This is a genomic window from Psychrobacter immobilis, from assembly GCF_904846235.1.
Taxonomy (GTDB): Bacteria; Pseudomonadota; Gammaproteobacteria; order Pseudomonadales; family Moraxellaceae; genus Psychrobacter; species Psychrobacter immobilis_C.
Window position 1 is genome coordinate 230,686 of record NZ_CAJGZN010000001.1, and the last position, 57,671, is coordinate 288,356.

Consider the following 57,671-nt stretch of genomic DNA (forward strand, 5'->3'; position numbering starts at 1 on the left):
ACTTATAACAAGATAAAAAGTATAAAAAGGACACACTATGGAACTGTTTGATGAACCGACAACCAAGACTCCAGAACAAAAACAAGCGATTTTAGACAATGTTCGTTTACCAGAAGATTGGAAAACGGCATTAGCAGATGAATTAACGTCTGAGAATATGGACAATCTACGCGCTTTTTTAAAAGAGGCGTATCAGTCGGACGACAGTATCTATCCTCCTGCACCCTTGATGTTCAATGCGCTTAATCTCACGCCGTTATCACAAGTCAAAGTGGTAATCTTGGGCCAAGATCCTTATCATCGTCCAGGTCAGGCTATGGGGTTATCATTTTCTGTTCCTAAAGCCATTCCAAAGCCACCATCATTGAATAACTTGCTCAAAGAAATGGCAGATGACATTGGTATTCGGCCTTCAGCGCATGGCGATTTGACATACTGGGCACAGCAAGGCGTTCTCCTGCTTAATAGCTCACTAACTGTCCGAGAAGGCGAGCCAAACAGTCATCAAAATAAAGGCTGGGAGCAGTTTACTGATGCTGTCATCGATGCAGTCAATGAACAGACAAAGCATACCGTATTTATTTTGTGGGGTAGTAAAGCCCAGAAGAAAGGCAAGTATATCGATACGGATAAGCATTTGATTCTGACAGCGGTACATCCATCACCACTAGCGGCGAACCGTGGCGGCTTTTTTGGCACTAAACCTTTTTCTAAAACAAATGACTACTTGGTGCAGTATGGCCAAACTCCAATTGACTGGCAATTACCACAATAAATGCAAAATATACAGAATATAAGCTTAATGCCGTACCAATCTTTAAATATTCAGGTCAGCACCTTTTGGTTAGCTGAAGATGTTATATGGATGCAACAAGCAATCCAACTTGCTAAGCAAGGTGCTGAGCGTGGAGAGGTGCCGGTAGGTGCGGTATTGGTACATGATCAGCAGATTATCGGCCGAGGTTTTAATCAACCCATCAGTAGCCATGATGCTACTGCTCATGCAGAGATAGTTGCATTAAGAGATGCTTGTACGCGTTTAGAAAATTATCGACTGCCGCTACAGACTACTTTATATGTCACTCTGGAGCCGTGTACAATGTGTATTGGTGCATTAATTCATGCGCGTGTAAACAAGCTGGTGTACGCAGCGAGTGAACCGCGTGCTGGGATGGTTGGTAGTCAAATGGACTTATCATTACAACCTTTCTATAATCACAGTATTCAAGCCTATAGTGGATTATGCAGCGAGCATAGTAGTCAAATACTTAAGACATTTTTTCGTGAGCGTAGGCAAGCGGCGAAAAAGAATAAGGCCACTATGTAAACTCAAAATACTAATAAACAAGATATCAGTCTTGGTGCTAGTGGTCACGATGATTTTTTGCTATAATATTGCCCTATTTGATAGCACCCATTTCAATGGGCTATTAAAGACTTAACATACGAATAAATATTGTTTTATTAATGACATACGATAAGCGATATAAGTAACGCATATTATTGAGTAAGTATTATGACTAGTTCTACACCTGATAATGTTTTACTCAATACAGAGGATAGCCATACCTCATCAGTGCGCTACCCTGTTATTTGTATCGATGGTCCCAGTGGCGCTGGTAAAGGTACGGTCACATGGCGTCTAGCACAAGTGTTAGGCTATCAGTTGTTAGACTCTGGTGCGCTTTATAGAATTGTTGGGCTAAAAGCCTTTGAAGCGGGTTTAATCAGCGCAGATACTAGCCAACCAATTGATGAAAATGCTGTATTAGCATTGACTGAAAGCTTAGAGATAGCGTTTGTACCAAACAATGACTCAGGACGTGTAGATATCATTGTTAATGGACAAGCAGTAGGTGAGCAAGTACGCAATGAAACGGTCGGAGGCTATGCATCACAGATAGCTGTCTTTCCACAAGTTCGTCAAGCATTGCTCAAGCTACAACAAGATATGGCCACTCGTTCAGGTTTGGTTGCTGATGGTCGCGATATGGGTACGGTTGTTTTCCCAGATGCTGATGTTAAGGTGTTTTTGACGGCCAGTGCTGAAGCACGTGCAGAGCGCCGTGTGATTCAGTTATTGAATGCTGGTCAAACAGCAGATTTTGAGGCGATTTTAGCGACGATAAAAGAGCGTGATGATCGTGATGAAAATCGCAGTACAGCGCCATCGAAGCCTGCGGCAGATGCATTATTACTTGATAGCTCAGCGCTTAATGCTGATGCAGTATATGAGCAGGTTAAGAAGCATTGCCAAGATAAAGGTGTTTTTTTCACTAGCTAGTCATTTAATAGCTAGTAAAAACAACATATTAAGTACTAAAAAGTTTCCTATTAATCATTGTTTTAGTATAAAATAATACGGTTAAGTTAAATTTTATTGAAGCCATAAGAAAAACTTAGTTTATTCAAGATATTGCATTCGATATAAGACAGTTGTTGTTAGTCAGTTTTAATTATAATGAGCTCGCTATCAACAAACGTTTTTTTATATGATTGTATGGGATATAAAACCAGTATTTCGTTCTATACAATCATAAATTTGATCCGTACTGTGCTGGACAGGATACGGCTATACAAAGGTAGACATAATGGAATCATTTGCTGAACTATTTGAAGCGAGCATTGAAGAGCAGGGCCTAGATATCGAGCGTGGCTCGGTTATTACAGGTGCTGTTGTGGCCATCGATAGCGATTGGATCACAGTAGATACTGGTCTTAAATCTGAAGGTATCGTCGCTCGTGAAGAGTTTTTAAGCGAAGAAGGCGAACTTGAAGTTGAAGTTGGCGATAGCGTTGATGTCGTAGTTGAAGCGGTTGATAACGGCATGGGTCAAACCTTGCTGTCACGTGAGAAAGCTAAACGTGTTGAAACTTGGAACTTCCTTGAAAAAATCGCTGATAACGATGAAATCGTTAAAGGTATCATTTCAAGCAAAGTTAAAGGCGGTTTCACTGTAGATATCGGTTCAGTACGCGCGTTCTTACCAGGTTCATTGGTAGATGTACGTCCTATCCGTGATACAACGCATCTTGAAGGCAAAGAGCTAGAATTCAAAGTCATCAAACTTGACCAGAAACGCAACAACGTTGTTGTTAGCCGTCGTGCAGTTATGGAAGCTGAAAACTCAGCTGAGCGCGAAGAGCTATTGAACAAGCTTGAAGAAGGCATCGAGATCGAAGGTATCGTTAAGAACCTTACTGATTACGGCGCGTTCGTTGATCTAGGTGGTATCGATGGTCTATTGCACATCACTGACATGGCATGGCGCCGTATCAAGCACCCATCTGAAGTTGTTGAAGTTGGCCAAGACCTAAAAGTTAAAGTATTGAAGTTTGACCGTGAACGCAACCGCGTTAGCCTAGGTCTAAAACAACTTGGTACTGATCCTTGGGATAACGTTGGCGGCACTTACCCAGTAGGTAGTGTTGTAAAAGCTCGCGTAACCAACTTGACTGACTATGGTTGTTTCGCTGAGATTTCTGAAGGTATCGAAGGTCTAGTACACGTATCAGAAATGGATCATACCAACAAAAACATCCACCCATCTAAAGTGGTTCAAGTGGGCGATGAAGTTGAAGTAATGATTCTTGATATCGATGAAGAACGTCGTCGTATCAGCCTAGGTATCAAACAAACTCTAGCTAACCCATGGGATGAGTTTGATAAGAAACATGAGCGTGGTGATAAAATCACTGGTACTATCAAATCAATCACTGACTTCGGTATCTTTATCGGTCTAGACGGTGGTATTGATGGTCTTGTTCATCTATCTGATATCTCTTGGAACGAAACTGGCGAAGATGCTATCCGTAACTACAACAAAGGTGACACCGTTGAAGCAATGGTATTGTCTGTAGATGCAGAAGCCAATCGTATCAGCTTAGGCGTGAAGCAGTTAAGCTCTGATCCATTCAACGAATACCTAGTCAACAATGACCGTGGTGCTATCGTTAATGGTAAAGTAAAAGAAGTAGATGCTAAAGGCGCTACTATCGAACTTGCTGACGAAGTTGAAGCTTATCTACGTGCTTCTGAAATCCAACGTGACCGCGTTGAAGATGCAACTAAGCATCTGACTGTTGGTGATGACGTTGAAGCGAAAATCATCAGTGTTGATCGTAAAACACGCAACATCAACTTGTCTATCAAAGCGAAAGACGAAGCTGAAGAGCGTCAAGCGATTAAAGAACTAAGCAGCACTAGCACGACTGCTGCTCCAGGTTCTGATGCACAGCCAAAAACTATTGGTGATTTGATCAAAGAGCAAATGCAGTAAGCTGCAAACTATTGACATAAAAGTAATATAAAAAAAGCGACTTCGGTCGCTTTTTTTTATGATTAGATTTTATTAATACAGTTAGTAAGAGAGGTTTTTAGCCAAATGGGCAAACTCTTATTCCCATTTACGCTAATATCCGCTATCATTTGCACCATTGAGTAACGAGATGATAGTTATAAGCTTTTTATAGTCATAATGTGATTCTGAATGTTAATTTTCAAAGATTCAGTATATATAGTTTAATTATACAAACGCAATTACGTACTATAGAGCGTTGACTTATCATCAGCTTATCCATCAATCAACAAGGCAAGCGTAATAATGCAGCAAGCGATTAACAAATCCGAATTTATTAGTAATTTGAGTGCAAACTGTGACAACATGGCAGACACCGTGGTTGATGACGCAGTGCGTGAAATCTTAAACTTGATGACCCATACTTTAGCCAATGATGGCCGAGTCGAAGTTCGCGGATTCGGTAGTTTTTGTCTACATCATCGCCGTGCCCGTATGGGACGTAATCCTAAGACAGGTGAAAGCGTACCTGTACCGGCTAAAGCGATTCCACATTTTAAGCCAGGTAAGGCTTTACGCGAAGCAGTAAACGATACGGTAGCAAACGGTTAATTAAACCAGCACTGGCTATCTAACCGTCAAAATTTATCATTCCAAACAGAGGTAACTGTCTCATGCGCTTTCTACTATTTGTATTGCTATTCTTGAGCTTTGCCTATTCACTTGGTTTGGTATTGGCAAATAATACTGAGGTCGGAGTCAACCTACTGTTTTCACAAGCACCTACGATGAATCTAGGGTTGCTACTTATTTTGTGTTTGATGCTAGGTATTGTTATTGGTATTTTACTGGCATTACTTATCTTTCGTGTGCTACAGAATAAGTGGGAAATCTCACGTCTGCAAAAAGCAAACGCAAACCTGCAAGAGCAATTGACTCAAGCCAATACAGTTATCGATCGTCAAGCAAGCGCGCCAACAGTAGATGAAGCTGTTTATGGTGCTTCTGCTACTAACGTGCACAATACCGATGCAACTAGCCTAACTGAAGGCTCTACTCTATCTAAGCGTAGACGAGATTAAGTCTTTAGGTAATCTTTTAGGTGCTCTGCTAAGTGACAGTTCAACGATCGCAGTACTGACCTCAAATACAATACTTTGATAACTTCAAAATATATGGTAAAACCATGAATAAAGTAATTAACTCTCCAGTTGTCGTCGCTCTAGACAATATGACGGTAAAGGCTTCTTTAGCGTTAGCTGACCAGTTAGATCCATCCCAATGTCGATTGAAAGTCGGTAAAGAGCTGTTTACGCGTTGTGGTCCTGATATCATCAAGGCATTACATCAACGTGATTTTGAAGTGTTCTTAGACTTGAAATTTCATGATATTCCGAATACCACTGCTCAAGCAGTATTGGCTGCCGCTGAACTTGGTGTATGGATGGTGAATGTCCATGCTAGCGCAGGTCTAGAGGCCATGTCGTTGGCAAAACAGCGCTTGCTAGATAGAGATCTCGATACCTTACTTATTGCAGTTACTGTATTAACCTCTATGGATAGTGAAGCGTTGATGCAAACAGGCATCACTGATAGCTTAGATACCCAAGTAAGCCGACTAGCACAACTGACTAAGCAAGCTGGTCTAGATGGGGTAGTTTGCTCGGCTCAAGAAGCAAAGGCACTTAAAGCATTATGTGGTCAGGATTTTAAACTGGTAACGCCTGGCATACGCCTAGCTGAAGACAATGCGGATGATCAAAAACGTATCTGTACACCAAGTCAGGCGCTAATAGACGGTTCCGATTATTTAGTCATTGGTCGTTCGATCACTCAAGCCTCAGACCCTGCTGCTAAACTACAGACAATACTTCAAAGTATTTAAGTTTGAATAGATGTTAAGAAAAAAAGACAGCCTAAATGGCTGTCTTTTTACTTTTTGATGGTCAAGGAAAAGCTGCTACACTACTTAAATTTATTCTTACAACCTTTCTAAAATATAATAACTATATTGACAACGCTCATGTAGCTAAAGATCAGTAGTACTGCTATGAGCGTTTATCGCTAATTAGATTTTTAATAATAACGCCACTAAGTGATGTTGGATAATATGAAATTACAGATATTGAGTGACTTACATATTGATAGTTATGCACGTCAATCGCACCCCGTTGGACATATTCCCAAAACTGATGCAGATATAGTGCTGGTAGCAGGGGATACTGCTAATAGCGACAAAGGTATGCCGTGGTTGCAAGAACAAGCGGCGCGCTTAGAAATTCCCCTGATTACTATCGCTGGTAATCATGAATACTTTGATGAAGACGTATTGAGCTTTGACCGTAAACTGGCAACTTGGGATAACTATGATGCTGCGTATAATCAAGGCGTTCGCGTATTACAATGTCAGCATATCGATATTGGTGATATACGCCTTTTAGGTTGTACGCTTTGGACTGATTATCAGTATCATGCTAACGAAGACACCATGGCCGCTGCTCGTCATTTTATGCGTGACTATAAGCAAATCTATGCAGGCAACGAACTGTTTTCGCCTGAAGTATCTATGCAGATTCATGCCAAGCATCGTCAGTGGCTACAGCAAGCTTTGATGGAATCTCATAAACTTGGTAAAAAAACAGTAGTCATGAGTCATCACAGCGTCAGTTCGTTATCAGTATCTGAAAAATATGCCAATCTACCGAGTAATGCGGCTTTCGTTAGTGACTTGTCAGGGTGGATGCACGAAGACTGGGCACCGATGCTATGGGTACATGGACATACTCATGAAGCATTTGATTATAGAATTGGTAATACGCGAGTGATCGTCAATCCACGAGCCTATCCAAATGAGGTTAGTAGTACGGCATTAGAGTTTGCATGGGACAAAGTTATTGATATTGGCTAGGACCGTGTGTAAATATCTTGTAAATCTTCATTTATTCTAGACATAGACTCTTTTGAATAAAGCGTTTTTTTTAAAGAGTGCAGAGTATTTATAAGATATATTGCAACTAGATTTGTCTGTGGTTCATTCCTGATAAGAAATCTGCTAGGCTTGCTGTCATGAGTAAATATTTGAATAACACCCTGTCAAAAATATCTGCTGACAAGCTTGCGAGTCATACCCCAAGCGCGCCTGCACCTTCGCACCTACCAAATAGCATGATCTCCTCCGTCAGTCTATTGCCTGAAAATAAGCGGCTGATTCTATTTACTAGGCACTCTTTACGCGAGCGTTCTGATGGTAATGGTTTTGCCAGCTATCAGTTACCGTTGACTCCTAAAGGACGCATACTGGCAAAGTCTTGGGGTCGTTGGTTATCAGGTCATCTACCATATTCGCTCGATGTCGATAGTATCTCTAGCCCCATTGGGCGTTGTATCGATACCGCGCAGCTGATGCAAGAGGGGGCAGGACTACGGCGTGACATTACGCATCAATCATTGTTAGTTGAGCCTGGTAGCCTCGTCACCGAGCCTGAAATAGCCAACCCTGTGTTCAAAGAAATTGGCGTCCTGAACTTTATTAATCGTTTTTTGCAAGGCAATCTCGAAGGGACTAAAAACACCTATCAAGGCGGTTTGGATATCCTGTCGCTTTTTTACCAGAATCAGCCGCAGCATGGCCATCTGATGCTTGCTGTGAGTCATGATACGTTGCTATCTGCGTTCTTAGCCGTTATGTTCGATGTGGTAGAGATTGATTGGAATGATTGGCCAAAGATGATGGAGGGCGTATTCTTATGGTTCGATGATAAGCCATTTGATCAAGCGAGCGCGCATTTTATTTGGCGAGGTCAGGTATATACTCGGCCGATTAGTTCATTATTAGACGGTTATCGTGCAGCTGGTTACCATCCTAGTAAGTTGCTATTGCCACCAGAAGTGCAGTGGAATTGATGTTTTGTTCTTAATCGCACATTGAAATGAGTTGATAGGGAAGCAATTCATTTAATACATTCTAGTAGACGTAAAAAAACCTTGCCACGGTATTAGAACCAGTGACAAGGTTTTAGTCATTACGCTATAAAAGCGAAATGCGGTCTAACCAATACAAATCTTAAGCTTGTAGGCCTTTGATTGTTTTGTTTAGGCGGCTCTTACGACGAGCAGCTTTATTCTTATGAATAATACCTTTGTCAGCCATACGATCAAGAACTGGTACCGCTTTTTTGTAAGCTTCGGTAGCCGCGTCATAATCTTTAGCTGCGATAGCCGCATCAACACGTTTTAAGTAAGTACGAACCATAGAGCGTTGTGACGCAGAGTTCTGACGACGTTTGGTGTTTTGACGGGCGCGTTTACGAGCTTGTGCAGTATTAGCCACGCGTATCTCCTTGATAAAGATAGATAAAAATATGAATGTTGATTGCAATAATGGGTTTAACAATCATCGGTGACGAGCAGCCGTCTCGTCAAATATGATGTCGATGTCTGATATTAAAGTATCTAATATGAATAGATCATCGTAAGCGTCAGAGCTGTTTGGAATAATTAAACAGCGTTGACGTGTAAAGCCGATTATCTTAGCAAATTATTGAACTAAGGACAATATATTTGATGATTAATGCTCAAAGAAGTTACGTAATATCATCGAATTTGGGTCATTCTAGTAACTAAATCAGTAGTAAGCGCTGACAGACATAGAGGGTTGATAAAATCTCTTACAATATATCCTATATAATAGCGTCAGTTATTGAGGAATTTAGGTATGATATTCTAACGATAGACCTTGATATAGGTATTTTCTCATCAATATAGTTCATCTAATGTTATATAAGTGGATAGGGTATGCAGCGAAAAGCAATTGTGATTGGCGCAACGGGGTTAGTAGGGCAGCATTTGGTAAAGCAACTGAGTGAGCTTTATGACACATTGATTGTGATTGCTCGTCGCCCGCCACGCTACATTAATGCCAGCATGCGTTTTTATCAAATCAATGATTTTGATAATCTCTCTGAAGTGTTTGCAAGTGTTGGTGCCGATCGAACCACGGATGCTTTTAGTTGTTTGGGTACGACAAAAAAGCAGGCTGGTAGTGATGAGGCTTTTCGCAAGGTAGATCGAGACTATAACGTAAACTTTGCTAAGTTGTGTCGTGATAAAGGGGTAGAGAATTTCTTTTTACTCTCTTCAATGAATGCAGATATTGACAGTCGTTTTTTATACAATCGAGTTAAGGCTGAGACAGAGCAGGCTGTTATGGCATTAGATTTTGGCCAATTGGTCGTCTTCCGTCCGTCACTATTGCTTGGCAAACATAAAGGCCGTCCGCTTGAGAGCATTGGTCAAAAAGCCTTTAAACTTATTTCTCCCTTGGTATCAGAGTCGCTATCGCTACATCCTATTTCTGCTAAACGCGTTGCTAGTGCTATGGCCATGAGCGCTCATGATATCTACCATCGTAGTAAATATCGTACTGAACCTCAAATCAAGCGTACTGACATTATCGAAAATAAGCAGATGCTAGCGATGACCCGTGTTAAAAAATAAAAGGACAGCTTTTCTAGTGATAGATTCAGTCTTAAAACTGGAAAGTTACAGATATCGATTGTTAATTGCATTAGGACAAGATTGCATTAGAACAAGAATACAAGAGTAAAAAACACAATAACTATTATCAAAGCATCAATAAGTATTGAAATAACAGTCAGGTGAAACACTAAAACAAGGAGCAGGAGCAATGTCAGAATCGATACAAATGGATAGAGGGAATTTTGTGACTTGTGATCTATTGGATGCCAATCCTGAGTTGCAAGTATGCTTACCAAACATCGAAGGTAAGTCATTCCGTCAGTTTGGTGCAAAAGACAAATTCTGCGGTGAAATCGTGACGGTCAAGTGCTTTGAAGACAATAGCCGTGTTAAGTCACTGTTGAATAGCGATGGCAAAGATAAAGAAGGCAATGGCAAGGTATTGGTTGTTGATGGCGGCGGCTCTATGCGCTGTGCACTACTAGGCGATATGATTGCACAATCGGCTATCGATAATGGCTGGGCTGGGGTTGTTGTATATGGTTGTGTCCGCGATGTTGATGACATGGCAGAGATGGATATTGGTGTGATGGCGCTTGGTTGTATCCCGCGCAAATCAACCCGCCGTGATGAAGGTCAAACGGATATCGAAATCAGCTTCGGTGATTTGACGTTGAATTCGGGTATGTTTGTTTATGCGGATAACAATGGCATCATCGCTAGCGATAAACCACTTATCAGCTGAAGTTTTAGGCTTGGCTTGACTCGCGAAAATGAAAACCTCAGCTGATAAGTTGGGGTTTTTTGTTATGTAACGACAGTTAAAGCGCAATAATCGTTGTTAACCCTCAATCATTAATGAGTAAACTCTTAAGTGACAAACCGTTACGGCATAAGTTTTGGTAATTGCTCAAATATTCGTATAATAGCTTTCTGACTCCTTAACTTTGATTCTACTCTTTATGCCTATTACTGCTCTGACTGACGCGTTTGACCCTATTAACCAGCAGTTGTTTCCTATCCAAAATGCCGAGCGGCGTTGGCTAGCGCCTGTCCATGGTGCGGTCAGCAGTTTATGGTTGGCAAGCTTGGTGCAAACACCTATGTGGAATGTTGCCGAGCGCCTAAAAGTTGTGGTGGCACGTGACCAAAACCAACTCAATCAAATAGAGACTGAGCTGGCATTTTGCGGAGTCGATGCTTATGTATTCCCTGACTGGGAGACACTAACTTATGATGAGCTATCACCGCATCAAGACATCGTTAGTGAGCGCATCAATCTGTTGACGGATATGCCAAAAACGGGCGTGCTGCTCATCTCAGTACAGGCGCTGGTGCATCGCGTCGCACCGCCAAGCTGGTTAATTGGTCAGCATTTTGATTTGAGTGTTGGCGATCGATTTGATATCAATACCCAACGTGGGCTGTTGGCAAAAGCAGGTTACCGCGCGGTTGAAAATGTCTTTGAACCAGGTGAGTTTGCGGTACGTGGCAGTATTATTGATATTTTTGCCATGGGTCAGCCTTTTCCGCTACGTTTAGACTTGTTCGATGACGAAATCGAAACGATTCGCTTTTTTCATCCTCAAACGCAGCGTACATTGACTGCTGATGATTTGAAGGCGATGTTAACGGGCAACGATACCAGTATGGCAAAAGAATCGCTGTCACTACTGCACAAAATGCCAGATATCTCTAAACCTATTGAACAATTTCAAATCTTGCCTGCAAAAGAGTTTCCACTTGACGAAGGGCGGGAGACGTTTCGCACGAACTTTGCTGCGATGTTCCCTAATACCAGTAGCCGTAAGTCTGAGCTGCACAAAGACGTAATGGCAGGAATTGCTAGTAGCGGATTAGAGTATTATCAACCACTATTTTTTGACTTAAAAGACTGGAAGGCGGAGAGTAGTTTATTTTCCTATTTACCAAGCGATGCGTTATTTATCACCGATGAATTAATCAATGAAAAACAAGCTGATTACTGGTCACAAATCCAGCGCCGCTACGAAGAGCGTCGCCATGATATTGATAAGCCTATCGTAGAGCCAGCAATGCTGTATCTATTATCTAACGCGCTTAACGAGCAGTTAAACCAGTATCCACGAGTAATATTAAGTGCTCGTGATGAACTGGCTATGATGAATGATGTGGCAGCGCTAGAAGGTCAAGATTCCTCTCAGCCGCAACTCTCACTAACGCCTACTAAACAACAAGGACTAGTGACATTAAGTGCTGAAGAGCCGCCACAGTTAGCAGTCAATCATCAAAAGTCTGAACCATTATCAGAATTGCTCGACTTCTTGGATACGCAATCAAAGACTTCAACACCCGTACTGATCGTTGCAGAAACCGCAGGCCGTCGCGAGATTCTCATTGAACTGTTCAAAGGTAAGATTGATATCAAGGCGTATGATAGCTTTGAAGCCTTTCTAGCTGCAGATAAAACCAGCGCTATTGATAACAGTCATCTACCACATGTCGGTCTGACCGTAGCGCCAATTGAGCGCGGTGTCTATGTGCCTGAGCGCTTGGTGTTGATTAGTGAGACGCAGCTGTTTGGTCGTCAAGTTTTACAGACGCGCCGTCGTCGCCAAAGCGGGGTATCAGAAGAGTTCTTGGTTAAAAGCGTCACTGAGATAACAGATGGCAGTCCAGTAGTGCATATTGAGCATGGTATCGGTCGTTATAATGGCTTGATTACCTTAGATGTGGGCGATGGCGAGCAAGAGTTTATCCATTTAAAATATTCTGATGACGCTAGTATCTATGTGCCAGTTGCCAATTTGCAAATGATTAGCCGTTATAGTGGCGGCGATCCAGCCTTAGCACCGCTACATAAGATTGGTAGTGGTAAATGGGACCGAGCCAAGCAAAAAGCATTAGAGCAAATTCATGACGTCGCTGCTGAATTGCTCAATATGCAGGCAAGACGTGAGGCCAAAGTTGGTATTCATTTCAAGATAGACCCATCGCAGTATGAGCTATTTGCCAGTCAGTTTGCCTTTGAAGAAACCGCTGACCAGGCCAACGCCATTCATGCCGTAATGGAAGACATGAGACAAAACCAACCGATGGATCGTCTTATTTGTGGCGACGTTGGTTTTGGTAAAACAGAAGTCGCGATGCGAGCGGCGTTTATTGCCGTTAGTGCTGGTTATCAGGTTGCCGTCCTGGTGCCTACCACATTACTTGCCGGTCAGCATGAAGACAATTTCCGCGATCGTTTTGCCGATTGGCCAGTTCGTATTGAAAGTTTATCGCGCTTTGGCGGCAAAAAACATCAAGAAATGGTATTGGCTGATTTGGCTGCTGGCAAAGTGGACATTGTCATTGGCACTCATAAACTGCTACAACCAGATGTGAAATTTGCCAACCTTGGCCTGATGATTGTTGATGAAGAGCATCGCTTTGGAGTGCGTCATAAGGAACGTATCAAAGCCATTCAGACAGATGTTGATAGCATGTCTATGACGGCGACTCCGATCCCTAGAACGCTAAATATGGCGCTCTCAGGTATGCGTGATATGTCGATTATCGCCACACCGCCTGCCCGTCGTCTTGCCATCAAAACTTTTGTAATGCAAAAGACAGAAGCCCTGATGAAAGAAGCCATATTGCGTGAGTTATTACGTGGTGGGCAGGTCTATCTACTACATAATGATGTTGCTAGTATCGAGCGTATGGCAGAGACCATTCGTGACCTAGTGCCAGAAGCGCGAGTAGGGGTGGCACATGGGCAAATGCAAGAGCGTCAGCTTGAGCAGATCATGCAGCAGTTTTATCATAAAAAGTTCAACGTGTTGGTTTGCTCTACCATTATCGAGACGGGTATTGATGTGCCCAATGCTAATACGATTATCATTGAGCGTGCAGATAAGTTTGGTCTTGCGCAATTACATCAGCTGCGTGGCCGAGTAGGACGTAGTCATCATCAAGCGTATTGTTACTTACTAGTGCCATCTCTAAAAGGACTCAAAGGTGATGCCAAGCGCCGTTTACATGCGATTGAACGCGCCAATACTTTGGGTGCAGGTTTTATGCTGGCAAGTGAGGATTTAGAGATTCGCGGCGCAGGTGAGATATTGGGTAAGCAGCAAAGTGGCAATATGCAGGCGATTGGTTTTAGCTTATACATGGATATGCTTGAGCGTGCGACTAAAGCCATTAAAGCTGGCAAGGAGCCTGATTTAAATACACCATTGTCGCTAACCAGTGAAATAAACTTACATAGTTCTGCTCTTATTCCAGAAGAGTATCTACATGACGTGCATCAGCGCTTATTGTTCTATAAGCGTATTAGTAATACCGATGATAAAGAAGCATTGACAGATATTCGTACGGAGATGATAGACCGCTTTGGAGCACTGCCAGATCAAACCAAGCAGCTATTCGCTATTCATGGATTACGCTTACAAGCAGAGCCGCTTAAGATTAACAAAATTGATGCCAACAGTAGTAGTATGACGCTGGAATTTGCGCCAGATACTCCAGTTGATGCGTTAGCGATTATTAAGTTGATCCAATCAAATGGTCAGCATTATCGTATGAATGGCGCATCTGGTATCCGTTACCAAAATAGCGATAAACTGGCCACACCGCAACAGCGCGTAACGGTCATACAAGAGCTGCTGCGCTATTTTAGCGAGCACATGGTGACAGAGCCTGCTTAGTACATGGCTAGATATCAGTAGGCTCAGTAGTCATATTAAACCAATAAATTATGGTGCTATTTTATCAACCCGATAACTGATAAAATAGCCCAACTAACTTTTTAACCCTCTGTATTTTATTTGCATTAAACAACAAGAGAACCGTCATTATGTTCCAACTTCATCATAAACTTGCTGCTGATAGTTTTTTAGTGGGGGATTTTCCATTATCCACTTGTCGTTTAATCAATGACTGCCAATTTCCTTGGCTGATATTAGTGCCACGTGTCTCCGGTATCAAAGAGTTATATGAGCTGTCTGAGGCAGATCAAACACAGTTTTTACGAGAGTCCAGCTGGTTGTCGAGTCAGTTAGCTAAAACCTTTCAAGCCGATAAAATGAATGTGGCCGCTCTTGGTAATCAAGTGCCACAACTTCATTTCCATCATATTGTCCGTTATCAAAATGACATGCAATGGCCAAACCCAGTATGGGGTGTGCCAGCTGTGCCATATACTAAAGAAGTGTTGGCGCAAATGCAGCAAACATTGATGATGGCATTACGTGGTCATCACCAAATGCCGTTTGATTGGCAAATGTAATTATCAATCTATCCTACCTTTAATAAGAATAGCTTGAACCTTAATTTTATATGTAAAAAGAGAGGCCAGATACTTAAATGTATCTGGCCTCTCTTTTTATTTAAATTTGGATAAAAACTGTAAAACAGTGAATAAACTAGACAAAAGGTCGCCTTATAGTCATCAGTAACCTTGTTTAAACTTATTTCAAAAGTATAATATATTATTAGATATATCTTATGATAAATCGTCATAAGGACAAATAACGTACATATGTTAGTGTAGTATGCCTTTGTCTCTCAGGTAGCTCACCTTATTTAAGTGAATTTCATATGACCTTCTCAGAGACATTCAAACCAATGACACCGTTAAAGGACACCGGGACATGTCGTTTTGACTATCCAGAAGTGTTCGTGTTGATACTGACGGTTGTTTTGCGTGCTATATACTACGACTTCCGCTCTATCTCAATGGCACTATTGGTTATTATTACATTGCCAAGCCTTATGATCCTGATATATAACTACCGACGCCAGACCAGCTTTTGGACGTCTAATATCGTTATTATTCTATTATCGGTTGTCATTGGCTCGCTACAATGCTGTACGGTCATATCAATCAGTTTGGCTGCTTTGATTGGTGTACGTATCATTCTTAGCCGACCTGAGAATCACCTCAGACTGTTATCTGTATCTGTTGTGACTATCATTGTGTTTTTCTACGTTAGCACAGTCTTAAATGCAGACAGTATGGACTTTGATGAAGGCTTATTACCATTGATAGTAATGGTGGCAAGTCTAGGCGTTATTTTATACCAGTTCTGGCGTATCTATCAGCAACATATTACTTTTAAAGTACGTGCCCATCAGGCTAGTGGACGCCTGAACACAATGGTATCAGTGATCAATAAGCTTACCCGTTTTGTACCACCACAAATTTGGGGGCCTATTGTCAAATCGGATAGCCCTGTTAGGGTTTCTAATAAACGCGCAAAAATAACTATCATGTTTTCAGATATTGTCGGCTTTACTGAGTTGTCTGATAGTCTAAGCTCTGATAATTTAGCAGACATCCTCAATACTTATATGCATTGCATGACGTCGATCGCTGACAAACACGGTGCAGTGCTTGATAAGTTTATCGGCGATGGCATGGTATGTTTCTTTGGTGAACCGAATAGCCGTGGTTCGCGTCAAGATGCATTAGATTGTGTGGCAATGGCAATTGATATGCGCCGAGAAATGCGTACTTTACGCCAAAAATGGCGGTTGATGGGGTTTGAAGGCTTATATATACGTGTTGGTATCACAACTGGCTACTGCCACGTTGGTAATTTTGGTAGTAATAGTCGATTAAGCTATACCATCATTGGTAAAGAAGCCAATTTGGCCTCTAGGCTTGAGTCCTGTGCGGGCAAAGATCAGATATTGGTCAGTGAAAGCACTTACGATTATATATGCCATAACTATGAATGTGAGCACGTTGCCGCATTTTGCTTAAAAGGTATTGATGAAAAGGTCGATGCATGGCAAGTGCTTGATCCTAGTGCCAGTACAGGTCATCTGTCTAAATGGGTCGATCACACATTGCCTGGTTTCAATTTGCATTTGAATTTTAAAGATATGAAAGACAATGATTATCAAGATATTAGAGCTCGTTTAAATTTTGCGTTGGAACGTATCGAGCAAGAGGAAGAAAAAGTAGTGAAGGGCATAGCCGCAGAAAGTAAACGTGAGAATGCCAATCGCAAGTAAGCGTTTCAAGTTTGATATCTCAAATTCATATATAGAAAAAGGCCAGCTATGTGATAGCTGGCCTTTTTTAATCTTAACTAAGAAGTATTATCAGTGTTTAATGATTTTCTTTAGCATGATTGAGGGTATATTTAGGAACTTCGATGGTCAAATCCTCATCATCAAGCATGACTTGACAAGACAAACGTGAATCAGGCTCTAAGCCCCAAGCACGATCAAGTAGATCGGCTTCGATATCATCCATCTCATCTAAACTGTTGAAACCCTTGCGTACTACAACATGACATGTGGTACAAGCTTTTGACATCTCACAGGCATGCTCAATTTTAATGCCTTTTTCTAATAGTGCTTTACATAAGTTTTCACCAGCTTGTAGCTCAACTTCTGCGCCTTCAGGGCAAATTTCGTGGTGGGGTAGTACGGTAACTTTTGGCATAAATTATCTGTCCGATGCTAATCAATTTAAAAAATATTAGAAGTTAGCTTAACGTGTTAGCTAAGCTATATATGTCGATGTATTTATTACCAGTCTTTGGCACTAGTACCGGCCATACTGGTCTTGACGCTTTGATTCATAATACGTGCAGCAAAGGCATCACTATGTGGTTTGAGCTGTGCTTGTTGTGCTTCAATAAGCGCTAAGTCATCAGTGCTAAGAGAGTTACGTAGCGCTTGTATATGCTCTGCTAGTGATTGTTGTTCTTCGACAGAGAGTAATGCTGCAAATTCGTTAAGTGCCGACTCTAGGGCAAGTACTTCACGTTCCGCTTCTACTTTTGTCTCAATTAAAGAACGTGCATTTTTGTCTTCTTCTGCGTATTTAAACCCTGCAACAAGCAACTGTTCTTTTTGCTCATCTGATAGACCATAAGAAGGCACAATCTCGATCTTGCTTTCTGTTTTAGTCGTAGTTTCCTGCGCACTAACAGTAAGCTGACCATTAGCATCAATACTAAAGGTAACTTCGATACGCGCAAACCCAGCTTTCATTGGCGGGATGCCATACAGCTCGAAACGTCCAAGAGAACGACAGTTTTCCACCGTTTCACGCTCACCTTGCACCACATGAATCACCATGCCTGTTTGACCATCTTGATAAGTGGTAAATACCTGACGTTTCTTCACAGGGATAGGCGTGTTGCGTGGGATGAGTACTTCAACCAAACCGCCCATGGTCTCAAGACCTAATGATAATGGCGTTACGTCCAATAACAACAAATTGTTGTCACTATCGCCATTAACCAGTTGGTGAGCAGTCTGGGCAGCACCTAAGGCAACCACTTCATCTGGATTCAGGCGGCAAAGTGGCTGCTTAGCAAAAAACTCAGTCACGACTTGCTGCACGGCAGGCATACGAGTCGAACCGCCCACTAAGATAACTTCATCTAGATCTGTAGTAGACAGCTTGGCATCGCGTAGGACTTGTTCGCACACGCTTAGCGTACGGCGACTGACAGGTTCTACGATAGTTAGCACATCTGTACGGCTTAATACGCCTTGATAAGACTGACCATTGACAGTGACATTGATATCCACTTGCTCAGCATCAGTCAATGCTTGTTTATAAGCCTTGGCTTGCTGAGCTAGTATTGATTTGTCATGTAGGCTTACGTCTTTTGGGTCGATATTTAATTGTTTAATAATCCAATTGGTAATAAGGCGATCAATATCATCGCCGCCTAGTGCGCTATTACCGCCAGTTGCCAACACTTCAAAGACGCCGTCGGTAAGCTTTAAGATAGAGACGTCAAAAGTACCACCGCCCAAATCATAGATTAAGTAATAGCTTTCTTTTTTACTGTCTTCTGATGATTGGTCAAGACCATAAGCGACCGCAGCCGCTGTTGGTTCATTTAACAGGCGAAGTACGTTGATGCCCGCTGCTTGAGCGGCATCTTTGGTTGCTTGACGCTGTGCTTCATCAAAATAAGCGGGAACCGTAATCACGGCACCTTCAATGCTATCTGCAGGTAGGGCACTCGCTGCACGTTGCTCAAGAGCGGCTAAGATACGCGCTGATACTGCAACAGGAGAAACCTCACCTTGAGCCGTTACAAAGGCGGGCATATCGTCTTTATTACCAGACAACTCATAAGGATGAGAGAATTTGATATCAGCTTGACTACGACCCATAAAACGCTTAGCCGAGACGATCGTATTTTTTGGATCATCCGCTAGATGCGCTAGAGCGTCATAGCCGACCAATGGCGTACCAGTAGCTGGATAATAGACAACAGACGGTAATAATGTATCTGTCGCTGCGCCTGCCTCTAAGACTTGTGCCTTACCTGAACGCACCACAGCAACCAACGATCGTGTAGTACCAAGGTCGATGCCCAAGCCAAATTTATGTTGGTGAGGTTGAGCGCTTTGATTGGGTTCAGCAATTTGCATTAAAGACATAAGGATAACTCAGAGATAAAATGAATAAGTGAAATGGAGCAAATATAGCATATGCAGTACGAGAGCTTAACGTCGGTAATCTCATTCCATGGAATACGGATTCTGACAGTTTGATGCGCTTAGACTCAAAGATTATACGGTATCACGGTCACTATTTTAACCAAATATATAGAATTTAGCTTATTAGTGAGAGCCATAACCACAGATGTTTAGACGTATAAGTCATCGTCATCTGAATGCGATGAATTTGCAACATCATCAAGCCCAGTTGTCACATCAGCATTTAGCTTAACTAAAAATTTTAGCTTCTGTGTCGCATCAATCGCTGTTTGCCAATCTTGATTTTGATAAGCATTATTAAAGCGCTCAGATTGATTTGCTAGACGATTTGTAATTTGAGGATGTAATTGCTGCAAGGCTACAAGATCTTTGTCTTCGATAGCATCATCTAGATCCATACGCATCTGCATCGCATCTTCCAAAAAGTCTAAATCTGCGATTGAGTGCTCTAAGTTTTGTGCTTGATCTGCCATATCCAGTAAATAACCAGCACGACTATCAGGAGCGCTTAGAGTCTGATACGCTTGATTGATTAAAGCCGACGCTTTTTCAGACTGCAACTGTGCTTGAACCATATCGGTCTGATTTTTGGCAACATTATCAGGATGATAGCGTTTCTGCAACAATCGCAAACGTTGCTCTAGATTGCTTTGGTTGATTTCAAATTGTACAGGCTGCTCAAATAGGGCAAAGAAGTTATCAAACTGTGGTTCTGAAGTAATATCTGTCATAATCTGATGCCTTGCTTTTTTATTTATTTTTGAAGTCATGACCTAGCTAAGAAGATCTCAATCGCTTGGCTACTCAACTAAATTAACCTTTCTTCATGGCTATAGCAGAGATACTGCACTGTTCTTATGAAAGCTTGCTGAAGCATAAGTCTATCAGTTTTCAGCCATTGAACAATTAAACTGTAAACGACTCACCGCAACCACATTCACCTTTTTGGTTAGGATTGGTGAATTTAAAGCCTTCGTTTAAACCTTCTTTTTCGTAATCCATCAACAAGCCGTCTAAATATACTAGGCTTTTAGGATCAATGAAAATGCTAACGCCGCGACTTTCATAACGCGTGTCGTTTTCATCAGGGGTATCTACAAACTCTAAAACGTAAGCCAAGCCCGAGCAACCCGCCGTACGGATACCAACTCGAATGCCTTCGCCTTTGCCGCGATTGTCCAAAAAGTCTCGAACATGCTGAGCGGCGCGTTCTGTCATTTCAATCATGCCAACTCCCATTGACTATTAATCATAAATATCAATAAAAAAATCTAGATAAACTGACAACCAGAATTACGAGATTGCCAAAAGTGTAGGCTTGCGACTATTAGAAAACAAAAGGTGACAATTACATAAGTGTCATTGTCACCTCTTTAGCGTCAGTAGCGATTACACATTGCTACTTTAGCGTTGCTAGTACAACGTAGCGCATACGCTAGCAGGTTTAGCCTAGCTTAACTTAGATCGCAGCTTCTTCTGCTGGAGCCGCTACGCCATGCTTACCTTTATAGTCGCTAATAGCGGCTTTAATGGCGTCTTCTGCAAGTACAGAGCAATGCACTTTTACTGGTGGTAATGCCAGCTCTTGAGCGATATCGTTGTTTTTGATTTCGCCAGCTTGATCCAAGCTTTTGCCTTTTAGCCACTCAGTAACAAGCGAGCTTGAAGCAATCGCTGAACCGCAGCCATAAGTCTTGAAACGTGCATCTTCGATAATACCATTATCGTCGACTTGGATTTGTAGACGCATTACATCGCCACATGCTGGGGCACCGACCATACCGGTACCAACGTTTTTGGCGTTTTTATCAAGATTACCAACGTTGCGTGGGTTTTCGTAATGATCAATAACTTGGTCACTATAGGCCATGGGGTTTTCTCCTAGTTAGATGATGAGTAGTTGTTTATCAACTTTAAATGTCTAACTACTCATCGATAATTGGGGTCAAACGCTTAATTTAATTGTCTGATCAATTGTTTAATAAATATATTGCTAGCTATACTAAAAAGCTATATTAGAAATTAATGCTCAGCCCACTCGACTGAGTTTAGATCAACACCTTCTTGGTACATATCCCAAAGTGGTGATAGGGCACGTAATTTGTCAACGGCTTCATGCATTTGCTTGATAACAGTATCGATGTCTTCATCAGTGGTATAACGGCCGAAGCTGAAACGGATTGAGCTATGTGCCAATTCATCTGGGCGACCGATTGCACGTAGTACATATGATGGCTCAAGCGTTGCTGACGTACAGGCTGAACCTGATGATACAGCTAAGTCTTTAAGTGACATCATGAGTGACTCGCCTTCAACGAAGTTAAAGCTGATGTTTACAATGTTTGGTACGCTATTCTCAAGATCACCGTTTAAGTAAATCTCTTCGATATCTTGTAGACCATCCCAAAGCTTCTGACGTAGTTTGGCTGCATGTGCATGGTCAGCTTCGTAGCTTTCATTAGCTAAAGCAAATGCTGCGCCTAGACCAACGATTTGATGCGTTGGTAGAGTACCTGAACGCATACCGCGCTCATGACCACCGCCATGTTGCTCAGCTTTCAAGCGAATACGCGGCTTACGACGAACAAACAATGCGCCGATACCTTTAGGGCCGTATGCTTTATGACCTGAGAAGCTCATCAAATCAATTTTCATTTCTTCAAGATTGATTTTTACTTTACCAACAGACTGTGCGCCATCAACATGGAAAACCACACCAGCTTCGCGAGTGATTTCACCAATCGCTGCAACATCAGTAATAGTACCAAGCTCATTGTTTACCATCATAAGTGATACTAAAATCGTACCATCACGTAGTGCTTCTTTGACTTGCTCTGGCAAGATAAGGCCTGTGCTTGGCTGTGGCTCAAGATACGTAATCTCAAAACCTTCTTGCTCAAGCTCACGGCAAGTATCTAATACAGCTTTGTGCTCAATTTTACTGGTAATGATATGTTTGCCACGAGACTGATAAAAATGTGCTGCACCTTTAATGGCTAGGTTGTCAGACTCAGTCGCACCAGAAGTAAAGACGATTTCGCGTGGATCAGCGTTGATAACTTCAGCAACTTGACCGCGAGCAGTTTCTACTGCTTCTTCCGCTTGCCAGCCGTAACCATGTGAGCGTGAAGCTGGGTTACCAAAGACACCATCTACAGTCAAATACTCGCTCATTTTAGCAGCTACTGATTTAGCAACTGGGGTAGTGGCGGCATAATCTAAGTATATAAGGTTGTTATGTTGGCTCATGCTGGGTTTGCCTCGCTGTTCGATAGAGTAATAGTATTAATGTCTTTTATGGAAATATCTTTTGTAGAGGTGTGCTGACGCTCTGAGACTGACTGCACGTTTTCCATATCTAATAATTGCGCTAATGTTATATTTTTTAAGTACTGTTCGATATGATTTGATAGTGCACACCACAGATCGTGAGTTAGGCACATTGTACCACCTTGACAGTCACCGCGTCCTTCACACTGCATCGCGTTTACTGACTCATCAACCGCAGATATGATGCTCATCACATCTATCTCATTCAATGGCTTAGCTAGGTGATAACCACCTGCAGCACCGCGAATACTCGTGACAAGGCCGCGTTTGCGGAGCTTAGAAAATAACTGTTCAAGATACGAGATTGAAATCGATTGCCGTTTGGCGATATCGGATAATGATACAGCACTGTCTTGTTGGCTGGTCTGCAATGCCAAATCTAATAATGCGGTAACAGCGTATCTGCCCCGAGTAGTCAAACGCATGTGTTATCTCCAAACTTGATGTCATTTATGTTTAACAACGATCTTAGCCAAAAGTCTTAATAAGTACTCATAAGATAAAAAGAGCAACCAATAATCCGTCAGCTAAGTTTTGTCTTATCGTTATTGAACAACAGATGATTAACCCGATGTGTGCAACGATTAAGGTAATTATACTTAATCCCGAGTAATTTAGTCAAGATTAAAGTGTGGTTCAATGGTTAATCAAGCTTATTGCTGTAATTGATAAAAACAATGATGTTTAGAAGAGATATATGAGTAAGACACAAGCAGCTTAATTTGTCTGCTACAGATATATTTAACGAAGTAAAAAATAAGCGTTCAATATCTATAGAAGACATTGAACGCTTATTTATAGGTAATTCAGCGAACCAAAACTAATTCATCAATAGTGCGATGACTGAACCGATCATAATGACGAGGGCGACAACAGTGACAATCATCAGTGTCTTTTGCTTGCTCTGAAGCTCTCTTACGGTTGTTTCAAGTTCACGATTTTTAATGGTCAAGGTATTAATCTGTGTTTGCTGTTCTTTAATACGAAGTTTGTAGTTGTTCTTTTTTTCTTCCAAGTCAGCTTCTGTAGGTTTGGTTTTGGCTTTACCACCCTTTATCTTTTTGATCAGACCTTGAATCAAGCTGCCAAGCCCAAGTTGCATAATAAACTGTTTGACCAGTTGTACTTGAATCGACTCACCGCGCATCTGTAGCTTTTCGGTGGTTTCGCTATCATGAGTCGTGATGGCGTTGATAACTTGAATGCTATAGGCGTTGATAACCACGTCAGGCTCACTACGACCAATCGGCAGCTGGGCATCTAGTAACACGCCCTTGGTACTAAAGGTGGCAAATACTTCTACATGTGGTAAATACAGGCGAAGCGCCACCACGGTGCCTTGCTTAGCAAGCGGATAAGCGGCCTTACGCAGTTCAGGATCCAAACGTAACAATAATGTCAGCGCCGACTCGATAAATACTAAAATGATATTAAGAAAAGAGTGAGACAACGTAGAACGCTTCATGTAAGTAATCCGTTTTTTATTTAGCAAGTTTTAGATATTGAGCAAACAGAAGTCTGTATTTGTCCAAGTCTTGCAGTGATATTTTGCTTATAGTAACGTCTTTATAATAAAAAGTAACGCTAGTTTCTGTAGTGGCTAAATTATTACATTACAATTTAGCAGTCAATAAAGACACTCTTATTTATGACCAGTGATATACAAACTTAATGTATAGCAATGCATAGACAGCAATTGACAAATCTTTCAAAGCGTAGAAAATAGGAAAGCCAATCGTCTCAGTTATACAGAGCCACTTATATATAAATTCCTAACGCTTTGCGTAACATTAGGTGTCAAATACGTAGTGTAGAGCACAAAAATATGTAAAATCGCTTGCGCTCCTTATGCTGCCTTGATATAAAGACGATAACAAAGAAGAACCTGTTAATGCGCCAGTTAGGTAGTTTTTATTGCGTAAGCACCATGAGAGCGTTACAATACTTGGCGTGAGCATTTATTACCCCCTTAAACTTGAAGGAAATTTTATGAATAAGTCAGAATTAATTGATAGCATCGCAGACAAAAGTGGTCTAAATAAAACCCAAGCTGGTGATGCACTAAACGCTGTTATGGAAAGTGTTGGCGAAGCGCTAGAAGCTGGCGATAGCATCTCATTAGTTGGCTTTGGTACTTTCAGTGTAAAAGATCGCAAAGCACGCACTGGTCGTAACCCTAAGACTGGCGAAGAATTAAGCATTCCAGCAAGCAAAGTACCAAGCTTTAAAGCTGGTAAAAACTTAAAAGAGCGCTTGAACTAAGCCGCCTTTTTAAGCGTAAAATGATAGTCGGTGGTCTATAGCTGAGGTAATGAGCTAGCCATCGAAGAGAGCACCTAATATTTAGGTGCTTTTTTTATCGCTATAGTTTGTATCATGCGTCGTGAATATTTTGAGTCTGCATGAAAAATCACGTATCATAGGGCGCGCGATAGGTGTGTCATTTAAGTCAGATTTCTTTAGTAAATTTTGTTTTTTACTATAAAATGCATACGCTCTTACTCTTACCATTGCTAGCTTAGATAGCACTGATGTTGGCAGGTTGCACTTAACAGCTCCTAACAGTATTACAATGGTTTTTCATCAATATAGGTTAATAAAGCAGAGATAACTATGGATAAATTGCGCGATTTCTTAAAAAGCTGGCCAGGTCGCATTTTATTGATTTTATGCCTATCGCCGCTCGCTCTCTTGGGTGTCGAAAGCTATTTTGGCGGCAACGTCGATCCCAACCAGATTGCGCAGGTAGGTGAGGCAAGCGTAGGACTGTCCGAGTATCAAACTGCTGTCAATAGCCGTCGTTCTGAAGTACTAGAGCAAGTCGAAGATGCTAGCTTGTTGAATGAAGATGTGCTTCATGAGCAAGTATTAAAAGGTCTAATCGATCGTACGTTGTTAGAGCAGCAAGCAGGTAAGCTTGGTATGACAGTCTCTGACGACACGATCAATCGTCTGCTGCGTCAAGAAGAAATCTTCCAAGATGCAGAAGGTAACTTTTCAAATGATCAGTTCTCAAACTTCTTGCGTCAGCGTGGCATGACCAAAAACCAGCTATTTGCAGAATTTCGCAATCAGTTAAGCTTGGATCAATTGAACGCTAGTATCGTTGGGACGGCCGTCTATCCTATGCAAGCAGTCAGTCAATTAATTGATTTGCAACTTGAATCGCGCAACGTTTGGGTGCATCGCTTTAATTGGCAAGATTATGCTGACAAAGTTAAGCTTAGCAAAGCCGACATTCAATCATACTATGATGCCAACAAAGACACATTGAAAAGTGCAGCGATGGTTGACTTGGCTTATATCCAGCTCAGCCCGCAAACTATTAAGGTTGATGAAGTAACCGCAGAAGAATTGCAGCAACAGTACGAAGCTTATAAACAAAGCATCGCGGCTACTGATGAGCGTAAAGTCAGTCAGATTCTGTTTACTGGTAAAGATGCCAAGACAAGAGCCGATAAAGTGAAAGCCCGTCTGAATAAAGGTGAAGCGTTTGCTGCGCTTGCTAAAGCAGAGTCGGACGATCCATCAGGTGAAACAGGTGGTGATATCGGACGTTTCAATCCTTCAGTGTTTGGCAGTGATGCAGATACTGTACAAGAGGCGCTAGAAGGGTTGAGCGTTGGTGATGTGACTGCGCCTATCAAGACTAGCTTTGGTTATCAGATATTTACGGTTACTGAAGACAATGGCAAAAAAATTCCAAGCCTAGACAGTATGCGTGATGAGCTGACTGCGAAAGCAAAAGAGTATAAACGACAGGAAATCTATGCTGATAAAGTGACATCAATCAATGATTTGGCGGCAGATGGCTTCAGTATCGAAGATATCGCACAGCAAGAAAACGTCAGCCTCAAGCGTATCAAAGATTATCGTAAAGTGAATAACAAGTCTGCATTGCCGCAACCAGCAGTGGTTAAACAGGCCTTTGATGAGTTTACTATTCAAGATCAAGCGGTAACGGCAGGCGTGGAAGTTGGTAACGGTACCGTATGGCTACAGCCAAGCAATTATCGCCCTACTAAGACGCTTGCTCTAGCAAATGCAACTCCAAGAATCACTCAAATACTCCGTCAGCAGAAAGCTACGGCATTAGCTTTAAAAGATGCTAAAGCATTGGCTGCTGGCATCAAGACGCCAGCTGATATTAGTAAGCAGTCGGTTAGTTTCCAAGCACTGGGTGAAATTAACCGTCAAACGACGCAGCTAACGGACAAAGAGCGTGGATTGGCATTTAGCCAGCAAGCCGCTGACAATGGCGTTGTCGCTATTGCTAGTGAGACTGAGATGGGTGCAACGCTACTGGTTGGAGACCGTATTAAAACTGAGCAGCAGTCACCGCTTTCTGATATGCAACGAGCGCAAACAGCTAGTATTATCCGTGACAATTTAGGCCAAGACCAGTTGCAAGACTATTTGGATTATCTACGTATGGTTTACACGGTTGAGATTAATGAAAGCAACATGGCAAATGCGCAAGGACGCTAAGTATTTGCTAGTTCGTTATTCTTATTCTTATTCTTATTTTTAGACGTAAAAAAGCCACTGTCTCAATTGATACAGTGGCTTTTTTTTGGATGATGCTTCAACGATAATTATCACGAATATTATAGAAGCTGAAAATTAGTCGCAGTAATAAATACAATTGCTGCGACTAATCCCAGTCTTAAACTAATAGGTGATTGTTTAATGACGGAAATGGCGCATACCCGTGAATACCATCGCGATACCATGCTCATTAGCAGCAGCAATGGTTTCGTCATCGCGCATAGAACCACCTGGCTGAATGATAGCAGAGATACCTACTTCAGCAGCATTGTCGATGCCATCACGAAAGGGGAAGAACGCATCTGATGCCATAACAGCACCTTCAGTTGCTAGTCCAGCATGTTCTGCTTTGATAGCCGCAATACGTGCTGAGTTAACACGGCTCATTTGGCCTGCGCCAACACCGATAGTACGTTGGCCTTTTGCGTAGACAATGGCATTAGATTTGACGTATTTTGCTACGTTCCAGCTGAATAGTAGATCTGCCACTTGCGCTTCAGTTGGTTGTACATCAGTGACGATTTTTAGGTCGTTAGCAGTGATTAAGCCTAGATCTTGCTCTTGTACCAGTAGGCCACCGTTAACGCGCTTATAGTCAAGTTGGATATCGCGCTGATCTGGTGCTGGTAGCTCGCCGCATACCAATACACGTACGTTTTTCTTGGTAGCTGTCGCTTCAAGTACACCGTCTTCGATACTAGGTGCAATGATTACTTCTACGAACTGATTGTCGATAATGGCTTTTGCAGCAGCAAGCGTCAACGGACGGTTGAATGCGATAATACCACCAAAAGATGATTCAGGATCGGTGCTAAAAGCAGTACGATAAGCCGCTACTTGGTCATTATCAACCGCAACACCGCAAGGGTTGGCATGCTTAACGATAACGCAAGCAGGCGCGCTGAAAGCTTTAACGCACTCAAGCGCAGCATCGGTATCAGCGATGTTGTTATAAGATAGCGCTTTGCCTTGCAGTTGCTTAGCCGTTGCGATTGAAGCTTGTTTGCTTTTTAAAGGCTGGTTTTCAGTATAGAAAGCCGCGTTTTGATGCGGATTTTCACCATAGCGTAGGTCTTGTGCTTTTTCAAGCTGTACATTGAATGTACGTGGGAAGTTTTCTGGCTCTTGAGTTTCGTTGACACGGCTACCTAAGAAGTTGGCAATCATACCATCGTACTGTGCAGTATGTTCAAACGCCTTTACTGCCAAATCATAACGTAAAGCAGTCGTCAGTTCAGTGCCACCATCTAAGGCGTTAAGTACACGGTCATAATCAGCTGGATCAGTGACGATACCCACATGAGCGTGGTTTTTCGCCGCTGAACGTACCATGGTAGGGCCACCAATATCGATGTTTTCGATAGCATCGTTCATAGTCACGTCAGCACGTGCAATCGTCTCAGCAAACGGATATAAGTTCACGACGACTAAGTCGATACGTTCGATTGCATGATCACTCATAACTGCATCATCTGTACCACGGCGTCCTAGAATGCCACCGTGAATCTTAGGATGCAGCGTTTTAACACGACCATCCATCATTTCAGGAAAGCCTGTGTAATCTGATACTTCAGTCACGTCGACATTGTTTTCTGTGAGCAGACGATAAGTACCGCCAGTAGATAATAAACCAAAACCTGCTTTGAGAAGGCCTTGAGCAAACTCGACGATATTAGACTTATCGGAGACCGATAATAGGGCAAGTGGGGTTGTACTCATAAGAAATTTTCCATAAAAAAAGCCTGACGTAAACGTCTGGCAAGGTGATGATGACAATGGTATGCCGTATCATGATAGATAAAGCGACGAACATTTAATTGCCATACATAATGATAGTCAATGATGGGTAAGCTCATATAACAATGTTACATTAAATCATAGGTTTTCATTTTTTTGCGCAAAGTGCCTCGATTTAGGCCTAATATCTGAGCACATTTGGTTTGATTGCCTCTGGTTTTTTCTAGGACGACAGACAAGAGAGGCTCTTCGACTTGCTTCAAAATCAATTCATATAAATCAGTGGGCATCTCATCTCCTAGCATCGCAAAGTACTGACGTACCACACGCTCTACATGAACCCGTAGAGGTTGCTGCGCATTATTTGTATAGTGTTGACTAGCAAAATCAAAGCCGTGCGTAGGTGGTTGGTATTCGTCTTTATTATAATCGGCAGGGTGCTCAGAGCTTTTAGCAAAATGATTGGCATTATGCTGTGCATGAGGTGCCATAAAATAATATCCTTGAGATGAAGAAAAATTCTGATTGTGAGGGGTCAGAACCATAGTATATCAAATTAATATCGCTTAGCGCTGATAGATTCATTGTTATCTTGGCTATCACGGTTTAATTGAAAGTGAATTTACGGTGTATTTTCTACTCACGCTTATTTATATATAACACTCTAATTTAATAAAGAGCGGTCATAGTAATGTCGCGAATTTGCGCATTAGCGACAGGGATAGTAAACAATAGCTGTCTATCTGTATTGGCCATTAACTGACTTTGCTTGCCTAATAAATAATCGTTTGGACCTGCAATAAACTCTCCAATAATCTTATCTTTACCATAAACGCTTATTTTTACATTGGGGTATAGTTGTGCTTGAGGGCTGCCGTTACTTAGAGTAGCGCCTATATCGCTAAATGTACCAGCAGTTTTAATCTGACTGCTTCTATGAAAGGTATTGCTGATGGTAAGGGCTGATAAGTCCGCACTGGGCAAGCTGCAGGCAGCGACAGAGCATATTGATTGGAGACGCTGAGCATAGGTTGGGTTTTTGACTAAGTTCTCTAAGTTAAAAATAACATACTGTGCCGCGAGTAGCAGTGTTAAGACCAAACAACCTAGTATCCATAATAATGATGCAATTGAACGTGTCGTTTGGGTTGGTGCAAACGGTAGCTGTGTTTTTCTTAAACGATCGTCGGCAGCAGGCTCTTCATCTTTAACGGGTACTCCCATATCAGACAGAAGCTGTGATAAGTCTGTATCATCTGGTGGTGTTTCTTCGTCTTGATTTTGCTCTTCTAATAGTTTTTGCAGCCACGAATTGTTATCAGTACTCTCAATATTGGCATGAATATCATTGGCCGCTGCCGAGCTGAGCATGTTCTGTGTTGGTGCTGATGCTGTACTAGTAGATGGTTTCTTTATTGATGGATTAGGGCTTTTGATAGTTTCTTTAGAAGATGGCGCTTTTGGTTTTTCTGTGGTTGCTGCGCTAGGACTGGTATTACTGGCTTGAGTCAACCATGCATCCATATTATCTAAAGAGTCATACTCTTGAACGTCTTCTTCTGGCTCGTCTATATCCATATCGTCATGGATTAAACCATCATAATTTAAAGCATCAGATGATTTTTTCTTATTAGTTGAAGACGTAGGGCGATTTGGAATATTTTGAGGCTTATGCTGATTGCTACTAGTAGTCGCTTTTTGCTCGTTTGATATTGGTTGATTTTGAGCTTTTTGTTGAGCAGGAATATTTTTTTGTGGTGTTGGTTTTTGAATAACCTCGGAATTTACCACAAGATGCTTATTGACCAAAAAACTTTGCTGGCACCGATCACAGCTGATGGTAGCATTGACTTGATTTAGTTGAGTTTGTTTAACGCTATAGCAAGCTTGACAATGGGGGCATTGGGTTTTTATTGGTGTGGTCATAGAGGCGAATCCAAAAAAGTATGGTTATCAATACCGCTTAGCCACTCACCAATAGCTGCCCACAATACTCATTGTACTTTTTAAATTTCGATGAATTATGGGCAAAGACAGAGTGGCGTCAAACACATAACATTTGACTGCCCTCTATCGTAACAGATGTAATTAAATGTTGCTAGCTGGTAAATGTACCTGATAAACGCTGCCAATGTTGGTCTTCTTGCGCAGTAAAAGCATGCTTAGGATCCAGTGCAAAATATGGCTGATAAGCTTCAGTGACTTGCTCGGTTTGCGACTCAATCAAACCTGCCAACACGATACGGCCCTTTGGCGCAATCAGTGTTGCAAAGTAAGGTGCTAAACCAATAAGCGGCTTCGCTAGAATATTGGCAACGATCACTTCTACAGGCAAAACGTCATGTTGCGAGCAATACTCTGTAAATTCTTCTGGCAAAAATGCCTGCAAACGTTCGCCTACATTGTTGCGTACCGCATTCTGATTGGTAGCAAGTACCGCCTGCGGGTCAATATCGACTGCATATACCTGACGTGCACCCAATAGCAAAGCAGCAATCCCTAGAATGCCTGAACCACAACCATAATCGATAACCACTTTGTCTGTTAGGTCTTGCTCTGTTAGCCAGTCTAGGCACAGGCGAGTCGTAGCATGATAGCCAGTACCGAATGCCAAACCTGGATCCATAATGATATTGGTGGCTTCAGGGTTAGGCGGCGTTAGCCAGTCAGGCACAATCCATAAGTCATTAGCACATTCAATAGGATGATAGTTGCTCATCCACTCGCGCTCCCAGTCCTTATCATCAACAGCCGTTAACCAAATACGAGTAGCCTGTACTTGTGCAGCGATTTCATGACTTAATTGCTCAACCGCTTGACGACTGCCAGCATCAGTAGTCGCATCAAATAGTCCTGTTAGTATCACCTCATCCCAAAGCGGTGATTCACCTGGAAGTGGCTCAAACAAAGGTTGATCGCCAGCATCGTCTAAAGCGATTGATAATGCGCCTGCTTCTAACAAAAGCGCTTCAGCCAAGTCGACGTTTGATTTTTCACATTGTAAATGCAGTTGTTGCCATGCCATAAAGATAACCTTAAGCGGAAATAAAAATAAGTGTAGGTGCTAGGGGTTGCCCTAGATAGATCTACATACAATGAAATGCATGATGTATATAGAGGTTTTAACTAATGAATCTAAGAGGTACAAATACTCGGTTATTAGCGCAATGCTTGTTTTGCTTCATTGACCACGCGTGAGTTACCCTGAGCTTGTCCTGATTGCAATATAACTTGCCATAGTGCTCGTCTACGATTGCTATCTTGAGAGACACTAAGACCACGACGTGCCATCGCTTCTGCCTTACGAGGTTGGTTCTTTTTTAATGCTACTTGTGCCAAATAAAAATATACCGCCGACGATTTGGGCGCTAGACGCTGTGCACGGGTAAAGCTGTTCTCTGCATTGGTTAGATTGCCAGCTTTCAACTGACTGATACCTACTTGCATCAAATTGCGAAACGCAGGCAGATTACTATTATTGCTTGCAGATTGTTGAGTACGTTGCTGCGAGTTTCTTCTAGCGTGCTCAAGTAACTCATTATGCGACGGTACCGATGGCTCAGAGATTATATAGTCGTTACGAGAAGGCGCAATGATAACAGGATCAGGCTGCGTCACTTCTGGTGCAGAAGGCGTAAATACAGGTGTCTCTTGCGTTAATGGATTTGGTGTTTCGGACTGTTCAATTGCATCATAAGGCTCGGTTGGATAGTTGCTTTGATCATTTGCTTCCGTGATAGGCGCTTGAGCAGTTGTTGTTGATGGCACGGTCGGTTGTGATGTTGGTAGTGTTTGAACAGGCGTGGTTTGCACTGTGGTTGACGTGCTAGGTGCCGTCTGACAAGCACTTAGGCTTAGCATGCCAATGATCGCGCTGCCTGCAAGTAAGGTATTGCTTGACGTAATTTTATTACGCCATAGCACTATGGTTTGTTTTACTGAAGTAGTTGTCCGTAAAGATGACACCATCATGTTAAAACCTTTTTTAAATATTAAAAGCTAAATACCAAAAACATTATTAGAGCTATTTAACAGCTAGAGCCATTCAACAGTTAGAACCATTCAACAGCGCGGTCATACCAAGTATCAGCACGGTCTTCATCACCTTCACTTTGCTCGCTGCTACCTTCTGCACCCTCAGATTCAACAGCTTCGCCATTTGGAATCTCTAAACCTTCGCGGCGACGTTGTTGATTGATATCACCTTGCTGATTTTGGAATTGTATCTGTTCACGAGCACGATCTTGCTGGTATAGGCTTAGCGCACAACTACTGGCTTCTTCTGGTAAATGAGCTGACATTACTGGTAGGTAGCGAGCGTTGGCACAGCGTTCATTAGACAGTTTGCCTGAGTTATTCTCTAGCCATAACCACTCGATACCTTCTGGCTCTGGTAGAGCAACTGGAGTCAGTTTTAGGCGTTTCATATAATCTACCCAAACTGGTAAGGCGCCAGTACCACCACTCAAGCCAATCGGTTTATTATCATCACGACCAACCCAAACAACACTTACATAGTTGCCACTATAGCCTGCAAACCAAGCATCGCGGTAGTCATTTGTCGTACCTGTTTTTCCTGCTAGATTTAAATTACTACCGAGTGATTGGGCGCGTCTGGCGGTACCATTTGAGACGACTTGCTGTAATGCATAGTTGGTCAAAAAGTTGGTTTCAGGTGGAATGCTACGCTGAGTGTTAAGCCCAGTACGCTGTAAGATACGGCCGCGATCATCAATGACCGTACGAATACTATGAATAGGAGTGCGGAAACCACCAGTGGCGAAGACTTGGTAAATACCAAGCATATCCATCGGACTCAAATTAACTGAGCCTAACAATGCTGATGGGTAAGGTGGGATTTTTTCTTTGATACCCATGCGCTGTAATTGCTTAGCAAAGGTATTAACTCCGAACTCCATACCTAAGCGTACTGCCGCTTGGTTATATGATTGAGACAGTGCCGTGGTAAATGGTACATAGCCATGATCACGGTTGTCGTAGTTTTTAGGGTTCCAATCAGTACCGTCGTTTAGATTGACCGTAATAGGGGAGTCATCTACTGAACTGGCCAAATTGTAACGACCGCTCTCAAGCGCAGTCATATAAATGATAGGCTTCAGCAACGAGCCGACTTGGCGTTTGGCATCTACCGCGCGGTTAAACCCTGTAAATTCACTACCACTACCCACGACAGACACTAGCTCGCCAGTCTCAGGATTGGCACTCACTAATGCACCTTGTAAATCATTAGTTTTGCTACTGTTACGGCGCAGCTCACCAAGTTTTCTATCAACGGCTTTGTCTGCTGCCAATTGAGCGATAGGGTCTAGAGTACTGATAATAATCAGACCTTCGTTTTTGAGGTCATCAGAATAATAAACGGTATTTAGCTCACGTTTGACAATATCTAAGAAGTCAGGGAACTGGCTTTTGCCTTCAGCAGGCTTATCCACGATACCAAGCGGTTGCTTTAAGGCTTTGTCGTAGTCTTCTTGGCTCAGTGTGCCCATTGTCAGCATGTTATTAAGCACTACGTCGCGGCGTGCTTTTGAGTCGTTTGGGTTACGACGTGGGTTGTAGATACTTGGGCCTTTTGCCATACCAACTAGCATCGCTTGCTGATCTAAGCGCAGCTCATTAAGAGGTTTGTCAAAATAAAACTGTGATGCCAAACCAAAACCATTGATCGAACGATTGCCATTTTGACCCAGATAAATCTCATTCAAATAGGTCTGTAAAATCTCATCTTTGCTGTAATGTAGCTCAAGTAGCACGGCCATCAATGCTTCATTGGCTTTGCGTTTGATAGTGCGATCTGAGTTGAGATAAAAGTTTTTGATCAGCTGCTGGGTGATTGTCGAACCACCTTGTCTGGCACCACCAGTAAAGTTATTGATTACGGCACGGGCGATACCACGTACCGATACCCCTTTATGCTCATAAAACGCGCGATCTTCGGTAGCGATAAGGGCATCAATTAACGGCTGAGGCACTTCGTCCAAAGACACAACCATCCGATCTTCATTACTGTCTGGATAGATACCACCGATATTGACAGGCTCTAGACGAATGATGCCGCTTTTGGCAGGCAGAGTACTCTGGATAGATTCTACTTTATTGCCAGAAATTGTCATTTTGATGACTTGCTCGGCATCTTTATCATTGGCGCTATACGTAAAGCCGCGCGTGTGAATAAAGTAAGTATTACCTGTTCGATGATAGGTGCCTGTACGATCATAAGCTTTGTTGCTTTGATAATTAAGCAACTCTAGCCATGTCTTCATCGTATCTCTATCGACATTGGCACCTTGATACAGCTCAAGCGGCTGCGAATACACTTTGGCTGGAATGTCCCAGCGCTTGCCCTCAAACTTATGAGTAATGGTGCGATCAAGTTTGATCAAATATAGCGCCAACAGCACCATGCCTGCGATGATGATAATTAATAGCAGACTACTAAAGACCAAGCCGCGCTGCTGCGAGGGTAGCGTGTGCATAGCAGACTTAGATGACGCTGATAACTTGGTATTTGGTAACTTGTAATTAGGTTTTTGCACGGATGTCGCACCATTTTTGGATAAAAAACTGCCTCATAATGACGCAAATTGACAAATTTTTCAATCTATCATCGTCAACGCAGGCATTTATTGGTCGTAGACTATGAGCGATGATACTGCTCATAGCGATAGCTTATAGTATAATCCCTATTAAAATACCGATACTTGTAATAAAGCGTCAGTCACTTTCAATCTGGTAGATAAACGCCATATAAGATAGCAATTTACGATTGTCCTCACGATGTATTTTGTATGAATTCGCTGTTGCTAATGGTTTGCTATTAGCCGTTTGTTATTAATATTATGCTACTAGCAGTAGTGATATTCATGTGATTAAAAACGGTTCTATTGCATGACGTACAGTACAGTCAATACGAGCAAGTTTGCTTTAAATGAATGCATTTTAAGCAAGCCTGTCAAAGGAAGTAAGCGCGACTATGTCTAGTATCCCATCATCAGTATCATCTGCTACCAATCATTCTTATGAAGACACCTCTATCATCGAAGGCTTAGTGCTTCCATTGGCTAACCACTGCTTTCACTGTGGTGACCCTGTACCTCAGCCACCGTTTTATGCTGAGATATTAGGTCAGTCACGAGAGATGTGTTGTATGGGCTGTCAGTTAGCTGCCCAAAGCATTGTAGAGGCTGGTCTTGAGCAATATTATCTTGACCGTTCAGAGATTAATCGTACGGCAAGTTTGCCAACCCAGCTGACGCGTCTCGAGGTCTACGATCATGACGAGATAAAATCACAGTTCGTTTACGCGCAAGATGGCATGTCAGTAGCAGAGCTGTCTGTTAATAACTTACGCTGTGCTGCCTGTACTTGGCTGATTGAGTCGCGTCTCGATGAGCTAGAGGGTATTGGTAAATGTCAGGTAAATTTGACCAACCAACGTATGCGGGTCATTTGGGATGAGAACAAATTACCCATCAGTCGCATTTTAGCGGTCATCAACGAAATCGGCTACGAAGCCAAGCCTTATCGCCAAGATACACACGAAGCCATGCTGGCACGTCATAATAATCAAATGCTATTGCGTCTCGGCATCGCTGCACTAGGTTCGATGCAAGCGATGATGTATGCCGTTGCGCTTTATTTTGGCGAGTATAGCGACATGTTGATATTTCAGCGTGACTTTTTGCGTTGGGTATCTTTATTTGTGAGTACGCCTGTATTTTTCTATGCTGGCATTCCTTTTTTTACCTCTGCATGGTCAGCAATTCGTGCGCGCCAGGTCAATATGGATGTGCCCGTCAGTCTTGCGTTGATTATTACTTTCTTTGCCAGTCTCTACGCTACCATCACTGGGCAAGGGGAGACGTATTATGACTCGGTCAGTATGTTTATCTTCTTTTTGCTGGCAGGGCGTTATATCGAGCATAACGCACGTTTAAAAGCCGCGACTATGGCTAATGATTTGGTGGTGGTTGAGCCGGTATTGGTGCAAAAAGTCGCTGAAGACAAAGCAGCTGCCGAGCGTATTTTACAACTGCTGAAAGAAAATGAGTCTCAGCAAGATGAGCTTATTGAAAATGAAACTACTAAAGGTGAGTCGGCTACAGTAGAGCCGATGCCTGACTTTATGCAGCGTATGGACGCCAATGTTTATCAGCTCACATCGCGTATCGCTCAAGAATGGCAGCAGTCACGTAACCAACCGAATACGCAATCACAGCCCGAAGGCGATATAGAGTCAAAGCAAATGGTCACCGCTCATAGTTTACAAGTGGGCGACATCATTTTGGTTGAAGCGGGTTCTGAGATTATCAGTGATGGTATCTTGCTAAGCTCTACTGCAACAGTGTCACAAAGTCTACTGACGGGCGAGGGTGATTTAATCATCAAATCTCAAGGCGATTATATTGTTGGTGGTGCACAAAACGATAGCCAGCCGTTTGAGATGCTAGTCACCGCCTTACCAAAAGACAGTCAGATAGGCTTAATTGATCGATTGATGAATCGTGCCATGAGCGAAAAACCCAAATTGGCGCAGCAAGCAGATAAGCTGGCACGTTGGTTTGTCGCGCGTATTTTGGTTTTATCCGTCTTAGTATTTGTCGGCTGGTATATTGTTGACCCAAGCCAAGCCATTTGGGCAACCGTGGCAGTCTTAGTCGCTACTTGTCCATGTGCATTGTCATTGGCGACGCCGATTGCCTTGACCGTCTCAACCAATCGTCTGGCAAGCTATGGTTTTTTGACGACGCGTGGCCATACCTTACAAACGCTAGCTGAAATCACGCACGTTGCTTTTGATAAGACAGGCACGCTGACTTATGGTAAGCCAAATTTATTAAATATCGAATTAATCACACCAAAAAGCCAGACCGAAATTGACGATTTATCATTAATAGTGCAAAAAGATACGCTATTGGCCATTGCAGCTGCGCTAGAAGTGGGAAGTCGTCATCCAATTGCCCACGCATTACTGACGGCGGCCTATCAGTTACACCTGCCATCGACACAAGCCGTACAGCATTATCCAGCAGGCGGTGTAGAAGCAATGATTGAAGGCACTGTATATCGAATCGGTCATAAGGACTTTGCGCTAGATAAAACAGATAATAGCGTCAATGATATAGATGCTAGTAATGATTTAACCATTAATCTGGTAGCTCAGCGAGCCAGCTCAGCAGTGGTATTGTCTTGTCAAAATACTGATAGCAAAACATGGCAGGCGCTGGCATGCTTTTATTTCAATGACAAGGTACGTGATAGTGCGCAGTCGATGCTCGATACGCTCAAAGGACTAGGTATCGAGTCTGTTATGTTGACAGGTGATCCAAGCCCGCAAGCGTTAGTGATGGCTGAGAACTTGGGAATGCAATCTGCATACAACGGACTATCACCAACCGATAAGGTCAATCATATTCAGCAGTTGCAAGCTAACGGTGCTGTGGTATTGATGGTAGGTGATGGTATCAACGATGCACCAGTGCTAGCAGCAGCAGATGTGTCGACTTCGATTGCAGGTGCGGCAGACTTAGCACAAGTATCTAGTGATAGTATTATCTTAAATGGACAAATCGAAGCCATCACTGCGGCTAAACGTATCTCTGATAAGACGGAACGTATTATCAAGCAAAACTTCCGTTGGGCACTCGCTTACAACAGTATTGTTCTGATACCAGCAGCTTTAGGTTATGTACCACCATGGCTCGCTGCAATTGGTATGTCGCTCAGTTCGCTATTTGTCGTATTAAATGCATTGCGCTTAAAACGTGCTTAGCCTCTTTAAGAAGTACTTAATTTAAACAAGCCTGTAAAGTTTGATCATAAAAAAACCGCCTTCCATCAAATGAAGGGCGGTTTTTTCTATAAAGAGATACTGTTAAGCAGCTTTTACAGTTAGTCTTGTAGATAGCTTAGCAGACGCATAAATTCGATATACATCCAGACTAAGGTCGCAAGAATACCAATACTGAACAACCACTCGTAATCTTCAGAAACACCCATCGCAACACCGCGATCAATATTATCGAAATCTAACAGCAAGGTGAAAGAAGCGATAACGATGACAAATAAGCTAAAGCCAATAGCGATAGCGCCACCTTCAAACAGGAATGGTAATGATGAGCCAAACGCTAGAGAAAGTACCCACTGTGCTACATAGACAAGCATGATAGCAATAACCGCCGAGGTCACAATAGAGCGGAACTTTTCAGTAACTTTAACTAAACCTGAACGATATAAACCTAGCATAACCGCAGCTGTGACGAAAGTTGCACACATTGCCGTGACTGGTACTGTTGGATACATTCTCATGAAAAATAATGAGATACCGCCCAAAAAGATACCTTCTAGCAAGGCGTAAGGCACTGCCAAAGTCTTGGCTTTTTGCGGCTTGAAGGTAATAAAAAGCGCCAGAACAAACGCAGCAATCATGCTACCAAAAGCTGCCATCGTAATAAAACCTTGCGATAAACCTGCCATAAGCGCATAAAAGAAAAAGCCCACACCAGTAATGGCTGATAAACCAAGTAATAAGCTGGTCTTTTGAATTACGCCCTTGACCGTCATTGGATTACCGCCGATCGCAAGTTCTGCGCGACTGACAATAGGATTGGCCATACATAAGTCCTTAATAATAAAATATAAAAATAGTGATGTTAGTTACTTTAGCAAAACCGCCATTATTGTCAACTGTGTTTGCGTGACAACTGCTGCGGTGCAACCTCAGGCTGTTCATTGTCTAGTGCATCGAGCTACAGTATCGCCCAATACGCTAATTGAAAAACTGAACAGAAAGATCTGACTAAGTAAAACATTCGATAGCTTTTATATGGGGTCAGTTACGACAGTTAACAACGATAATTCATAAACATGCTAGTCTAAGCGCGCATTTATCGCTATCATTACCTTGTACTTTACCGTTATACCGAGTCGTTTTATGGAAAACTCAGCGCAGTCAGCAAGATTGCCACACTTACATGAATCAGAGCTATTCCACGCTATTAAAAACCCCGCCTTTAGGCGTATTGGTCTAATGGGCCGTGCTGGTAAACGTAGTGTCACTCAAAGCTTGGTACAGATTGCCCAAACCGTCAATGATATGAATTTGACTTTGATAATGGATGTACAAACAGCCAATTTACCAACGCTTGACCTCACAGATATAGAAAGAGTCAAAATCGTCAAACGTGGTTTGATTGGTGAGATTTGTGATTTGGTTATTGTTGTTGGCGGTGATGGTTCGATATTACATGCCGCTGAGGCGCTAGCACGCTACCGTGTACCTGTATTAGGGGTTAACCGTGGTCGTCTAGGATTTTTAGCAGACGTAAAACCTGATGAAGCTGCCTTCAAGTTACGCCAAGTATTGATGGGAGACTATCAACTGGACCATCGGTTTTTATTGACGATGGAGATACGAGAAGGTCGCAAAATTATCCATGAAGACATGGCCCTGAACGACATCGTACTGCATGCTGGTAAATCCGTACATATGATTGATTTTCAGATGAAAATTGATGGACATGACGTTTATAGACAGCATAGTGATGGCTTAATAGCGGCAACACCGACTGGCTCTACCGCTTACGCCTTATCAGGCGGCGGTCCAATTATTCATCCGAGTATGGATGCTATTTGTCTGGTGCCAATGCATCCCCATACGTTATCTAGCAGACCGATTGTGGTCAGCGGTAATAGTGAGGTCTGTATTCGTATCCACGAAGACAATCGTACTCAACCGATGGTGAGTGCAGATGGTAAGCCAAGCGTGCCACTTGAGCAAGAGCAGCGCCTACATATTCGTAAGCATCCTGATAAGCTTACCTTGTTGCACCCACCTGGGTTTGACTTTTATGAGGCCTGCCGTACAAAGCTGCACTGGAACGTACATGCCGAAGAATTCAGTCTTGATGTCGATGATGATATTATAGACGATGAATAAGCGTATCTATTAGACCCAAATATGATACAAAAAATGGTAGTGGAGAGTAGGTAAGATGGATAAACAAACAATACTAGCAAGTCTAACGCCCGAAGTGGTTGATAAATTTCGTATGGCGATTGAGCTAGGCAAATGGCCTGACGGTCGTAAGATTACCGCTGAGCAGCGAGAGACTTGTATGCAAGCAGTGATGGTATGGGAGCATGAGCACCTACCGCCAGCCGAGCGTACAGGTTATATTCATAAACCCGTAAAAGATGATGGTTCTGTCGTTGGCGCTGAATGTGATGTCGAGCATGAGCATCACTATCCTAATATGCCGAATCCTAAAGGCGCGGTACAGCCTGTTAAGTTTCGTGATAAATAGGTTTATAAGAAGTCTATAATAGTTGTTATAAAAACACTTATCATAAAAAAGCCACGCTATATAGCGTGGCTTTTTTTACTTTACCAATAATTAAATTATCAGAAATAGCTCAATCATCATAAATGATTAAATAGCAGTCGTATCGACACTAGGACGAACCGTTAGCGGGTTCTTTTGCATCAAAAACCCTTGCCAGCCCCAATGTAAAAAATTGCGGATATTGGCATGATCGGTACCGTTAGGCGTTGCTTGTACCTTGGCATAATGTTCACCAAATAGTTTAAGCGTGTCCAATTGGTTCAGGCCATGGTGCTTAGCAAAACCAAAAATCTTTGCGCTACCTTCGTTCTCACCGGCTGCATTATGTACCATTCCATTTACGAAAGGGGCAGGCGCATAGCGATAAAAATCATCGATAAAGCTGATGACATCATTGAATCCAATGGCTTTTTTGTTCAAACCATTAAGTAATGCCGATACATCTGATTGGCGGATACTCATAAATAAATGACCTCAGAGCAGATTAAAAAAACAATATAATATTTATGTGTGCTCAATGATGATAGTAGCCGTTGAGCGTTCAGCATTATAATTTAGCTAGCTTAGCGATTAAAGTAATCTTCATCATCAAACGAAGGCGAAAAGTTGCCTTGCTCAAGATGCTGCATTTGCGACTGTACAGAACGCTCATGCTGAATACGTTGATAAATCTCTTCGCGGTGTACTGCAATATCTTTAGGTGCGTTTACACCGATACGTACTTGATTGCCTTTGACGCCTAGAACCGTCACACTTACTTCGTCGCCAATCATTAGCGTTTCGCCCACGCGGCGTGTCAAAATTAACATGCGTCACACTCCTTATGTCGCATCAACAAATTATTACTCATCAGATTACTTCTCAATTGCAGAACATCACCGCAGCACCAAACACGCAATATAACCATTATCACGATGCCAGATATCGTGCCAATAGCGGTAATGATAGGTAGATTCATTTAGCCCAAATGAAAGCCCCATTATAGGCGGCATAACAGATACTGTCACGGTTTTTCACAAAACTATTAGGTAAATGCTCATTTCAACTATGCTAAAAAATAAAAATAGGACCTAAAAAGATCCTATTTTATTTAAGTACTGTTTTTATTTAGATACTATTAATTCAAACGCTATTAATTTAAATGCTGTTTATCTACATACTATATAAAGTATAAAGTCATTAATAGCGGTTAATAGATAACCATTAAAGCTAATGCTATATTTTAACAGTTTTTATGTCTTATAGCCCAGCGATTTTGCTTTCACCGTCTTCACGATCTAGACCAAATGCCGTGTGTAATGACTTGACGGCTTTTTCTAGGTGTTGATCCTGAATCAGAACCGACACTTTGATTTCGCTGGTTGAAATCATTTGGATGTTGATGTTGTTTTCAGCCAGCGTTTGGAACATAAGGCTAGCAACACCAGCATGTGAGCGCATACCAACACCAACCAGTGACACTTTAACAACTTCACTGTTGCCTAATATTTCTTTGGCACCAATTTCATCTTTTACTTCTTCGTTAAGCACTTTTAGCGTCTTATCTAAATCAGTGCGGTTAACTGTGAAAGTAAAGTCAGTGGTACCGTTATCCGAAAGGTTTTGTACAATCATATCGATTTCGATATTGGCACGACCAATTGGGCTTAAGATAGCAGAGGCGATACCAGGATGGTCAGGCACGCCGCGTACTAAGATTTTTGCTTCGTCTCTGTTGAACGCGATACCTGAGATGATTGCCTGTTCCATATTGTCTCCTTCGTCTATCGTAATTAGGGTACCAACGTTATCTTGAAATTCTTGGTCAAAGCTACCGTCTGTGTTTTCATCAAAGCTAGAAAGTACACGTAGCGGTACGCCATATTTTCCAGCGAATTCTACTGAGCGAATTTGTAGAATCTTAGAGCCAAGACTTGCCATTTCAAGCATTTCTTCAAACGTAATTTTTTCAAGTTTTTTGGCTTTTGAGGTCACACGAGGGTCAGTAGTATAGACACCATCGACATCGGTATAAATTTGACACTCGTCAGCGCCCAAGGCCGCGGCAATCGCCACACCTGTGGTATCAGAACCGCCGCGGCCTAATGTGGTCGCGTTGCCTTCTTCATCGATACCTTGGAAGCCTGCCACAATAACGATATTGCCAGCATCTAATTGCTCGCGTATGTTTTTGTCATCGATGCTTTCGATACGGGCTTTATTATGGGCGTTGTCGGTTTTAATTGCGACTTGGCGACCAGTCATTGAACGGGCACCAATACCAAGCTCTTTAATGGCCATAGCGAGGAGTGAGATAGAAACCTGCTCACCGGTTGAGACCATCTGGTCGTACTCACGTGGGTCAGGGTTGTTACTGATTTGGCGAGCTAGATCAATCAAACGGTTGGTTTCGCCGCTCATGGCTGAGACCACGACGACCACTTGATGACCATTGTCATGCCAGCGTTTGACTCGTTTGGCGACGTTTTTGATGCGGTCGATACTGCCCATCGAGGTGCCGCCGTATTTCTGTACTATTAACGCCATAAAAATCTACCTATTTATTCAATAATGACTTTTTATTGTCATTGATGAGAGTCAATGTGATGCTCGTCAATGCTTGTATAGATAAAGCCAGATGATAAGAGTTATGCCTTTAGGTCTTTCATTCTTCTAATGGTATCTATCAACCTTATAGAATGAACAATATGCCCAAACGTTGACCTTTATACCATATCTGCCGCATAACTTTAAGCCTCAGGAGCGCTTAGATGTATGGCGATTGGTTATAGTAGTTATAACCAATCACGTATTCTATGCGTAGTGGAGTAAAGCTATGCGATAAATATAAGGTACATTGTGACGCGCTATACCAGTATATTCGCGAGTTTAATATTCGCTAGCTTAGCTAAGCTGGGTTTCAATCCAAGCAGGTAGAGCGCTGATAACCGCTGTACTGTTGCCAGACTTCGGTGCACCGCCTTGTGCGTAGTCAGGCTTACCGCCACCTTTACCACCAAGCTCACCTGCCAAGTGACGAATAATATCACCAGCTTTCACTTTGGCAGTGACAGGTTTTGCGACGCTCGCTGCGAGTGCTAACTGGTCATCTTTATCACCAATCAATACAATTACGCTATCAGGCAGTTTTGATTTGATATCGTCCATCAGTGTACGGATGGATTTACCATCGATACCGCTTAAAGTACTGATAAGAACTGGGGTACCTGCGATCGTTTGTACATCATCAAGCAAATTGGCTGCTTGAGCACTGGCTATTTTTTGCTGCAAGCGCTCTAGTTGTTTTTCTAGGTCGCGTTGCTTATCAGCCATCGTACGGACACGCTGCGCTACTTCAGGACGTTTCACTTTCAGCTGACTTGCCAATTCGCTCAGTTGTTGCTCGCTTTGCTGAATGTTTTTGACTGCATTCATGCCAGTGACGGCTTCAACTCGGCGGATACCAGCCGCAATACCAGACTCACTGGTGATTTTTAGCACACCGATATCGCCCGTACGCTGTACATGCAAGCCACCACATAGCTCGATAGAGAAAGGCTTGCGCTGACCATCAACGATACGATCTGTACCCATGGTTAGTACTCGAACGTCACTGCCGTACTTTTCGCCAAACAGTGCCATAGCGCCTTGGTTCATCGCTTCGTCAATCGACATGTGCTCGATACGGGCAGGGGTGTTGGCTTGAATTTGCTCATTAACGAGACGTTCGACACGCATGATTTCAGCGGCGCTGACAGGTTTGTCATAAGCAAAGTCAAAACGTAGTACTTCGCTTGAGACCAATGAGCCCTTTTGCGTGACCGCATCGCCTAGCACTTCTCTTAGCGCTGCGTGCAATAGGTGAGTGGCTGAGTGATTTTTGGCACTGGCTGCACGAATGCTAGACAGTACTTGCGCTTCAGCGGTTTGCTTAGTGCTGATATCACCCATGGTCACGACACCATAATGGATAATCGCCTGACCAGATTTTTTGGTATCTTGCACTTCAAAGACGCCCGATGCAGTACGAATTTCACCAAGTTCACCAACTTGACCACCCCCTTCAGCATAAAATGGGGTGCGATCCAAGACTACAACGCCTTCCATGCCTTCTGTTAAGCTGTCTGCCGGGTTACCGTCTTGATAAAGCGCGTCAATAGTCACGCCGTCTTCTTCGAGCTGCTCATAACCGATAAAGGTCGTTGGCGTCTCTACTTGAATGACGCTGCTGTAATCGACGTCAAACTTGCCAGCATCACGCGCACGCTCACGTTGTGCCTGCATATGCTCATCAAATTCGGCTTCATCAATAGCAATACCACGCTCACGAGTGATATCGGCGGTCAAATCAAGTGGGAAACCATAGGTATCATAGAGCTTAAATGCGGCTTCACCAGATAGCGTATCGCCATCTTGTAAGCCTTCAAGTTCGCTGGCAAGTAAACGTAAGCCTTGAGCCAGTGTTTTAGCAAACTGTGCTTCTTCTTTTTGAATGGCGTTTTCGATGACACTCTGCTTGTCTTGTAGCTCAGGATAAGCACTGCCCATTTCAGCTACAAGCGGCGCAACCATCTTATAGAAAAACTCACTATCAGCGCCAAGCTTGTTGCCATGACGTACCGCGCGACGAATGACACGGCGCAATACATAGCCGCGACCTTCATTACTTGGCGTAACACCATCAGCAATCAAAAATGCTACAGCACGAATATGGTCGGCGATGACTTTCAATGATGATTGTTGCTCATTATTGATCTCTAAGATGTCAGCTGCTGCATCCATCAAATGAACAAATAAGTCGATTTCATAGTTGCCATGAACGCCTTGCATGATGGCACTAATACGCTCAAGCCCCATGCCTGTATCGACGCTAGGTGCAGGCAGTGGTAATAGTGTGCCGTCTTTTTGACGATTGAACTGCATGAATACGCAGTTCCAAATCTCAATATAGCGATCGCCGTCTTCTTCTGGGGTACCTGGCAAGCCGCCTTCGATATCGGCGCCGTGGTCATAAAAGACCTCGGTACAAGGGCCACAAGGACCAGTGTCACCCATTGTCCAAAAGTTATCAGAAGCGTAAGGAGCACCTTTGTTATCACCAATACGAATGATGCGCTCACTCGGAATGCCGATGTTTTTATTCCAAATCTCAAAGGCTTCGTCATCAGTTTCATAGATAGTGACATAAAGACGATTTTTATCAATCGCTAACCACTTCTCCGAGGTCAAAAACTCCCAAATGTACTCGATACCTGCTTGCTTGAAATAATCACCAAACGAGAAATTACCAAGCATTTCAAAGAAAGTATGATGACGTGCGGTATAGCCGACATTATCCAAATCATTATGTTTGCCGCCAGCACGTACGCACTTTTGCGAGGTTACCGCACGTGTATAGTCACGTGGTTCCATACCCAAAAAGGTTTCTTTAAATTGATTCATACCGGCATTGGTAAATAGCAATGTCGGATCATTGTGTGGAATCAAGCTAGACGATGAAACTTGGGTGTGCTGCTTGCTTATGAAAAAATCGATAAAGGCTTGGCGAATATCGGCTGAGCGAAATGGCTGGCTCACAGCGGCTCCTTACTGACGGATAGAATTGAGTAAATGACATAAAATAATTTTGCAAGCGATTTTAGCACAAACGCCCAAGCTCTTGGTACAAGAGTTATAACTACTAGGTTATTATACGTGTGCTAGTCACTGTCTAATTTGTAGAGTATGCAGACTAATTGGTCAAAATTGCTGCATCCGTTTCATCTAATTTGTCTTGCGTCGTTGGATTAGACTCGATTACTTGCACAGGCAGGTAGCGTAGTTGAAGCTTGATTGGCAAGTACTCTGGGAAATTCTCTGCCATATCATTAGTAATGAGTGTCTCAATCTGGCGTACGTCGTATGAGCTCGGCAAAGTCTCTCCACGCACGATCGCCCGCACCACTTGGTTTTCTTCTGAGGTATCAAACTGCGTATTGGTCAATACATTGCCTTGATCGATAAAATAGTTGTTGATGGCTTCTTTGACACTACTCTCAAATACTTGCTGCTTGGCATTGGTCTGTAGATTGATGGTCAAATAGGCACCTAAGCCACCAAGTAGCAACAATGTCACCGCGTTACGCTGCAAAAAAGTCAAATAGGTATTGGATTTATAATCGTCATCGACTAAACGACGGAAGCCTAACACCCACAATACAAGCGCATTGGTAAACTGGATAGCAAGAATGTTGGTCGCTGCCAATAACAGCGCACCAAGCCCAAGCTGCATCTCGCCATTAGCGAGCAAGATACCGCTAGCAGCTAGTGGTGGTACTAAGGCTGTGGCAACTGCAACGCCGACAACAGCAACCGAGAGATGCGGAGATACCATCGCATACGCACCAGCCGTACCGCCAGCTAAGGCAATCATTAAATCCATGGAAGTAGGCTGGGTACGTGATAGGATTTCTGCCGTTAGCGGTTGGTCTTTATGTAGCCAACCAACGATAAAGCCGACCAATACCACCAGTGAGACACCGATAATGACGGTAAAAAGCGACTTACGTAGCAATGGCATACGGTGATCGATAATTGCTAGCGCTATACCCGTGATAGGGCCTAGCATCATCGCAACCAACATCGCTCCGATGACCACGGCTGCTGAATTAGTCACTAGGCCATAACTGGCAATGATGGCAGATAAGATGTTCATGATGAAGTACATCTTGCTAGGTAGCGCGTTCGCCTCAATCCTAACCCGTACTTCTGGGTAATCTACCTTTTGATTGCTGAATTGCTCGGCGACAAACTGCTTATAAGACTCAAGTTTGGCTTCTTTTTCCTCTTGAACCTCATCTTCATCACTTTTACCTTGAGACTTTTGAGCGTCGCTATCTTCTACAGCGGTGTCTTTATTTTGGCTTTTATCTTCTGAGTCATTATTTTGATGGTCATCATCGCGACTAGATGCATTTTTTGTTTTTTGTTGATTGGCTGTTTTGTTATCTGATGACTGTGCTGCGATATTTGTGTCATCAGCAGGGTCATCAGCATAGTCGTCTTCTGCTTCTACCGTTACTTCAGCATCACTATCATCTTGAGCACTTTTTTCTATTGTTTCCGCCGTATCTGACTGGAAGAAATCGGACTTTTCTTTCGCTTCTATAGTTTCTGACTCTGCAATCTCAGACGCTTCAGTATTTGACTGTGGCTCAGGTTCTGTCGACTCCAATGTTGCTACGACCACATCGTCACTGATGGTTTCCATGGTTATCTCAGCGTCAGGCGGCTGCGCACATTCAGTGTCTACTTCGGAGTCTATTTCGTCATCTGTATCAGTCGATTGCTTGTGTTGATTGTCTTCGCTTTCATCATTGTCTACAGCGGCATCATCAACTACTGGATCGATTGTCGCGTCTTGATTGTGAGAAGCGTCAGTAGTGGCTGGTGAATCGTTTTGATCCACTGAGTTAGGCGCAGTGTTTTTTTCAGATGAGGACATAGCAGATAGCGTTCTTAGTAGATAAAGAAAGTCATTATTGTAATGATAAATAGATAAAGATATAGGAGATTCTTGAAAATATAAAAAAGAGTTGAGAGAAGGTGGGGGTAAGAACTGATGTTTCTTATGATTAAGTCTAAAACCTTAATAATAGCATGGTTTTTATTCAAAAGTCATTCAATATAGATGCTACAAGGGTTCACGGTAAATACTTACTTTTTTTGTGGAATTAAGGTTAAATATATTATATCCACAATAAAGATAAGGAATAACTTATGAACTGGCCATTATTTTCTGTCATCTACTCAATGACAGCCACCGTGACTATCGGGCTTTTTATGATCGGAGCTCTCGTTACAGGGTTCGATGAGATATTTCATATTCAAATAGCGGTGGGATTGGGTTTTTTGACTTCAATACCTGCAGGGTTATTCTTTACCAAAAAAATTGGCAGTATTACTGGCAATGAGGAAGGCTATAAGACATAAAGGCGAACAGTAAGACACAAAGACAAGCAGTGTTATCGATGTGAAGTGGAACCGCCCATCAACAAACAAAAAAAGACCTCAATATTGAGGTCTTTTTTATCATTAGAATTATTTGCTAACTAGCATCGAAGCTAGATTTAATAAAGTTCTATTTATTGAAGTTCGACAACCGCGCCATTTTCGATGTTGGCATAAACTTCTAACACATCCCAGTTGGTCAAACGAACACAACCTGCTGAGCCTTGACGACTGATACCTTCAGGTACTGGTGAGCCATGTAAACCGTAAGAAGGCTTAGATAATCCCATCCAAACGACACCGACTGGGTTGTTTGGTCCTGGTGCTATCATATGAACTTTCTTTTGAGCGCCTTCACCAACGGTTGATTTATACCAAGGCATTTTCACTTTATTGATAATTTTGAACGTGCCTTTTGGAGACGGTGTGGCATCGCTACCGACGGTCGTCGGATAAGTAGCAACCAATTTGTCACCATTATAGGCATACAATGTTTTGTCGGCTTTGTTGGCAACCACGCGATTGATACGTTGGTTCAGCTTGTCACGAGTATTTAGTACCGTGATAGTCTCGCCAACAGCGTACTTTTTATTTTTGTTGAGTTTATCTAAGTAACGTACATCCATATGGAAACGTTCACCTAGCATCTCTTTGATATCTTGATAATAAAGACCTTTCATTTTTGACTTCGCTTCTGAACCAGAAGGCGTGGTCGCAAAATTGGTATTGATATCGTCTGCGGTCAACGTATAAGTGACCAGTACGGGTTTGTTTGCAGGGATATTTTTAACCAAGGCATCCCAAGTTTTTTGATCCATTTTACCAGTCGCTGGCAAGCCTTTCATCGTTTGGAAGTTAACAAGGGCTTTTTTGCTGTTCATGCCCCAACCGCCATCGATAGGACCAGGAGAAGCATGGTTCCAATCGAGCAGCGCCTGCATTTTAATGGTCATCGCTGAGTTGACTTTCATATTAGGTGACCAAACAGCACCGTTCACTTGCTTGGCATAGTTCGACAAGTTCAGCGTTGTATGTTTCTTACCATCTTTGTCTTCGATGTTTTTGATGGTCGGATCATCGCTAAAGTCTTGACGCTTCTCACTCTCTGGTAACTCAAAAGCGAGTGGATCAGACGAGTCGATAGATGATAGGTCGCTAGGCGCCGCGACGGCTTGACCTTCACTAATGTCATCATTGCGGTCAGCTTGCTCATCTTTACGCGTCAGTTCTGCTGCACTCATATTGTCAGCAGCTGGGGCTGGCACGTTTTGGTTGGCTTCTTGCTTATTATTGATAAGCTGGTTCATGCTGTCGACTGGTTTCGCTTTCTCTGTATTTAACTGTACAGTAGCAGCGCCATCTGAGCGACTACGGTTCTCTTGCACATTAAGGCTAACCTTTTTGGCAAGACCTGGCATAGCGTTCGATGTGCGCACTGGCAATGTACGAGTATTATCGGCAGGTGCAGCAAGTGCGGCTACACTGGCGCTTACAGCTGCGATAGATATGGCAGTAATAATTGGCTTTATTTTCATCATATTGAGTCACTTGTGGTTGCTACTAATGCGGCTATTATGCGCATAATTCGGTTGCTTCGCAAACTTTTGGTATATCTTTTTGCATTTAGAGCTGGCTAAACGTCAACTGCTGACGTATTCGCTACAGTTGGGTAATAATTTAGCTAAGGTGTGTATGGCGCCATGCTAGATTCTTACGCAAACTCCTCATTATTTTCACTATTTTTTGTTTCAGTAAAAACGACAGTGATTGGCGCTATTTGGTGTTTACGTCTATAATGTATGATTAATTTTTTCATTAATAGATCGATTTTTAGCAAAAAGCCATTTAACCCGCTAATAGTTAATCCATAAGGTGCGATATGTCAGAAGACCAAACAATGAGTGCAGAAGAGTTTCAAAACCAATACTTCGATAATGAGTCAGAGGGCGAGATGGAGTATGATCTAGAAACTGGACTTCTTGGTGAGGACGGCGAACTTGCTAACTTGCATGCCGAGTTAGAAGAAGCGCGCGAGCAGCTTGTCAGCATTCGCGACTTTATTCGCTTTTCAGTCACTCAGTTGCGTAACTATGATGTGGTTGTTGCGCAAGGCACGACCGATGAGTTTGCAGAAGCATCAGCCATTGTGTTGCATTCTTTGTCTCTAGATTGGTCTGCTAATGAGCAGATTTTAGACTGTCGTCTGACCACTTCTGAAAAGCAGTTGGTGCTAGGTCTGCTAGAAGAGCGTATTGCCGAACGTAAGCCGCTCAGCTATTTGATTAACTTATCATACTTCTGTGATTTGCCTTTTTATGTGGATGAGCGTGTACTTATCCCGCGCTCACCGATTGCGGAGTTGATTCGTCAGCAGTTCCATCCGTACTTTGAAGTGACTGAATTGGCCAAACCACTCGGTGTCCGTCCTAATGAGCAATCAGCGGCATTTTATGATCATGGTTTAGATATCAAGCAATTGTCGCAGCCTGAGCGGATCTTAGATTTATGTACAGGCTCTGGTTGTATCGCGATTGCACTTGCCACACGCTTTGTTGATGCCTTGGTTGACGCGGTCGATATCGATAAAGGCGCGCTGGATGTGGCGATGGTCAATGTGGATCATCACGATCTGGGTCATCAAGTCAATGTGATTGAGTCTGATCTGTTTGCTAAGATACCAGCCGAAAACCAATACGAGCTTATCGTTACCAATCCACCGTATGTCGATGCGGCAATTATGGCAGACTTACCACCTGAGTTCTTATATGAGCCTGAGCATGCGCTAGCTGCAGGTCAAGATGGTTTGGATTTGGTGCATCGTATCTTGTTAGAAGCACCAGATTATCTGAGTCCAGATGGTTTGCTCATCTGCGAAGTGGGTGACAGCGAATGGGCGTTAAACCAAGCTTATCCTGACATTCAGTTTGATTGGTTGAAGTTTGCACATGGTGGACATGGTGTGTTTGCCATTACCTACGATGAGCTAATCTCAAATCGTCAATTGTTTGCCTCTTATGTTCAGCTATTAGATAGTCTTCAATAGATAAATATTAGGTCGGATAGGCATCGGCTGCACGAGCCGAAACTATAAGAAACAATTATAATCACTCATTACAAGCAGTATAAGTAATAACCATGAGTGATTGGTCACATAGTCATCAGTAGCGTTTACTTGTTTAAGGACAGTTATGGCAGGCAATAGTATTGGGCAGGTTTTTACGGTTACCACTTGTGGTGAGTCGCATGGGGCAGGCCTTATGGCCATCGTTGATGGCGTACCACCAGGTTTAGCATTATCTGCAGACGACCTACAAGTAGATTTGGATCGTCGCAAACCGGGTACGTCTAAGTATTCAACCCAGCGCCGTGAGTCTGATGAAGTTGAGATTATCTCTGGCGTATTTGAAGGCAAAACCACAGGTACGTCTATCGGTTTATTGATTCGCAATACCAATCAAAAATCTAAAGACTATAGCGATATTAAAGATACTTTCCGTCCTGGACACGCTGACTATACTTATAGTATGAAATATGGCTTCCGTGACTATCGTGGTGGTGGTCGTTCTTCAGCGCGTGAAACGGCCATGCGTGTAGCAGCTGGTGCTATCGCCAAGAAATATTTGCAAGAACGGCTGGGCGTACAAATTCGTGGTCATGTTACCCAAATCGGCAATGAGCATAGCAATGTACTAGACCCGAACCAGATCGATTGGGAGTTTGTAAACAGCAATCCGTTCTTCTGTGCAGACAAAGAAGCGATTGGCCGTTTTGAAAATTTGATTGATAACTTGCGCCGTGAAGGTACTAGCTGTGGCGCGCGCCTTGATATCATTGCGAGCGGTGTGCCAGTAGGCTTAGGCGAGCCAGTATTTGATCGTTTAGATGCTGATATCGCTCATGCGATGATGAGTATCAATGCGGTTAAAGGGGTCGAGATTGGTGATGGGATGGCGGTAGCAGGTCAATTCGGACATAGTGCTCGTGATGAGCTGACGCCAGATGGGTTTGCAGCCAACCATGCTGGTGGTGTCTTGGGCGGGATCTCATCAGGCCAAGATATCCGTGTGAGTATTGCTTTAAAACCAACCTCTAGCATTACCACTGCTGGCAAGAGCATCAACACTCAAGGTGAAGCCGTCGATATGCTGACAAAGGGTCGTCATGATCCTTGCGTTGGTGTGCGTGCTACGCCTATTGCCGAAGCGATGCTAGCGATTGTAGTGCTTGATCATTATCTACGTCACCGTGGTCAAAACGCTGATGTGAAGCCGCCAGTACAATCGATTACTTAGTATTTTTGTTTTAATATAATCAGCCCTTTGTTGTTTCCAGTAGTTTAATACTAGAAATAATAAAGGGCTTTTTTATGTCCAAATAAAATACAGGTGTTACCTAAATACAATTAACGCGTTGAGCGAGTAAAGTATTAAGCTGCCAGTTGATACTCATCAATAGCTACGCACTGCTGGTGTCGAAATACCAATAATAACCGCTGACTAGGAATCGCTAGCCAATGACCAAACTCAATACTATCGACGCCTTGGCTCGTTAATGTCTGTGCACAGTAGTGACGGCTAAAGCCGATTAGGCTCTTGACGATAGGGTTATCCGTTAATTGATGTGACATGGAACTTCTCCTCCTAATTTACTTTACGAATTTGACGGTTCAACAGATCCTAGTGCTATCGTAAAACAATGAAGTAGAAATCCTGTGTAGTCATGATGGAAAGTTGATGAACTATTATATAGTCACTCCACTATAAAAGTATTACAGCGTTAACCTCGCTTGAAGTATCACATATACATCTGCACTCGGTTGCCTTGTACTACCCTTAAATTGAATCGACTATAAATTATTACTCTCAAGCTAAGGGCAGGGTAATACTAACCATCACGCCAGAACGTTGGTCTTTACCAGTATCAGTGTTATCAGGGCTAATTTTATTATCGTTGGCATGAACATTATTAATGGCTACCTGACCACCATGATGTTCAATCACTTGCTTTACTAAGGTGAGTCCAAGGCCCGTGCCTTTCTTGAGCATATTACTACTATGGTCATTTTGCCTCGGCTCAGTCGTAGGATCTGCCGACTCTGTATATAGATTATTGCTGTCTGTGCGATTCGTTGTTTGTTCCGTTGCTTGAGCTGAGGGTTGGCTTTGATGAGACAAGCTAAAGTAACGCTCAAATGCTTTGGCTATAGCATATTCAGGTAGCAGCTTTCCATCATTGAATATATCGATAGTGACGGTGCGAGCAGTGCTGTGCAGTGAAATATCAACAGTACGCTTGGCGAAGTGTATCGCATTATCAAGCACATTTTGCAGTACCTGTATTAACCAAAACTGGTCAGCATATACACTGGTCGATGCCAATATTTCTGCTGGCAAGTTTGCAGTATTGGTCACATTCTTATTATCAATATGTATATCGATAGGGTATAGATTCTGCTGTTGCTGCTTGGCTGTATTATCTTTGATCAGGCTTTGCAATAATGGTAACAAGGGAGTCAGTTGTCGGTTGAGTTTAAAGGTAGGCTGTTCTACTTTTGCAAGCAACAGTAATCGGTCGATGAGCTGTTGCATTTTTACGCTTTGCTCACCAACCGTCTCAATGAGTATCTGCCGATCATCCTTATCAAGCATATGACCATCTAATCCATCATCTTCTAACAGCTCACTACTGGCGCGAATGGCGGTCAAAGGGCTTTTTAGCTCATGGGTCAAAGTATGGACATAATCAGTGACATAAGCTCTATTTTCGAGTCGATGCTTCATAGTCTCGATAGTATCTGTTAGGCTATTTAATTCATGACCCAGATAAAAATAAGGCTTTTTGGTGTCTTCTGCTAATGCACTGGTATATTGAGTCACCAAGGTAATGCTTTGCTTAAGCCACCATGCCACTAGACCTGCCAGTATAAGGGCGGCGATACTGATAAGTAGTGCGGTGATAAGCATGCGGTTACGTGTGTCATCTAAATAAGGCAATACGCTAGCGACAGGCTTACCGACACTGACCACGCCAATGATATCTCCAGACGGATTTTTGATGGGCTGAGCCACATACATGACCGAACCATCGCGCCGCTGATAATCTCGCAGCGTGCTTCTTGCGCCGTATTGTCCTTTTAATGTGAGATAAACATCGTTCCAGCGTCCATAGTTCTGCCCTTCATTATTATCAGGTTTGGGTAATGAGTCATAAATGACGATGCCGCTATTGTCTGTCACATATACGCGAAAGCTACTGTAGCTTTTGGTTTGATCGACAGGACTGAGTATTTCATCCATCGCTGGCATGCCCACAAATGCAGCATCAAGTTGCGCTTGATATTCCTCATCATATAATTGTCCTGTAGATAATGGCACTTGGAGACTGGCTGCTAACAGTTTGCTAGTGTCTAGGAGCGTGTCTTCGATGACTTGCTGCGCGGTTGGCTTGACGTAGCCAAACAACTGAGTAAACACAACCACACCGCATATGACGAGCACCAACGCAACGGCTAGCCAAATCCTAAAAAATATACTTAAATTGAGCAGCCGTTTGCGTTTAGGAGCTTGCTGAGCAGTACCAATAGGATGCAGTTTGGCATACCAATTGCTTTGGTCGTTATGAATATCATTCTCAGCAGGATTAGTGTTATTATTCATAAACTAGCAGCCACTGTTAAGCGGGACATAATGCGTAACCCAGTCCGCGATGCGTATGGATGACATCGACATTAGCATCTACTATAGCAAGCTGTTTACGAATTGATTTGATATGACTGTCTATCGTGCGTGCCAAACGGTGGTCAGGATAATCACTTACTGCGCTAAGTAATTGCTCACGGCTAAAAACTTGCTGCGGCGCTTGCAATAATGTCAGCAAAATTTTGCGTTCTGTATTGCTAAGCTCAAGCTTTTGCTCTTGCCACGTTAATGAATAGTTCAGCGGTTGATAATGCCAAACGCCAGATTGGTTCTCAAACGTTAATGCTTGTCCTGATAGATTATTCGAGGAAGTATTATCCGTACTGTTATCTGAGTTTATGATATGAGAGCCTGACTGTTGAATCAGCTGTTCACGGCGCCAAATGGCTTTTAAACGCGCGACCAACTCACGTGGACTAAAGGGTTTGGCACAGTAATCATCGCCGCCCATCTCCAATCCTAGAATACGATCGACCTCATCGCTACGCGCTGTCAAAAACACGATAGGCAAATCTTTTAAGGCGTCGATATCAGGTGTATGACGTATTTGTTGACATAGGCTCAAGCCGTCACCATCTGGCAGACCGACATCCATAATGATAGCTGATAGATCTTGTGCTTCATGACTATGCAGCATGGGTAACACGCTACTGGCATTATCCAACCAAGTTATCTGCCAGCCTTCGCGTTTGCAGGTGACCTTGAGTGACATCGCGATCGCAGGATCATCTTCTACCAGTAAAATATGGGTCATAGTCTCTACATCGTCTTATAAGCTTAGTAAATTATCGTAGCACAAAACAGCAGACTGCTCTTGCTGCCACGAGTTAAATGGTGTGAAAAGTTAATGGAAAAGTAGGGTGCTCAGTAGATAGTGTGCGATGTGATCACTTTAATACATTTAAAAAAGGCCAGCTCAATAAATAAGCTGGCCTTGATAACGAAGATTAAGCGTAATTATCTATTAATAGACTAAGCGAAAACCTATTTAAGACCTTTGCAGTTGGCATAGTAGCTCACTGTAGCGGGCCAATCTGAAAAAATGCCTTGGACACCGACGTCTTGCGCTAGTACGTCAATATAGTTCATCATATCACCATCATTGTTGATAGCATCGCTAAGACCGATATAGTGCCAATCGCCACCATCAGTTAATGGCCCTGAACGCTCTATCGACCAGGTAATGATTTTTAGACCATTGGCTTTGGCTTGTTTTGCGTATTCTGATGGTTGCATATTCCCCTTACCATCAGTAGTGACTAACGACCAAAGTGCTGGTGCAATGGTGTTAATGCCACGTGCTTTGATATCAGCCAATGAGTGTTTCCAAGTGGTTGCGTCATTTTTATCAAATGTTTTATCCTTAGCGGTCTCATTACTGTCATCAATAAGATAAACGGCATTAGCCCCATAAGCTGGCTCGTTTTTGATCCAGTAATCCAGATCTTCTATATTAAATGACTGGGCAAATACATCGCTTGCAGGCACATCTGCTGCCTTATAAGTATCTATGAGCTGTTGGCGGTAGTCGTTCAAACGATAGCCGTTAAACGGCATGGTCACGGCGGGTGCTTTTAACTCAGGCGTGTGCTTCATACCTAGCTTACGAGCCAATGCGATATGCTCTTTTAAGGTTAATACTTTGCCATTTTGCGAGTATAAGTCCGTTCGCCAAGGCGCAGTCGCATTCATATATTCACTAAGGCTGGTTGCTTTTTTATTGGCAGCATCCATCTTACCCGTCAGTGTTTTAAACTCAGTAACGCTAATGTCTGAGGTTCGGCATTCGATACTATCGG

Annotated in this window: 47 protein-coding genes and 1 pseudogene (1 of these 48 running past the window's edge); 22 read left to right on the forward strand and 26 right to left on the reverse strand. The window is 42.8% G+C overall.

Features of this window, described 5'->3' with window-relative positions; all coding sequences use genetic code 11:
• The first annotated feature begins 37 nt into the window (after positions 1–37).
• The 9 genes from JMX07_RS01010 to JMX07_RS01050 all read left to right on the forward strand — a co-directional run bounded on the left by JMX07_RS01010 (position 38) and on the right by JMX07_RS01050 (position 8,201).
• Positions 38–775 carry a uracil-DNA glycosylase gene (locus JMX07_RS01010; protein ID WP_201605546.1) on the forward strand — a complete coding sequence of 246 codons (738 nt, stop codon included), beginning with the start codon at positions 38–40 and terminating at the stop codon, positions 773–775.
• Positions 776–802: 27 nt separating this feature from the next.
• On the forward strand, positions 803–1,327 hold the full coding sequence (tadA, locus tag JMX07_RS01015) for a tRNA adenosine(34) deaminase TadA (RefSeq protein WP_227684574.1): 525 nt from the start codon (positions 803–805) through the stop codon (positions 1,325–1,327).
• A gap of 189 nt (positions 1,328–1,516) precedes the next feature.
• Positions 1,517–2,284 carry a (d)CMP kinase gene (gene cmk, locus JMX07_RS01020; protein WP_102094434.1) on the forward strand — a complete coding sequence of 256 codons (768 nt, stop codon included), beginning with the start codon at positions 1,517–1,519 and terminating at the stop codon, positions 2,282–2,284.
• A 307-nt stretch (positions 2,285–2,591) separates the two neighbouring features.
• Complete coding sequence (rpsA, locus tag JMX07_RS01025) at positions 2,592–4,280, forward strand: 30S ribosomal protein S1 (RefSeq protein ID WP_201605551.1); 1,689 nt, start codon at positions 2,592–2,594, stop codon at positions 4,278–4,280.
• Between the two features lie 324 nt (positions 4,281–4,604).
• Positions 4,605–4,910, forward strand: coding sequence for an integration host factor subunit beta (locus tag JMX07_RS01030; RefSeq protein WP_057759195.1), 306 nt, complete (start codon positions 4,605–4,607; stop codon positions 4,908–4,910).
• Positions 4,911–4,972: 62 nt separating this feature from the next.
• The gene (locus tag JMX07_RS01035) at positions 4,973–5,380 is read left to right on the forward strand and encodes a lipopolysaccharide assembly protein LapA domain-containing protein (protein ID WP_101206142.1); all 408 of its coding nucleotides are present in this window, start codon (positions 4,973–4,975) and stop codon (positions 5,378–5,380) included.
• A gap of 104 nt (positions 5,381–5,484) precedes the next feature.
• Entirely contained in the window at positions 5,485–6,183 is a 699-nt protein-coding gene (gene pyrF, locus JMX07_RS01040) for an orotidine-5'-phosphate decarboxylase (RefSeq protein ID WP_160023008.1), read from the forward strand.
• 225 nt (positions 6,184–6,408) lie between these two features.
• Complete coding sequence (locus JMX07_RS01045; RefSeq protein ID WP_227684575.1) at positions 6,409–7,206, forward strand: metallophosphoesterase; 798 nt, start codon at positions 6,409–6,411, stop codon at positions 7,204–7,206.
• Positions 7,207–7,364: 158 nt separating this feature from the next.
• Positions 7,365–8,201, forward strand: a complete 837-nt coding sequence (locus JMX07_RS01050) for a histidine phosphatase family protein (RefSeq protein ID WP_201605555.1) — start codon at positions 7,365–7,367, stop codon at positions 8,199–8,201.
• Between the two features lie 160 nt (positions 8,202–8,361).
• On the opposite strand, the gene rpsT is transcribed toward JMX07_RS01050, so the two are convergent.
• Positions 8,362–8,628, reverse strand: a complete 267-nt coding sequence (gene rpsT / locus JMX07_RS01055) for a 30S ribosomal protein S20 (protein ID WP_010200097.1) — start codon at positions 8,626–8,628, stop codon at positions 8,362–8,364.
• Positions 8,629–9,092: 464 nt separating this feature from the next.
• On the opposite strand from rpsT, the gene JMX07_RS01060 reads away from it, so the two are divergent.
• The 5 genes from JMX07_RS01060 to JMX07_RS01080 all read left to right on the forward strand — a co-directional run bounded on the left by JMX07_RS01060 (position 9,093) and on the right by JMX07_RS01080 (position 16,763).
• Positions 9,093–9,794: an NAD-dependent epimerase/dehydratase family protein gene (locus JMX07_RS01060; protein ID WP_201571930.1), complete on the forward strand. Its 702-nt coding sequence runs from the start codon at positions 9,093–9,095 to the stop codon at positions 9,792–9,794.
• Between the two features lie 208 nt (positions 9,795–10,002).
• Positions 10,003–10,521, forward strand: a complete 519-nt coding sequence (rraA, locus tag JMX07_RS01065; RefSeq protein WP_413786648.1) for a ribonuclease E activity regulator RraA — start codon at positions 10,003–10,005, stop codon at positions 10,519–10,521.
• 217 nt (positions 10,522–10,738) lie between these two features.
• Positions 10,739–14,449, forward strand: a complete 3,711-nt coding sequence (mfd, locus tag JMX07_RS01070) for a transcription-repair coupling factor (protein ID WP_201605563.1) — start codon at positions 10,739–10,741, stop codon at positions 14,447–14,449.
• Between the two features lie 149 nt (positions 14,450–14,598).
• Positions 14,599–15,030, forward strand: coding sequence for an HIT domain-containing protein (locus tag JMX07_RS01075; protein WP_057759208.1), 432 nt, complete (start codon positions 14,599–14,601; stop codon positions 15,028–15,030).
• Between the two features lie 311 nt (positions 15,031–15,341).
• Entirely contained in the window at positions 15,342–16,763 is a 1,422-nt protein-coding gene (locus JMX07_RS01080; protein ID WP_201605565.1) for an adenylate/guanylate cyclase domain-containing protein, read from the forward strand.
• Between the two features lie 97 nt (positions 16,764–16,860).
• On the opposite strand, the gene fdx is transcribed toward JMX07_RS01080, so the two are convergent.
• The 8 genes from fdx to JMX07_RS01120 form a co-directional block, all read right to left on the reverse strand.
• A complete protein-coding gene (fdx, locus tag JMX07_RS01085) occupies positions 16,861–17,199 on the reverse strand; it encodes an ISC system 2Fe-2S type ferredoxin (RefSeq protein ID WP_101206134.1) in 339 nt (112 codons plus the stop codon).
• A gap of 86 nt (positions 17,200–17,285) precedes the next feature.
• Positions 17,286–19,166, reverse strand: coding sequence for a Fe-S protein assembly chaperone HscA (gene hscA, locus JMX07_RS01090; RefSeq protein WP_201605567.1), 1,881 nt, complete (start codon positions 19,164–19,166; stop codon positions 17,286–17,288).
• Between the two features lie 209 nt (positions 19,167–19,375).
• Positions 19,376–19,957, reverse strand: coding sequence for a Fe-S protein assembly co-chaperone HscB (gene hscB, locus JMX07_RS01095; RefSeq protein ID WP_201605569.1), 582 nt, complete (start codon positions 19,955–19,957; stop codon positions 19,376–19,378).
• Positions 19,958–20,132: 175 nt separating this feature from the next.
• Complete coding sequence (gene iscA, locus JMX07_RS01100) at positions 20,133–20,453, reverse strand: iron-sulfur cluster assembly protein IscA (RefSeq protein WP_021814983.1); 321 nt, start codon at positions 20,451–20,453, stop codon at positions 20,133–20,135.
• Between the two features lie 232 nt (positions 20,454–20,685).
• A complete protein-coding gene (gene iscU, locus JMX07_RS01105; protein ID WP_057759218.1) occupies positions 20,686–21,096 on the reverse strand; it encodes a Fe-S cluster assembly scaffold IscU in 411 nt (136 codons plus the stop codon).
• A 152-nt stretch (positions 21,097–21,248) separates the two neighbouring features.
• Complete coding sequence (locus JMX07_RS01110) at positions 21,249–22,475, reverse strand: IscS subfamily cysteine desulfurase (protein WP_201605571.1); 1,227 nt, start codon at positions 22,473–22,475, stop codon at positions 21,249–21,251.
• Positions 22,472–22,981 carry an Rrf2 family transcriptional regulator gene (locus tag JMX07_RS01115; RefSeq protein WP_057759222.1) on the reverse strand — a complete coding sequence of 170 codons (510 nt, stop codon included), beginning with the start codon at positions 22,979–22,981 and terminating at the stop codon, positions 22,472–22,474. Before JMX07_RS01115 ends, JMX07_RS01110 begins: the two co-directional genes overlap by 4 nt.
• A 395-nt stretch (positions 22,982–23,376) precedes the next feature.
• The gene (locus JMX07_RS01120; RefSeq protein ID WP_102090399.1) at positions 23,377–24,021 is read right to left on the reverse strand and encodes a hypothetical protein; all 645 of its coding nucleotides are present in this window, start codon (positions 24,019–24,021) and stop codon (positions 23,377–23,379) included.
• 524 nt (positions 24,022–24,545) lie between these two features.
• On the opposite strand from JMX07_RS01120, the gene JMX07_RS01125 reads away from it, so the two are divergent.
• Together JMX07_RS01125 and JMX07_RS01130 are read left to right on the forward strand one after the other, a co-directional pair.
• Complete coding sequence (locus JMX07_RS01125; protein WP_045445077.1) at positions 24,546–24,818, forward strand: HU family DNA-binding protein; 273 nt, start codon at positions 24,546–24,548, stop codon at positions 24,816–24,818.
• A 351-nt stretch (positions 24,819–25,169) separates the two neighbouring features.
• The gene (locus tag JMX07_RS01130; protein ID WP_102090398.1) at positions 25,170–27,044 is read left to right on the forward strand and encodes a SurA N-terminal domain-containing protein; all 1,875 of its coding nucleotides are present in this window, start codon (positions 25,170–25,172) and stop codon (positions 27,042–27,044) included.
• 198 nt (positions 27,045–27,242) lie between these two features.
• On the opposite strand, the gene purH is transcribed toward JMX07_RS01130, so the two are convergent.
• The 6 genes from purH to mrcB all read right to left on the reverse strand — a co-directional run bounded on the left by purH (position 27,243) and on the right by mrcB (position 35,398).
• On the reverse strand, positions 27,243–28,823 hold the full coding sequence (gene purH / locus JMX07_RS01135; RefSeq protein ID WP_201605573.1) for a bifunctional phosphoribosylaminoimidazolecarboxamide formyltransferase/IMP cyclohydrolase: 1,581 nt from the start codon (positions 28,821–28,823) through the stop codon (positions 27,243–27,245).
• 146 nt (positions 28,824–28,969) lie between these two features.
• Positions 28,970–29,332 (reverse strand): DNA-binding transcriptional regulator Fis, encoded by a 363-nt coding sequence (fis, locus tag JMX07_RS01140; RefSeq protein WP_201548023.1) that lies wholly within the window; start codon positions 29,330–29,332, stop codon positions 28,970–28,972.
• A 178-nt stretch (positions 29,333–29,510) separates the two neighbouring features.
• On the reverse strand, positions 29,511–30,767 hold the full coding sequence (locus JMX07_RS01145; protein ID WP_201605575.1) for a DUF3426 domain-containing protein: 1,257 nt from the start codon (positions 30,765–30,767) through the stop codon (positions 29,511–29,513).
• Positions 30,768–30,939: 172 nt separating this feature from the next.
• Positions 30,940–31,866 carry a 50S ribosomal protein L11 methyltransferase gene (gene prmA, locus JMX07_RS01150; protein ID WP_201605578.1) on the reverse strand — a complete coding sequence of 309 codons (927 nt, stop codon included), beginning with the start codon at positions 31,864–31,866 and terminating at the stop codon, positions 30,940–30,942.
• A gap of 134 nt (positions 31,867–32,000) precedes the next feature.
• Positions 32,001–32,813: a tetratricopeptide repeat protein gene (locus JMX07_RS01155; protein WP_227684576.1), complete on the reverse strand. Its 813-nt coding sequence runs from the start codon at positions 32,811–32,813 to the stop codon at positions 32,001–32,003.
• Positions 32,814–32,893: 80 nt separating this feature from the next.
• Positions 32,894–35,398 (reverse strand): penicillin-binding protein 1B, encoded by a 2,505-nt coding sequence (mrcB, locus tag JMX07_RS01160; RefSeq protein WP_413786645.1) that lies wholly within the window; start codon positions 35,396–35,398, stop codon positions 32,894–32,896.
• 437 nt (positions 35,399–35,835) lie between these two features.
• On the opposite strand from mrcB, the gene JMX07_RS01165 reads away from it, so the two are divergent.
• Entirely contained in the window at positions 35,836–38,634 is a 2,799-nt protein-coding gene (locus JMX07_RS01165; protein ID WP_201605580.1) for a heavy metal translocating P-type ATPase, read from the forward strand.
• 119 nt (positions 38,635–38,753) lie between these two features.
• Here JMX07_RS01165 and JMX07_RS01170 read toward each other — a convergent pair whose 3' ends face one another.
• Complete coding sequence (locus JMX07_RS01170; RefSeq protein ID WP_057759239.1) at positions 38,754–39,476, reverse strand: Bax inhibitor-1/YccA family membrane protein; 723 nt, start codon at positions 39,474–39,476, stop codon at positions 38,754–38,756.
• A gap of 319 nt (positions 39,477–39,795) precedes the next feature.
• Here JMX07_RS01170 and JMX07_RS01175 point away from each other — a divergent pair, with 319 nt between their 5' ends.
• Positions 39,796–40,800, forward strand: a complete 1,005-nt coding sequence (locus JMX07_RS01175; RefSeq protein ID WP_179798759.1) for an NAD(+) kinase — start codon at positions 39,796–39,798, stop codon at positions 40,798–40,800.
• Positions 40,801–40,855: 55 nt separating this feature from the next.
• Entirely contained in the window at positions 40,856–41,167 is a 312-nt protein-coding gene (locus JMX07_RS01180) for a YeaC family protein (RefSeq protein ID WP_057759241.1), read from the forward strand.
• A gap of 126 nt (positions 41,168–41,293) precedes the next feature.
• On the opposite strand, the gene JMX07_RS01185 is transcribed toward JMX07_RS01180, so the two are convergent.
• From JMX07_RS01185 to JMX07_RS01205, 5 genes and pseudogenes are all read right to left on the reverse strand, one after another.
• Positions 41,294–41,668, reverse strand: coding sequence for a HopJ type III effector protein (locus tag JMX07_RS01185; RefSeq protein WP_057759243.1), 375 nt, complete (start codon positions 41,666–41,668; stop codon positions 41,294–41,296).
• 179 nt (positions 41,669–41,847) lie between these two features.
• Positions 41,848–42,015 (reverse strand): annotated as a pseudogene (gene csrA / locus JMX07_RS01190) (carbon storage regulator CsrA); the annotation flags it as partial.
• Between the two features lie 430 nt (positions 42,016–42,445).
• Positions 42,446–43,732: an aspartate kinase gene (locus JMX07_RS01195; RefSeq protein WP_201605583.1), complete on the reverse strand. Its 1,287-nt coding sequence runs from the start codon at positions 43,730–43,732 to the stop codon at positions 42,446–42,448.
• A gap of 357 nt (positions 43,733–44,089) precedes the next feature.
• Positions 44,090–46,762 carry an alanine--tRNA ligase gene (alaS, locus tag JMX07_RS01200; RefSeq protein WP_201605586.1) on the reverse strand — a complete coding sequence of 891 codons (2,673 nt, stop codon included), beginning with the start codon at positions 46,760–46,762 and terminating at the stop codon, positions 44,090–44,092.
• 154 nt (positions 46,763–46,916) lie between these two features.
• Complete coding sequence (locus tag JMX07_RS01205) at positions 46,917–48,668, reverse strand: DUF389 domain-containing protein (RefSeq protein WP_201605594.1); 1,752 nt, start codon at positions 48,666–48,668, stop codon at positions 46,917–46,919.
• Positions 48,669–48,943: 275 nt separating this feature from the next.
• On the opposite strand from JMX07_RS01205, the gene JMX07_RS01210 reads away from it, so the two are divergent.
• On the forward strand, positions 48,944–49,156 hold the full coding sequence (locus JMX07_RS01210) for a hypothetical protein (RefSeq protein ID WP_201605597.1): 213 nt from the start codon (positions 48,944–48,946) through the stop codon (positions 49,154–49,156).
• Positions 49,157–49,308: 152 nt separating this feature from the next.
• Here the strand turns inward: JMX07_RS01210 and JMX07_RS01215 are convergent, their stop codons facing one another.
• The gene (locus JMX07_RS01215; protein ID WP_201605599.1) at positions 49,309–50,712 is read right to left on the reverse strand and encodes a L,D-transpeptidase family protein; all 1,404 of its coding nucleotides are present in this window, start codon (positions 50,710–50,712) and stop codon (positions 49,309–49,311) included.
• Positions 50,713–51,053: 341 nt separating this feature from the next.
• Between JMX07_RS01215 and prmB the strand changes: the two genes are divergently transcribed.
• The gene (prmB, locus tag JMX07_RS01220) at positions 51,054–52,217 is read left to right on the forward strand and encodes a 50S ribosomal protein L3 N(5)-glutamine methyltransferase (RefSeq protein ID WP_201605601.1); all 1,164 of its coding nucleotides are present in this window, start codon (positions 51,054–51,056) and stop codon (positions 52,215–52,217) included.
• A gap of 145 nt (positions 52,218–52,362) precedes the next feature.
• Positions 52,363–53,466, forward strand: a complete 1,104-nt coding sequence (gene aroC / locus JMX07_RS01225) for a chorismate synthase (protein WP_201605609.1) — start codon at positions 52,363–52,365, stop codon at positions 53,464–53,466.
• Positions 53,467–53,600: 134 nt separating this feature from the next.
• Here the strand turns inward: aroC and JMX07_RS01230 are convergent, their stop codons facing one another.
• The 4 genes from JMX07_RS01230 to JMX07_RS01245 all read right to left on the reverse strand — a co-directional run.
• Positions 53,601–53,801 (reverse strand): hypothetical protein, encoded by a 201-nt coding sequence (locus tag JMX07_RS01230; RefSeq protein ID WP_201605611.1) that lies wholly within the window; start codon positions 53,799–53,801, stop codon positions 53,601–53,603.
• A gap of 235 nt (positions 53,802–54,036) precedes the next feature.
• A complete protein-coding gene (gene creC, locus JMX07_RS01235; protein ID WP_201605619.1) occupies positions 54,037–55,830 on the reverse strand; it encodes a two-component system sensor histidine kinase CreC in 1,794 nt (597 codons plus the stop codon).
• Between the two features lie 16 nt (positions 55,831–55,846).
• Positions 55,847–56,626, reverse strand: coding sequence for a response regulator (locus tag JMX07_RS01240; RefSeq protein ID WP_201605628.1), 780 nt, complete (start codon positions 56,624–56,626; stop codon positions 55,847–55,849).
• A gap of 230 nt (positions 56,627–56,856) precedes the next feature.
• A protein-coding gene (locus JMX07_RS01245; protein WP_201605631.1) for a glycerophosphodiester phosphodiesterase family protein crosses the window boundary here: on the reverse strand, positions 56,857–57,671 show its 3' portion. Its footprint extends 550 nt past the window's final position; 815 of the gene's 1,365 nt are visible here — the last part of the coding sequence; its start codon lies beyond the right edge, outside the window — the gene reads right to left on this strand; the stop codon is at positions 56,857–56,859.

What these genes read in the sequence shown, in the direction of transcription:
- JMX07_RS01010 (WP_201605546.1), top strand. Translation starts at nt 38, where the DNA reads ATGGAACTGTTTGATGAACCGACAACCAAGACTCCAGAACAAAAACAA.
- tadA (WP_227684574.1), top strand. Translation starts at nt 803, where the DNA reads ATGCCGTACCAATCTTTAAATATTCAGGTCAGCACCTTTTGGTTAGCT.
- cmk (WP_102094434.1), top strand. Translation starts at nt 1,517, where the DNA reads ATGACTAGTTCTACACCTGATAATGTTTTACTCAATACAGAGGATAGC.
- rpsA (WP_201605551.1), top strand. Translation starts at nt 2,592, where the DNA reads ATGGAATCATTTGCTGAACTATTTGAAGCGAGCATTGAAGAGCAGGGC.
- JMX07_RS01030 (WP_057759195.1), top strand. Translation starts at nt 4,605, where the DNA reads ATGCAGCAAGCGATTAACAAATCCGAATTTATTAGTAATTTGAGTGCA.
- JMX07_RS01035 (WP_101206142.1), top strand. Translation starts at nt 4,973, where the DNA reads ATGCGCTTTCTACTATTTGTATTGCTATTCTTGAGCTTTGCCTATTCA.
- pyrF (WP_160023008.1), top strand. Translation starts at nt 5,485, where the DNA reads ATGAATAAAGTAATTAACTCTCCAGTTGTCGTCGCTCTAGACAATATG.
- JMX07_RS01045 (WP_227684575.1), top strand. Translation starts at nt 6,409, where the DNA reads ATGAAATTACAGATATTGAGTGACTTACATATTGATAGTTATGCACGT.
- JMX07_RS01050 (WP_201605555.1), top strand. Translation starts at nt 7,365, where the DNA reads ATGAGTAAATATTTGAATAACACCCTGTCAAAAATATCTGCTGACAAG.
- JMX07_RS01060 (WP_201571930.1), top strand. Translation starts at nt 9,093, where the DNA reads ATGCAGCGAAAAGCAATTGTGATTGGCGCAACGGGGTTAGTAGGGCAG.
- rraA (WP_413786648.1), top strand. Translation starts at nt 10,003, where the DNA reads ATGGATAGAGGGAATTTTGTGACTTGTGATCTATTGGATGCCAATCCT.
- mfd (WP_201605563.1), top strand. Translation starts at nt 10,739, where the DNA reads ATGCCTATTACTGCTCTGACTGACGCGTTTGACCCTATTAACCAGCAG.
- JMX07_RS01075 (WP_057759208.1), top strand. Translation starts at nt 14,599, where the DNA reads ATGTTCCAACTTCATCATAAACTTGCTGCTGATAGTTTTTTAGTGGGG.
- JMX07_RS01080 (WP_201605565.1), top strand. Translation starts at nt 15,342, where the DNA reads ATGACCTTCTCAGAGACATTCAAACCAATGACACCGTTAAAGGACACC.
- fdx (WP_101206134.1), bottom strand. Translation starts at nt 17,199, where the DNA reads ATGCCAAAAGTTACCGTACTACCCCACCACGAAATTTGCCCTGAAGGC.
- hscA (WP_201605567.1), bottom strand. Translation starts at nt 19,166, where the DNA reads ATGTCTTTAATGCAAATTGCTGAACCCAATCAAAGCGCTCAACCTCAC.
- hscB (WP_201605569.1), bottom strand. Translation starts at nt 19,957, where the DNA reads ATGACAGATATTACTTCAGAACCACAGTTTGATAACTTCTTTGCCCTA.
- iscA (WP_021814983.1), bottom strand. Translation starts at nt 20,453, where the DNA reads ATGATTGAAATGACAGAACGCGCCGCTCAGCATGTTCGAGACTTTTTG.
- iscU (WP_057759218.1), bottom strand. Translation starts at nt 21,096, where the DNA reads ATGGCCTATAGTGACCAAGTTATTGATCATTACGAAAACCCACGCAAC.
- JMX07_RS01110 (WP_201605571.1), bottom strand. Translation starts at nt 22,475, where the DNA reads ATGAGCCAACATAACAACCTTATATACTTAGATTATGCCGCCACTACC.
- JMX07_RS01115 (WP_057759222.1), bottom strand. Translation starts at nt 22,981, where the DNA reads ATGCGTTTGACTACTCGGGGCAGATACGCTGTTACCGCATTATTAGAT.
- JMX07_RS01120 (WP_102090399.1), bottom strand. Translation starts at nt 24,021, where the DNA reads ATGAAGCGTTCTACGTTGTCTCACTCTTTTCTTAATATCATTTTAGTA.
- JMX07_RS01125 (WP_045445077.1), top strand. Translation starts at nt 24,546, where the DNA reads ATGAATAAGTCAGAATTAATTGATAGCATCGCAGACAAAAGTGGTCTA.
- JMX07_RS01130 (WP_102090398.1), top strand. Translation starts at nt 25,170, where the DNA reads ATGGATAAATTGCGCGATTTCTTAAAAAGCTGGCCAGGTCGCATTTTA.
- purH (WP_201605573.1), bottom strand. Translation starts at nt 28,823, where the DNA reads ATGAGTACAACCCCACTTGCCCTATTATCGGTCTCCGATAAGTCTAAT.
- fis (WP_201548023.1), bottom strand. Translation starts at nt 29,332, where the DNA reads ATGGCACCTCATGCACAGCATAATGCCAATCATTTTGCTAAAAGCTCT.
- JMX07_RS01145 (WP_201605575.1), bottom strand. Translation starts at nt 30,767, where the DNA reads ATGACCACACCAATAAAAACCCAATGCCCCCATTGTCAAGCTTGCTAT.
- prmA (WP_201605578.1), bottom strand. Translation starts at nt 31,866, where the DNA reads ATGGCATGGCAACAACTGCATTTACAATGTGAAAAATCAAACGTCGAC.
- JMX07_RS01155 (WP_227684576.1), bottom strand. Translation starts at nt 32,813, where the DNA reads ATGATGGTGTCATCTTTACGGACAACTACTTCAGTAAAACAAACCATA.
- JMX07_RS01165 (WP_201605580.1), top strand. Translation starts at nt 35,836, where the DNA reads ATGTCTAGTATCCCATCATCAGTATCATCTGCTACCAATCATTCTTAT.
- JMX07_RS01170 (WP_057759239.1), bottom strand. Translation starts at nt 39,476, where the DNA reads ATGGCCAATCCTATTGTCAGTCGCGCAGAACTTGCGATCGGCGGTAAT.
- JMX07_RS01175 (WP_179798759.1), top strand. Translation starts at nt 39,796, where the DNA reads ATGGAAAACTCAGCGCAGTCAGCAAGATTGCCACACTTACATGAATCA.
- JMX07_RS01180 (WP_057759241.1), top strand. Translation starts at nt 40,856, where the DNA reads ATGGATAAACAAACAATACTAGCAAGTCTAACGCCCGAAGTGGTTGAT.
- JMX07_RS01185 (WP_057759243.1), bottom strand. Translation starts at nt 41,668, where the DNA reads ATGAGTATCCGCCAATCAGATGTATCGGCATTACTTAATGGTTTGAAC.
- JMX07_RS01195 (WP_201605583.1), bottom strand. Translation starts at nt 43,732, where the DNA reads ATGGCGTTAATAGTACAGAAATACGGCGGCACCTCGATGGGCAGTATC.
- JMX07_RS01205 (WP_201605594.1), bottom strand. Translation starts at nt 48,668, where the DNA reads ATGTCCTCATCTGAAAAAAACACTGCGCCTAACTCAGTGGATCAAAAC.
- JMX07_RS01210 (WP_201605597.1), top strand. Translation starts at nt 48,944, where the DNA reads ATGAACTGGCCATTATTTTCTGTCATCTACTCAATGACAGCCACCGTG.
- JMX07_RS01215 (WP_201605599.1), bottom strand. Translation starts at nt 50,712, where the DNA reads ATGATGAAAATAAAGCCAATTATTACTGCCATATCTATCGCAGCTGTA.
- prmB (WP_201605601.1), top strand. Translation starts at nt 51,054, where the DNA reads ATGTCAGAAGACCAAACAATGAGTGCAGAAGAGTTTCAAAACCAATAC.
- aroC (WP_201605609.1), top strand. Translation starts at nt 52,363, where the DNA reads ATGGCAGGCAATAGTATTGGGCAGGTTTTTACGGTTACCACTTGTGGT.
- JMX07_RS01230 (WP_201605611.1), bottom strand. Translation starts at nt 53,801, where the DNA reads ATGTCACATCAATTAACGGATAACCCTATCGTCAAGAGCCTAATCGGC.
- creC (WP_201605619.1), bottom strand. Translation starts at nt 55,830, where the DNA reads ATGAATAATAACACTAATCCTGCTGAGAATGATATTCATAACGACCAA.
- JMX07_RS01240 (WP_201605628.1), bottom strand. Translation starts at nt 56,626, where the DNA reads ATGACCCATATTTTACTGGTAGAAGATGATCCTGCGATCGCGATGTCA.